At 74.1% G+C, this 55,848-nt stretch carries 58 protein-coding genes and 1 pseudogene (1 of these 59 only partly in view); 14 read left to right on the plus strand and 45 right to left on the minus strand.

Annotation, left to right across the window (positions count from 1 at the left end; translation table 11 throughout):
- From ACGFZ2_RS31995 to recO, 4 genes and pseudogenes are all read right to left on the minus strand, one after another.
- Positions 1–143, minus strand: a pseudogene (locus ACGFZ2_RS31995) (IS110 family transposase); the annotation flags it as partial.
- A gap of 258 nt (positions 144–401) precedes the next feature.
- A complete protein-coding gene (locus tag ACGFZ2_RS32000; RefSeq protein WP_350710782.1) occupies positions 402–587 on the minus strand; it encodes a hypothetical protein in 186 nt (61 codons plus the stop codon).
- 64 nt (positions 588–651) lie between these two features.
- Positions 652–1,452, minus strand: a complete 801-nt coding sequence (locus tag ACGFZ2_RS32005; protein WP_357460517.1) for an isoprenyl transferase — start codon at positions 1,450–1,452, stop codon at positions 652–654.
- 8 nt (positions 1,453–1,460) lie between these two features.
- A complete protein-coding gene (gene recO, locus ACGFZ2_RS32010; protein WP_393460296.1) occupies positions 1,461–2,303 on the minus strand; it encodes a DNA repair protein RecO in 843 nt (280 codons plus the stop codon).
- A 100-nt stretch (positions 2,304–2,403) separates the two neighbouring features.
- Between recO and ACGFZ2_RS32015 the strand changes: the two genes are divergently transcribed.
- Positions 2,404–3,234 (plus strand): DUF4097 domain-containing protein, encoded by an 831-nt coding sequence (locus ACGFZ2_RS32015; RefSeq protein WP_393269368.1) that lies wholly within the window; start codon positions 2,404–2,406, stop codon positions 3,232–3,234.
- Here the strand turns inward: ACGFZ2_RS32015 and ACGFZ2_RS32020 are convergent.
- From ACGFZ2_RS32020 to ACGFZ2_RS32055, 8 genes are all read right to left on the minus strand, one after another.
- A complete protein-coding gene (locus tag ACGFZ2_RS32020; RefSeq protein WP_393460299.1) occupies positions 3,221–4,405 on the minus strand; it encodes an acyltransferase in 1,185 nt (394 codons plus the stop codon). The genes ACGFZ2_RS32015 and ACGFZ2_RS32020 overlap by 14 nt on opposite strands.
- A 168-nt stretch (positions 4,406–4,573) precedes the next feature.
- Positions 4,574–5,470 carry a GTPase Era gene (gene era, locus ACGFZ2_RS32025; RefSeq protein ID WP_393269364.1) on the minus strand — a complete coding sequence of 299 codons (897 nt, stop codon included), beginning with the start codon at positions 5,468–5,470 and terminating at the stop codon, positions 4,574–4,576.
- Between the two features lie 40 nt (positions 5,471–5,510).
- Positions 5,511–5,897: a cytidine deaminase gene (locus ACGFZ2_RS32030; protein WP_350710790.1), complete on the minus strand. Its 387-nt coding sequence runs from the start codon at positions 5,895–5,897 to the stop codon at positions 5,511–5,513.
- Positions 5,890–7,302, minus strand: a complete 1,413-nt coding sequence (locus tag ACGFZ2_RS32035) for a hemolysin family protein (RefSeq protein WP_393460373.1) — start codon at positions 7,300–7,302, stop codon at positions 5,890–5,892. The genes ACGFZ2_RS32030 and ACGFZ2_RS32035 overlap by 8 nt, the downstream gene beginning before the upstream one ends.
- Entirely contained in the window at positions 7,278–7,748 is a 471-nt protein-coding gene (ybeY, locus tag ACGFZ2_RS32040) for an rRNA maturation RNase YbeY (RefSeq protein ID WP_350684821.1), read from the minus strand. Before ybeY ends, ACGFZ2_RS32035 begins: the two co-directional genes overlap by 25 nt.
- Before the next feature lie 18 nt (positions 7,749–7,766).
- Positions 7,767–8,825, minus strand: a complete 1,059-nt coding sequence (locus ACGFZ2_RS32045; RefSeq protein ID WP_393269360.1) for a PhoH family protein — start codon at positions 8,823–8,825, stop codon at positions 7,767–7,769.
- Between the two features lie 186 nt (positions 8,826–9,011).
- Positions 9,012–10,388, minus strand: a complete 1,377-nt coding sequence (locus ACGFZ2_RS32050; protein WP_393460302.1) for a serine hydrolase domain-containing protein — start codon at positions 10,386–10,388, stop codon at positions 9,012–9,014.
- Positions 10,385–10,744: a histidine triad nucleotide-binding protein gene (locus tag ACGFZ2_RS32055; RefSeq protein WP_357702713.1), complete on the minus strand. Its 360-nt coding sequence runs from the start codon at positions 10,742–10,744 to the stop codon at positions 10,385–10,387. The genes ACGFZ2_RS32050 and ACGFZ2_RS32055 overlap by 4 nt, the downstream gene beginning before the upstream one ends.
- A 94-nt stretch (positions 10,745–10,838) precedes the next feature.
- Here ACGFZ2_RS32055 and ACGFZ2_RS32060 point away from each other — a divergent pair, with 94 nt between their 5' ends.
- On the plus strand, positions 10,839–11,600 hold the full coding sequence (locus ACGFZ2_RS32060; protein ID WP_393269354.1) for an SDR family NAD(P)-dependent oxidoreductase: 762 nt from the start codon (positions 10,839–10,841) through the stop codon (positions 11,598–11,600).
- A 3-nt stretch (positions 11,601–11,603) separates the two neighbouring features.
- Here the strand turns inward: ACGFZ2_RS32060 and ACGFZ2_RS32065 are convergent, their stop codons facing one another.
- From ACGFZ2_RS32065 to hrcA, 3 genes are all read right to left on the minus strand, one after another.
- Positions 11,604–12,338, minus strand: a complete 735-nt coding sequence (locus tag ACGFZ2_RS32065) for a 16S rRNA (uracil(1498)-N(3))-methyltransferase (protein ID WP_393460305.1) — start codon at positions 12,336–12,338, stop codon at positions 11,604–11,606.
- Positions 12,339–12,458: 120 nt separating this feature from the next.
- A complete protein-coding gene (dnaJ, locus tag ACGFZ2_RS32070) occupies positions 12,459–13,604 on the minus strand; it encodes a molecular chaperone DnaJ (RefSeq protein WP_350710901.1) in 1,146 nt (381 codons plus the stop codon).
- 73 nt (positions 13,605–13,677) lie between these two features.
- On the minus strand, positions 13,678–14,700 hold the full coding sequence (hrcA, locus tag ACGFZ2_RS32075) for a heat-inducible transcriptional repressor HrcA (RefSeq protein WP_393269349.1): 1,023 nt from the start codon (positions 14,698–14,700) through the stop codon (positions 13,678–13,680).
- Positions 14,701–14,944: 244 nt separating this feature from the next.
- On the opposite strand from hrcA, the gene ACGFZ2_RS32080 reads away from it, so the two are divergent.
- A complete protein-coding gene (locus ACGFZ2_RS32080) occupies positions 14,945–15,607 on the plus strand; it encodes a DUF4870 domain-containing protein (RefSeq protein ID WP_393269346.1) in 663 nt (220 codons plus the stop codon).
- A gap of 125 nt (positions 15,608–15,732) precedes the next feature.
- Here ACGFZ2_RS32080 and hemW read toward each other — a convergent pair whose 3' ends face one another.
- Positions 15,733–16,956, minus strand: a complete 1,224-nt coding sequence (gene hemW / locus ACGFZ2_RS32085) for a radical SAM family heme chaperone HemW (protein ID WP_393460376.1) — start codon at positions 16,954–16,956, stop codon at positions 15,733–15,735.
- Positions 16,957–16,975: 19 nt separating this feature from the next.
- Between hemW and ACGFZ2_RS32090 the strand changes: the two genes are divergently transcribed.
- The 3 genes from ACGFZ2_RS32090 to ACGFZ2_RS32100 all read left to right on the plus strand — a co-directional run bounded on the left by ACGFZ2_RS32090 (position 16,976) and on the right by ACGFZ2_RS32100 (position 19,999).
- A complete protein-coding gene (locus ACGFZ2_RS32090) occupies positions 16,976–17,779 on the plus strand; it encodes an enoyl-CoA hydratase family protein (protein ID WP_393460308.1) in 804 nt (267 codons plus the stop codon).
- A 235-nt stretch (positions 17,780–18,014) separates the two neighbouring features.
- Entirely contained in the window at positions 18,015–18,875 is an 861-nt protein-coding gene (locus tag ACGFZ2_RS32095; RefSeq protein WP_393269340.1) for a hypothetical protein, read from the plus strand.
- Positions 18,876–19,063: 188 nt separating this feature from the next.
- Entirely contained in the window at positions 19,064–19,999 is a 936-nt protein-coding gene (locus ACGFZ2_RS32100) for a phytanoyl-CoA dioxygenase family protein (protein ID WP_350710905.1), read from the plus strand.
- A 154-nt stretch (positions 20,000–20,153) separates the two neighbouring features.
- Here the strand turns inward: ACGFZ2_RS32100 and ACGFZ2_RS32105 are convergent, their stop codons facing one another.
- The 8 genes from ACGFZ2_RS32105 to ACGFZ2_RS32140 form a co-directional block, all read right to left on the minus strand.
- Entirely contained in the window at positions 20,154–20,795 is a 642-nt protein-coding gene (locus tag ACGFZ2_RS32105) for an MOSC domain-containing protein (protein WP_393269337.1), read from the minus strand.
- A gap of 102 nt (positions 20,796–20,897) precedes the next feature.
- Positions 20,898–21,728, minus strand: a complete 831-nt coding sequence (locus ACGFZ2_RS32110) for a carbohydrate ABC transporter permease (protein ID WP_393460311.1) — start codon at positions 21,726–21,728, stop codon at positions 20,898–20,900.
- A gap of 23 nt (positions 21,729–21,751) precedes the next feature.
- Entirely contained in the window at positions 21,752–22,738 is a 987-nt protein-coding gene (locus tag ACGFZ2_RS32115; protein WP_393269334.1) for a carbohydrate ABC transporter permease, read from the minus strand.
- Positions 22,735–24,024 carry a sugar ABC transporter substrate-binding protein gene (locus ACGFZ2_RS32120; protein WP_393269331.1) on the minus strand — a complete coding sequence of 430 codons (1,290 nt, stop codon included), beginning with the start codon at positions 24,022–24,024 and terminating at the stop codon, positions 22,735–22,737. The genes ACGFZ2_RS32115 and ACGFZ2_RS32120 overlap by 4 nt, the downstream gene beginning before the upstream one ends.
- A 215-nt stretch (positions 24,025–24,239) precedes the next feature.
- Positions 24,240–24,527, minus strand: coding sequence for a GlsB/YeaQ/YmgE family stress response membrane protein (locus ACGFZ2_RS32125; protein ID WP_091104043.1), 288 nt, complete (start codon positions 24,525–24,527; stop codon positions 24,240–24,242).
- Between the two features lie 320 nt (positions 24,528–24,847).
- Entirely contained in the window at positions 24,848–25,135 is a 288-nt protein-coding gene (locus ACGFZ2_RS32130; RefSeq protein ID WP_091104043.1) for a GlsB/YeaQ/YmgE family stress response membrane protein, read from the minus strand.
- 331 nt (positions 25,136–25,466) lie between these two features.
- On the minus strand, positions 25,467–27,344 hold the full coding sequence (gene lepA / locus ACGFZ2_RS32135; protein WP_393269325.1) for a translation elongation factor 4: 1,878 nt from the start codon (positions 27,342–27,344) through the stop codon (positions 25,467–25,469).
- A gap of 178 nt (positions 27,345–27,522) precedes the next feature.
- The gene (locus tag ACGFZ2_RS32140) at positions 27,523–28,059 is read right to left on the minus strand and encodes a DUF4240 domain-containing protein (RefSeq protein ID WP_393269322.1); all 537 of its coding nucleotides are present in this window, start codon (positions 28,057–28,059) and stop codon (positions 27,523–27,525) included.
- 91 nt (positions 28,060–28,150) lie between these two features.
- On the opposite strand from ACGFZ2_RS32140, the gene ACGFZ2_RS32145 reads away from it, so the two are divergent.
- Positions 28,151–29,152: a phosphotransferase family protein gene (locus ACGFZ2_RS32145; protein WP_393269319.1), complete on the plus strand. Its 1,002-nt coding sequence runs from the start codon at positions 28,151–28,153 to the stop codon at positions 29,150–29,152.
- Between the two features lie 280 nt (positions 29,153–29,432).
- Positions 29,433–29,699: a 30S ribosomal protein S20 gene (gene rpsT, locus ACGFZ2_RS32150; protein ID WP_091104033.1), complete on the plus strand. Its 267-nt coding sequence runs from the start codon at positions 29,433–29,435 to the stop codon at positions 29,697–29,699.
- Positions 29,700–29,825: 126 nt separating this feature from the next.
- Here rpsT and ACGFZ2_RS32155 read toward each other — a convergent pair whose 3' ends face one another.
- The 10 genes from ACGFZ2_RS32155 to pepN all read right to left on the minus strand — a co-directional run bounded on the left by ACGFZ2_RS32155 (position 29,826) and on the right by pepN (position 40,973).
- Complete coding sequence (locus ACGFZ2_RS32155) at positions 29,826–30,266, minus strand: hypothetical protein (RefSeq protein ID WP_393269316.1); 441 nt, start codon at positions 30,264–30,266, stop codon at positions 29,826–29,828.
- Entirely contained in the window at positions 30,263–31,243 is a 981-nt protein-coding gene (holA, locus tag ACGFZ2_RS32160) for a DNA polymerase III subunit delta (RefSeq protein ID WP_393269440.1), read from the minus strand. Before holA ends, ACGFZ2_RS32155 begins: the two co-directional genes overlap by 4 nt.
- 123 nt (positions 31,244–31,366) lie before the next feature.
- Entirely contained in the window at positions 31,367–33,772 is a 2,406-nt protein-coding gene (locus ACGFZ2_RS32165) for a ComEC/Rec2 family competence protein (protein ID WP_393269438.1), read from the minus strand.
- A gap of 41 nt (positions 33,773–33,813) precedes the next feature.
- Positions 33,814–34,743 (minus strand): helix-hairpin-helix domain-containing protein, encoded by a 930-nt coding sequence (locus ACGFZ2_RS32170; RefSeq protein ID WP_393460314.1) that lies wholly within the window; start codon positions 34,741–34,743, stop codon positions 33,814–33,816.
- 125 nt (positions 34,744–34,868) lie between these two features.
- Complete coding sequence (locus ACGFZ2_RS32175; protein ID WP_393460317.1) at positions 34,869–35,636, minus strand: SDR family NAD(P)-dependent oxidoreductase; 768 nt, start codon at positions 35,634–35,636, stop codon at positions 34,869–34,871.
- A gap of 113 nt (positions 35,637–35,749) precedes the next feature.
- A complete protein-coding gene (locus tag ACGFZ2_RS32180) occupies positions 35,750–36,607 on the minus strand; it encodes a DegV family protein (protein WP_393460320.1) in 858 nt (285 codons plus the stop codon).
- Between the two features lie 39 nt (positions 36,608–36,646).
- Positions 36,647–37,276, minus strand: coding sequence for a histidine phosphatase family protein (locus ACGFZ2_RS32185; RefSeq protein WP_357460383.1), 630 nt, complete (start codon positions 37,274–37,276; stop codon positions 36,647–36,649).
- Complete coding sequence (rsfS, locus tag ACGFZ2_RS32190; protein ID WP_350710838.1) at positions 37,273–37,683, minus strand: ribosome silencing factor; 411 nt, start codon at positions 37,681–37,683, stop codon at positions 37,273–37,275. The genes ACGFZ2_RS32185 and rsfS overlap by 4 nt, the downstream gene beginning before the upstream one ends.
- A 110-nt stretch (positions 37,684–37,793) precedes the next feature.
- Entirely contained in the window at positions 37,794–38,390 is a 597-nt protein-coding gene (gene nadD / locus ACGFZ2_RS32195) for a nicotinate-nucleotide adenylyltransferase (protein ID WP_393460323.1), read from the minus strand.
- Between the two features lie 69 nt (positions 38,391–38,459).
- Positions 38,460–40,973, minus strand: coding sequence for an aminopeptidase N (gene pepN / locus ACGFZ2_RS32200; protein WP_393460326.1), 2,514 nt, complete (start codon positions 40,971–40,973; stop codon positions 38,460–38,462).
- Between the two features lie 69 nt (positions 40,974–41,042).
- On the opposite strand from pepN, the gene ACGFZ2_RS32205 reads away from it, so the two are divergent.
- Positions 41,043–41,261, plus strand: a complete 219-nt coding sequence (locus tag ACGFZ2_RS32205) for a DUF397 domain-containing protein (protein ID WP_088992395.1) — start codon at positions 41,043–41,045, stop codon at positions 41,259–41,261.
- A gap of 103 nt (positions 41,262–41,364) precedes the next feature.
- Here ACGFZ2_RS32205 and ACGFZ2_RS32210 read toward each other — a convergent pair whose 3' ends face one another.
- Positions 41,365–41,757, minus strand: a complete 393-nt coding sequence (locus ACGFZ2_RS32210) for a hypothetical protein (RefSeq protein ID WP_393269298.1) — start codon at positions 41,755–41,757, stop codon at positions 41,365–41,367.
- A 395-nt stretch (positions 41,758–42,152) separates the two neighbouring features.
- Here ACGFZ2_RS32210 and ACGFZ2_RS32215 point away from each other — a divergent pair, with 395 nt between their 5' ends.
- The 3 genes from ACGFZ2_RS32215 (at position 42,153) to ACGFZ2_RS32225 (ending at position 45,420) form a co-directional block, all read left to right on the plus strand.
- Positions 42,153–43,400 (plus strand): cytochrome P450, encoded by a 1,248-nt coding sequence (locus tag ACGFZ2_RS32215; protein ID WP_393460329.1) that lies wholly within the window; start codon positions 42,153–42,155, stop codon positions 43,398–43,400.
- 164 nt (positions 43,401–43,564) lie between these two features.
- Positions 43,565–44,302, plus strand: coding sequence for a class I SAM-dependent DNA methyltransferase (locus ACGFZ2_RS32220; protein ID WP_393269292.1), 738 nt, complete (start codon positions 43,565–43,567; stop codon positions 44,300–44,302).
- Complete coding sequence (locus ACGFZ2_RS32225; protein WP_393460332.1) at positions 44,299–45,420, plus strand: glycosyltransferase; 1,122 nt, start codon at positions 44,299–44,301, stop codon at positions 45,418–45,420. The genes ACGFZ2_RS32220 and ACGFZ2_RS32225 overlap by 4 nt, the downstream gene beginning before the upstream one ends.
- Before the next feature lie 140 nt (positions 45,421–45,560).
- On the opposite strand, the gene ACGFZ2_RS32230 is transcribed toward ACGFZ2_RS32225, so the two are convergent.
- From ACGFZ2_RS32230 to ACGFZ2_RS32240, 3 genes are read right to left on the minus strand one after another with little or no spacing between them, the layout of a single operon-like run.
- The gene (locus ACGFZ2_RS32230) at positions 45,561–46,211 is read right to left on the minus strand and encodes a DUF3618 domain-containing protein (RefSeq protein ID WP_393460335.1); all 651 of its coding nucleotides are present in this window, start codon (positions 46,209–46,211) and stop codon (positions 45,561–45,563) included.
- The gene (locus ACGFZ2_RS32235; protein WP_393460338.1) at positions 46,208–46,660 is read right to left on the minus strand and encodes a phage holin family protein; all 453 of its coding nucleotides are present in this window, start codon (positions 46,658–46,660) and stop codon (positions 46,208–46,210) included. The genes ACGFZ2_RS32230 and ACGFZ2_RS32235 overlap by 4 nt, the downstream gene beginning before the upstream one ends.
- A gap of 31 nt (positions 46,661–46,691) precedes the next feature.
- Positions 46,692–47,462 carry a hypothetical protein gene (locus tag ACGFZ2_RS32240; RefSeq protein ID WP_393460341.1) on the minus strand — a complete coding sequence of 257 codons (771 nt, stop codon included), beginning with the start codon at positions 47,460–47,462 and terminating at the stop codon, positions 46,692–46,694.
- A gap of 258 nt (positions 47,463–47,720) precedes the next feature.
- On the opposite strand from ACGFZ2_RS32240, the gene ACGFZ2_RS32245 reads away from it, so the two are divergent.
- Both ACGFZ2_RS32245 and ACGFZ2_RS32250 read left to right on the plus strand, forming a co-directional pair.
- Positions 47,721–48,200, plus strand: a complete 480-nt coding sequence (locus ACGFZ2_RS32245) for a DUF4383 domain-containing protein (RefSeq protein ID WP_393460343.1) — start codon at positions 47,721–47,723, stop codon at positions 48,198–48,200.
- Positions 48,201–48,235: 35 nt separating this feature from the next.
- Positions 48,236–48,895 (plus strand): DUF6766 family protein, encoded by a 660-nt coding sequence (locus tag ACGFZ2_RS32250; protein WP_393460346.1) that lies wholly within the window; start codon positions 48,236–48,238, stop codon positions 48,893–48,895.
- Between the two features lie 30 nt (positions 48,896–48,925).
- On the opposite strand, the gene ACGFZ2_RS32255 is transcribed toward ACGFZ2_RS32250, so the two are convergent.
- The 7 genes from ACGFZ2_RS32255 to ACGFZ2_RS32285 all read right to left on the minus strand — a co-directional run.
- Complete coding sequence (locus tag ACGFZ2_RS32255) at positions 48,926–49,375, minus strand: GNAT family N-acetyltransferase (RefSeq protein ID WP_350710860.1); 450 nt, start codon at positions 49,373–49,375, stop codon at positions 48,926–48,928.
- A gap of 70 nt (positions 49,376–49,445) precedes the next feature.
- A complete protein-coding gene (gene obgE / locus ACGFZ2_RS32260) occupies positions 49,446–50,924 on the minus strand; it encodes a GTPase ObgE (RefSeq protein ID WP_393460349.1) in 1,479 nt (492 codons plus the stop codon).
- A 93-nt stretch (positions 50,925–51,017) separates the two neighbouring features.
- Entirely contained in the window at positions 51,018–51,272 is a 255-nt protein-coding gene (rpmA, locus tag ACGFZ2_RS32265; RefSeq protein ID WP_013288010.1) for a 50S ribosomal protein L27, read from the minus strand.
- A gap of 11 nt (positions 51,273–51,283) precedes the next feature.
- Complete coding sequence (rplU, locus tag ACGFZ2_RS32270; RefSeq protein WP_088982529.1) at positions 51,284–51,598, minus strand: 50S ribosomal protein L21; 315 nt, start codon at positions 51,596–51,598, stop codon at positions 51,284–51,286.
- Positions 51,599–51,763: 165 nt separating this feature from the next.
- On the minus strand, positions 51,764–52,279 hold the full coding sequence (locus ACGFZ2_RS32275; protein ID WP_393269274.1) for a hypothetical protein: 516 nt from the start codon (positions 52,277–52,279) through the stop codon (positions 51,764–51,766).
- Between the two features lie 117 nt (positions 52,280–52,396).
- Entirely contained in the window at positions 52,397–55,483 is a 3,087-nt protein-coding gene (locus ACGFZ2_RS32280; protein ID WP_393460352.1) for an Rne/Rng family ribonuclease, read from the minus strand.
- Positions 55,484–55,614: 131 nt separating this feature from the next.
- Positions 55,615–55,848, minus strand: partial view of a TIGR03936 family radical SAM-associated protein gene (locus ACGFZ2_RS32285; RefSeq protein WP_350710910.1) — the end only. 486 nt of this gene lie beyond the right edge of the window; the window shows 234 of its 720 coding nt (coding positions 487–720); its start codon lies beyond the right edge, outside the window; the stop codon is at positions 55,615–55,617.

Genomic DNA, 55,848 nt, shown 5'->3' on the forward strand with positions numbered 1-55,848 from the left:
GCCTCGGTGTTGACCAACGCCGCGTCGTGCAGCCGCTTGCCGTCCCGGTTCAACGCGACAGCGTGGTGGCCGTCCTTGCCGACATCGAGACCGAGAAACACCTGATAGTCGTCGCCGTGCACCGCATCGCCTCCCCGACACATCCACTGACCCGGTCGCCGATCTGGCATCGACTGCCGGCAGCCACGTTACGAAGAGACCTACCCCAACCCTGCGAGTGGCCGTGTCCCTATCAGCGGTCCATCGACGCCACCCGGCCCGGCGACAACACCCCCCGGATCATCCGCACGACAGGGGCAGTAAGTCATACCGAGCCGGGCGACCGAGCAGTCCCCGGCTGGGGACGATCAAAAAGGTAACGGGGGCGACGCTGACCGGCGGGGTCAGAAAAAGCGGCGGGGTCAGAAGAAGCGGCGGCGCTTCGCCTTCCGCGGGCGGAGCATGTCGGCACCCTTGGTGAGCAGGCGGCTCACCCCGGACGGGCCGCGGCGGGCCTCCAGCGTGTGGCTGAGCCGACGGGCGCCGGCCGCCGCCAGCGGCACCGCGACCGCCATCAACGCCCACTGGGCAATACGCTTCTGGATCATGTGGGTTCACCTCCGTCAGTGGCTGCTGACCGGAGAAATACCCCGCGCGGCGGAGCGGTAAGCCTCAGGACGGCGGGGCGACCGGGTTGGGCAGCGCGCCGCCGAAGCGGCGGTCCCGCTGGGCGTACAGCTCGCAGGCGTACCAGAGGTGCCGGCGGTCGAAGTCGGGCCACAGCGTGTCGAGGAACACCAGTTCGGCGTACGCGGTCTGCCAGAGCAGGTAGTTGGAGATCCGCTGCTCGCCGGAGGGGCGGAGGAAGAGGTCCACCTCGGGGACCTCCGGGTGGTAGAGGTACTTCGCCACCGTCTTCTCGGTGACCTTCGCCGGGTCTAGCCTGCCCGCGGCCGCGTCCCGGGCGATCGCGGCGGCGGCGTCGGCGATCTCGGCCTGCCCGCCGTAGTTGACGCAGAACTGGAGGGTCAGGGTGGAGTTGCCCCGGGACATCTCCTCCGCCGTCTGCAGCTCGGAGATGACGCTCTTCCAGAGCCGGCCGGCCCGGCCGGACCAGACCACCCGCACCCCCAGGTCGACCAGCTGGTCGCGGCGGCGGCGGATGACGTCCCGGTTGAAGCCCATCAGGAACCGGACCTCGTCCGGCGAGCGCCGCCAGTTCTCCGTGGAGAAGGCGTACGCCGACAGGTAGGGGATGCCCAGCTCGATGGCGCCCTCGATGGTGTCGAACAGGGAGAACTCCCCCGCCTCGTGGCCCTTGGTGCGAGGCAGCCCGCGCTCCTTGGCCCACCGGCCGTTGCCGTCCATCACCACGGCGACGTGCCGGGGCACCGCCTCGGCGGGCAACGCCGGCGGCCGGGCGCCCGAGGGGTGCGGTGTCGGCGGCACCGGCTCGCGCCGGCCGGCCCTCATCGATCGGATCACTCGGCTCTCTCCCTGCTCACGCCATCCGCTCCGGCCCCCACGCCCCGCGGCGGCGGGACCGGGTCGGCCGCCGGGGCACCCCGGTCGACCAGCGGCAGCGAGCGTAGCGCGCGCTCCAGGTGCCACTGCAGGTGCGCCGCGACGAGGCCGCTGCACTCCCGGCGTACGCCGGTCTCGGTGGCGTCGGCGACCCGCCAGTCGCCGCTGGTCAGCGCCGACATCAGGTCGATGGTGGCCGGGGCGGGATGGGCCGCGCCGGGGGGCCGGCAGTCCGGGCAGACCGCGCCCCCGGCCGGTACGGAGAACGCCCGGTGCCGCCCGGGCGTGCCGCAGACGGCGCAGGCGGTCAGCGCCGGCGCCCAGCCCGCATGGGCCATCCCGCGCAGGAGGTAGGCGTCGAGCACCAGGGTGGTGTCGTGGCTGCCCTCGGCGAGCGCCCGCAGCGCGCCGAGGGTGAGCTGGAACAGCCGCAGCGACGGCTCCCGCTCCACCGGGGTGAGCCGCTCGGCGGTCTCGGCGATCGCGCTGGCGGCCGTGTAGCGGGGATAGTCGCCGAGGAACCGCTTGCCGTAGAGGTCGATGCCCTCGACCTGGCTGACCGTGTGCAGTGAGCTGCCCTGGTTGCCCTTCGGGTCGCCGGCGAGCTGGAGGTCGACGTGCCCGAACGGCTCCAGCCGGGCGCCGAACTTGCTGGTGGTGCGGCGGATCCCGCGCGCCACCGCCCGCAGCCGGCCGTGCCGGCGGGTGAGCAGGGTGATGATCCGGTCGGACTCGCCGAGCTTCTGCACGCGCAGGACCACCGCGTCGTCGCGGTAGAGCTGTCGGCGGTACCCGGCCATCGGACCATTCTCCCTCGGGGTGCGAAATCAGGGTCGGCTCGGGGTGGACGCGTGAAGAACCCCGATGCGCGGCGCGCGCCGTGCCTCGTAGCGTGCTCGCATGGCTCTCCACCGGACCGCCGCGGCGCTCGCCGCGGCCGCCACCCTGATCGTCGTCGCCGGGTGCGACAACCTGGCCTCCCGTCGGCTCGACTACGACAACACCGAAGCGGCCCGGATCACCGCCATCCGGGTGCTTCCGGGGGCCGGCGACGTGACCGTCCGCACCACCAGCACGGACGACGAGGTGCGGATCAAGCGGGTGGTGCGCTACCACGGCGGCCAGCCCGACACCACGTACGAGATCAACGGCGCCGAACTGGTGCTGGACACCGACTGCGGCAAGGACTGCAGCGTCTCCTACGACGTCACCGCCCCGGAGGGGGTGAGCGTGACGGGCGAGACCGGCTCCGGTGACGTCCACCTGACCAGGGTCGGCGCGGTGGAGATCCGGCTCGGTTCCGGCAACGTCCGGGTGACCGGCGCCGACGGCCCCGTCGTGGCGGAGACCGGCTCGGGTGACGTCAGGGTGACCGGCGCCGCCGGCGCGGTCACCGTCACGACCGGCTCCGGCAACATCGACGTGGACGACGCCCCGGCCGCCGTGACCCTGCGCGCCGGCTCCGGCGACATCACGGGGCGCCGCCTCGGCGCCGGGGTGGACGCCGAGGCGGGCTCCGGCAACATCACCGTCGACCTGGCCGCGCCCGCCTCGGCGCGTACGCACACCTCCAGCGGCGACATCAAGCTCGTCGTGCCCGCGGGCCGCTACCAGGTCCGTTCCACGGCCGGCGGCGGCGACACCCGGCTGGGCGTGACCCACGATCCGACCGCCTCGCTGGTGCTCGACATCTCCACCGGCGGCGGCAACCAGACGGTCACCCAGCGCTGATCTCGACGGTCTGCGGCTCCCGCGCGGCGCGCGGCGACGGCACGCCGGCCCGCCCGGTGGCCGGACCGGACCGCGCGGCGGGGGCCGGGGCGGGCGGTGGCCCGGTGCCGGTCGGGGCGGGTGAACCGGGGCCGGTCGGGGCGGTTGGCCCGGTGCGGGCCGGTGCGGGGTGGGAGCCACCGGGAACCAGCTCCGGCGGCCGACGGGCCGCCACGTCCTCCACCCAACCGACCAGGGCGGTCACCACCGCGACCAGGGCGAAGACCAGGGCCACCCGGATCGCCAGGCCGAGCGGATCCTGGTGCGACCAGCCCACCACGTCCACCAGTGGGGTGAGCGCCGCCACGAACGGCATGTGCCACAGGTAGACGGTGAGCGCCCGCCGGTTGAACACGGTCACGACCCGGCCGGACACGGCGCTGCGGTCCACCCAGCGCGCGCCCGCCGGCGCCCGCCCGAGCAGGACGAGGACGAAGGCCGCCGACCAGAGGGCGTTGCCCAGGGGGTTGTCGTTCAGGTCGTATCCGCGGGGTCCGGGGTGGGTGACGATCCAGGCGGCCCCGGCGGCGGCGAGGGCCAGCGCGACGGGCACCAGCACCCGGGTGGCCAGGCGGCGCAGCATGCCGGCCTGGTGGGCGAAGCCGAGCAGCCAGGCGCCGAAGTAGAGCCCGAAGTGGTGCAGCGCCCCCGGCAGCGCCGGCAGCAGGCCCAGCTCGGCCGCGGCGAGCATGGCGTACGGGGCGACCAGCGTGGGCACCGGGGCGCGCCGGAACAGCCAGAGGGCGACCGGGGAGGCGAGCACGAACCAGAGGTAGTCGCGCAGGTACCAGATCACGCTCAGCGCGATCGCACCCCAGCCGTTGGCCGGCGGATCGGCGACGGGGAAGAGCCAGAGCAGCACCTTCGGGCTCAGCGGCAGCCCGGTGAGCAGCATGGCGGGTACGAAGACCGCGGCGACCACCCAGAGCGACGGCAGCAGGCGACGCAACCGGCGTACGACCGCTCCCGGCCCCCACCGTTGCAGCGAGGCGGCCATCAGCGAGCCGGCGAGCGCGAACATCACCGACATCGCCGGGAAGACGAGGGTCAGGGTGGCCCATCCGGTGACGTGGTAGACCACGACTCGAACGATGGCCAGGAAGCGGAGCAGGTCAAGGTATCGGTTTCGCATCAGCCTGCATCTATGTCCGGGGGCACGGGGGCTGGTCCTTCCCCTACCCTCCGGAGCGGCCCCGGCAAACCGCCGGCACCCCACGCGAACGTGACATCTTCCACCCGGCCGACCGACATCGATCATGCCCGGATCGCCGGGCCGGGGCGCACCCGGCCCGGCGACCGGTCAGAATCCCAGCTTGCGCAGCTGCTTCGGGTCCCGCTGCCAGTCCTTCGCCACCCGGACGTGCAGGTCGAGGTAGACCCGGGTGCCGAGCAGCTCCTCGATCTGCCGCCGCGCGGTCGTGCCGACCGCCTTGAGCCGGCTGGCCCGGTGGCCGATCACGATCGCCTTCTGGCTGGGCCGCTCGACGTACACGTCGGCGTAGATCTTCATGAGCTTGCCCTCGGGGACCATCTCCTCGACGACCACCGCGATGGAGTGCGGCAGCTCGTCCCGGACGCCCTCCAGGGCCGCCTCCCGGATCAGCTCGGCGACCAGCACCTGCTCCGGGTCGTCGGTGAGCATGTCGTCCGGGTAGAGCTGCGGCGACTCGGGCAGGTAGCGGGTCATCACCTCGACGAGCGTGTCCACCTGGTGCCCGGAGACCGCGCTGACCGGCACCACCTCGGCGAACTCGCCCAGCTCGCTGACGGCGAGCAACTGCTCGGCCAGCCGCCTGCGGTCCACCAGGTCGGTCTTGGTGACCACCGCCAGCACCGTGGCCTTCAGCTCGGCCAGCTCGCCGGTGATGAACCGGTCGCCGCGCCCGATCGGCTCGTCCGCCGGGATGCAGAGGCCGATCACGTCGACCTCGCTCCAGGTCTGTCGGACCAGGTCGTTGAGGCGCTCGCCGAGCAGCGTGCGGGGGCGGTGCAGGCCCGGGGTGTCGACCAGCACGAGCTGGGAGTCCGGGCGGTGCAGGACGGCCCGGATGACGTGCCGGGTGGTCTGCGGCTTGTTCGAGGTGATGGCGATCTTCTGCCCGACGATCGCGTTGGTCAGCGTCGACTTCCCGGCGTTCGGGCGGCCGACGAAACAGGCGAAACCGGCCCGGTAGGGGCGCTGCTCCAGGTCGCTCACGCCGCGACCCCGCCCCGCTCGCCGGCAGCCGTCCGCCCGCTCACTCGACCACCGTGCCCAGGACGGTGCCGTCCGGCGCGGCCACGTGGATCGGCGCGTCGACCGCGAGGTCCCGCACCGCCGCGTGCCCGGCGCCGTCCAGCGTCGACGCCTCGGTCACCACCACGGCGGCCTCCAGCCGGCTCGCGCCGGCCGCCGCCGCCGAGGCCACCGCGAGCTGGAGCGCGGTGATCGTCAGCGAGGGCAGCGAGACGCTGGCCGCGGCGTACGTCCGCCCGTCCTGGTCGCGTACCGCCGCGCCCTCCACGGCGCCCACCCGGCCGCGCGCGCCCCGGGCCAGGACGACCAGCTTGCCGTCCTCGGCGCTCAGCTCGATCGGGTCGGACGGGGTGGGCCGGGCGGCCGGTACGGCGGGTGACTCAGGCATCGGCGGGTTGCCTCTCCTCGGATCGGTTCGTGTCGCCCCGGGGCTCGGCGTGCTCGCCGCGGCCCGAGGCGTCCTGCGTGTCGGTCGACTCCACCCGGTTCACCAGCACGGTGTCGATCCGGTTGCGTCGGCCGGTGGTGCCCTCGGCGACCAGCCGGAGCCCGGCGACCTCGACCTGCGCCCCCGGGATCGGGACGCGGCCCAGGGACTGGGCGAGCAGGCCGCCGACGGTCTCCACCTCGTCCGTGGGCAGCTCGGTGTCGAACAGCTCGCCCAGGTCCTCCACCGGGAGCCGCGCGGTGACCCGCACCGCCCCGTCGTCGAGGTGCTCGACCGGCGGGCGCTCGACATCGTACTCGTCGGTGATCTCGCCGACGATCTCCTCCAGGATGTCCTCGATGGTGACCAGCCCGCCGGTGCCGCCGTACTCGTCGACGACGATGACCAGGTGGTTGCGGGCGGCCTGCATCTCCGAGAGCAGGTCGTCGACCGGCTTGGACTCCGGTACGAAGGTGGCGGGGCGCATCAGCTCGGCGACCGGGAGCCGGCGGTCCTCCGGGGCGCCGCCCTGGGTGCGCCGGATCAGGTCCTTGAGGTAGAGCACACCCAGCACGTCGTCGACGCTCTCGCCGATGACCGGGATCCGGGAGAACCCGGAGCGCAGGAAGAGCGCCAGCGCCTGGGAGAGCGTCTTGCCCTCCTCGATCCACACCATCTCGGTGCGCGGCACCATCACCTCGCGGGCGATCGTGTCGCCGAGCGCGAAGACGGAGTGGATCATCTGGCGTTCGCCGTGCTCCACGACGCCGCGCTGCTCGGCCAGGTCGACCAGCTCGCGCAGCTCCACCTGGGTGGCGAACGGCCCCTCCCGGAAGCCGCGCCCCGGGGTGACCGCGTTGCCGATCAGGATCAGCAGCGAGGCGAGCGGGTTCAGCGCCCGGCCCAGCCAGCGGACCAGGGGCGCGACAGACCGCCCGACCACGTACGCGTGCTGCCGGCCGAGGGTGCGCGGAGCGACCCCGACCACCACGAAACTGATCACGGTCATCGCGCCGGCGGTGACCAGCGCCGCGCGCCAGCCCGCGCCGAAGGTGTCCACCGCGACGAGCGCCACCAGCGTGGTGGCGGTCAGCTCGGCGAGCAGCCGCAGCAGCAGGAGCAGGTTGAGGTGGCGGACCACGTCCCCGGCGACGGCCTGGAGTGTGCGCGCGCCCCGTACGCCGTCGCGGGCCAGCTCGGCGGCGCGGGCGGGCGAGACCGCGGCGAGGGCCGCCTCGGTCATCGCGATCAGGCCGGCCAGCACCACCAGGCCGGCCGCGGAGACCAGCAGTTGCAGGTCGGGCAGGCCGGTGGCGCCGGCCGCCAGTGTCGGGGTGTCCATCACCGGGACCGGGTCGACCGCCAGCTCGCCAGCAGTCGGGCCTGGAGCGCGAACATCTCCCGCTCCTCCTCCGGCTCGGCGTGGTCGTAGCCGAGCAGGTGCAGCACGCCGTGCACGGTGAGCAGGTGCAGCTCGTCGGCGGCGGAGTGGCCGGCGGTGGCCGCCTGCTTGGCCGCCACCTCCGGGCAGAGCACGATGTCGCCGAGCAGCGCCGGCTCGCCGGCGGCGGTCGACTCGCCGGGCCCGTGGTCGACGCTGCCCTCGTCCATGGGGAAGGCGAGCACGTCGGTCGGGCCGTCGCCGCCCATCCACCGGTGGTTCAGCTCGGTCATGTAGTCGATGTCGACCAGCAGCACGGACAGCTCGGCGAGGGGGTTGACCCCCATCTCGTCGAGGGCGTGTCGGGCGACGGCGAGCACGGCGTCGGTGTCGACGTCGACGCCGGACTCGTTGGCGATCTCGATGGACAACAGTCTTCCCTCGATGGTCTAGCGGCGCCGGCCGGCCCGGCCGCCCTGGGCTGTCCGCCCGGGCACGGCGTGCACGCTCTGCGCCTGCTGGTTCTCCCGCTCGGCGTCCCAGCGGGCGTACGCGTCGACGATCTCCCCGACCAGCCGGTGGCGGACCACGTCCGAGCTGGAGAGCTGGGCGAAGTGCACGTCCTCGACGTTCTCCAGGATCTCCCGGACCACCCGCAGGCCGCTGGTCGTGCCGCCGGGGAGGTCGACCTGGGTGACGTCACCGGTGACGACGATCTTGGAACCGAAGCCGAGCCGGGTCAGGAACATCTTCATCTGCTCGGGCGTGGTGTTCTGCGCCTCGTCGAGGATGATGAACGCGTCATTGAGGGTACGCCCCCGCATGTACGCCAGCGGCGCGACCTCGATCGTGCCCGCCGCCATCAGCTTGGGGATGGAGTCCGGGTCGAGCATGTCGTGCAGCGCGTCGTAGAGCGGGCGCAGGTAGGGGTCGATCTTCTCGTTGAGCGTGCCGGGCAGGAAGCCGAGCCGCTCCCCCGCCTCGACCGCCGGCCGGGTGAGGATGATCCGGTTGACCTGCTTGGCCTGCAACGCCTGGACGGCCTTGGCCATGGCCAGGTAGGTCTTGCCGGTGCCGGCGGGGCCGATGCCGAAGACGATGGTGTGCGCGTCGATCGCGTCGACGTAGCGCTTCTGACCCAGCGTCTTGGGGCGGATGGTGCGGCCGCGCCGGGAGAGGATGTTGAGCGTCAGGACCTCGGCGGGCCGCTCGGCGCCGCCCTGCTCGAGCATGCCGACGGTACGCCGGACGGCGTCAGTGGTCAGGGTCTCGCCTTTCTCGATGAGTTCGAGCAGCTCGCTGAAGATCCGCTCGGCGAGGGCATTGTCGGCGGGGGCGCCGGTGATGGTGATCTCGTTGCCCCGGACGTGCACGTCACTGTTGACCGAGCGCTCGACCAGTCGCAGGATCTCGTCACCCGCGCCGAGCAGGTTGACCATGATCTTGGAATCCGGAACGGTGATCCTGGTCTGCACCCGGGGCGGGCCGGGAGGTGGGGTGCCGGTCATAGGTCGGGCCGAGGGGCCCTGCGCCACCTGCTCTCGATCTCGGCGCCGGGCCTGCTGGCGCGGCGCGCTGACGTTGCCCCCATCGTATCTGCTCAACAGCGGCGGCACCGCGCCCATTTCCGCGCGTGCGGGACGGCACGGACGGGACGCGGCCCGCGCCGGCCCCGCCCCGCCCGTACGCGCCCGTCAGGAGCCGGCGCGGAAGTCGTACCGGTCGAAGGTCTCCTGGGTACGGGTGAACCGGTAGGTCGCCCAGTGCATCCGGACCACCGCGCCGCGCTCGTCCCGGGTGAGCCGCAGCAGCTCGCCCACCTCACGCCCGGAGACCGTGCGGTACACGTCCGGCTGGTCGGGCAGTGGCGCGAAGACCGCCGGCGGCTTCCCCGCCGGGTCGTCGGCGCCCCGGGCCCGCAGCGCGCCGTCGTGCCACGAGAAGACGTACTCGAAGCCCTCGCCCCACCAGCGGCCCAGCAGCCCGCGTACGCCCTCGGGGGCGGGTGGGCCCGGCCGCCACGGCGCGACGTCGGCCGGGTCGTGCTCGACGGCGGCGGCCAGCAGCCGGTGTGGCAGGTCGAGGACCTCGCCGGCGGTGCCGGAGGAGCCGAGCACGGCGACGCCCATCGCGCCGGGCGTCCCCTCGCCGCCGCGCCGGCCGTAGACGCCGGCCAGGAAGCCGGGCATCGCGCCGTCGTGCCCGACGTGCATGGTCCGCTTGCCCTGCGGCACCAGGATCAGCCCGAGCCCGAAGCCGCCGGCCCAGAGCGTCTCGTCGGTGACCGTCGCCGGCCAGCGCATCTCCTCCAGCGTGGCCGGGGTGAGCACCGCGCCCGCCGGGTCCAGCGCCGCCGGGTCGGCGAGGAAGGCCGCCCAGCGGGCCATGTCGGTGGCGGTGCTCCAGAGCTGCGCCGCCGGCCCCACCGCGCCGAAGTCCGTGGGCGGCTCCGGGTGCGCCTCGTCGGAGTACGCGTCGACCAGGAAACCGGTCGCGGCGTGCGGGCCCGGCGTCACCGAGGTGTCGGCCAGCCCCAGCGGGGTCAGCACCCGCTCGGCGAGCACCTCCGCCCAGGTGCCGCCCCGCAGGTGGCCGACGAGCCGGCCGAGCAGCGCCATACCGAGGTTGGAGTAGTGGTAGCGGCGGCCCGGCGGCAGCACCCGCTCGGCCCGGGCGAGGTCGGCGACCAGCTCGTCGACGTCGGGCGCGCGCAGGCTGTCCCAGACGTCGCCGTACGGCTCCCGTTGCAGGCCGGCGGTGTGCGACAGCAGCCGGCGCACGGTCAGCTCGCCGTGGGCCGGCAGGTCCAGGTGGCGGCCCAGCGGGTCGTCCAGGTCGAGCAGGCCGTCGTCGCGGCACTGGAGCGTCAGCACGGCGGTGAACGTCTTCGTGACCGAGCCGATCCGGAACCGGGTGCCCGGCCCCAGCTCGGTGTCGTTGCCGGTGCCGCCGACCGTGCACGTCCACAGCGGGCGGTCGGCCCGGTGCAGGGCCGCCGACACGGCCGGTACGCGAGCCTGCGCCTGGACCTGGCGCACCAGCCGGGCCAGGCGGTCGTCGACCGCCGTCACGCGAGGTCCCGGGCCAGCATCGGCCCGAGCGGCGCCCCACCGAGCACGTGCGCGTGCGCGTGGAAGACCTCCTGGCCGCCGTACGCGCCGGTGTTGAACATCAGCCGGAAGCCGTCGCCGAGCAGCCCCTCGTCCTCGGCCACCGCGGCGGCCGTGGCGAGCACCTCGCCGGCCAGCGCCGGGTCGCCCTGGGCGAGCGTCGCCACGTCGGCGTAGTGCTCCTTCGGGATGACCAGCACGTGCACCGGCGCCTTCGGGCCGATGTCGCGGAAGGCGAGCGTGGTGGCGGTTTCCCGCACGACGGTGGCCGGGATCTCCCCGGCGACGATGCGGCAGAACAGGCAGTCGGTTCCCATCGGGGCAGTGTAAGGAAGGGCACCTTGTTATCGCTTTCGGTAGAGGAAGGGCCCCTTCCTTACACCTGGGGGTCGACCGGGCATGATGGCCGGCGTGACTTCACGGGCGGTACTGGTGACGGGGGCCTCGCGCGGCATCGGGCGGGCGGTGGCGACGGCGTTCGCGGCGAGCGGGGACCGGGTGGCGATCCACCACCGCGACTCGGCGGAGGCGGCCGGGCGGCTGCGCGCCGAACTGCCCGGCGAGGGCCACGTGGTGGTCCGCGCCGACCTGACCGACCCGGACGCCGTACGGGCCATGGTGGACGAGGCGGCCGGCCTGCTGGGCGGGCTGGACGTGCTGGTCAACAACGCCGGAGTGTACGGCGACCGGGACGCCCCGCACCCGGTCTTCGGCGCCTCCTACGCGCAGTGGCGCGCGCAGTGGCGGCAGGTGGTGGAGACCAACCTGACCGGCGCGGGCAACGTCATCTGGTGCGCCGCCCAGCACATGCGCGACCGGGGCGGCCGGATCGTCAACGTCTCCTCCCGGGGCGCCTTCCGGGGCGAGCCGGACCAGCCGGCGTACGGGGCGAGCAAGGCGGGGCTGAACGCGCTGGGGCAGTCGCTGGCGGTGGCCCTGGCCCCGTACGGCATCAGCGTCGCCACGGTGGCCCCGGGCTTCGTCGAGACCGACATGACCACGGAGCACCTGCGCGGGGAGCGGGGCGCCGCCATCCGGGCGCAGAGCCCGTTCAACCGGGTGGCCCGCCCCGAGGAGATCGCCGCCGCCGTGCACTGGCTCGCCTCCCCGCAGGCGGAGTGGGCCTCCGGCACCATCGTCGACCTGAACGGCGCCTCCTACCTGCGTAGCTGAGCGTCACCAGCGGGCGAGGCGGGTGGCGAGCACCGCGAGGGCGGCCACGCCGGCCGTCGAGGTGCGCAGCACCGACGGGCCCAGGCGGACGGCGCGGGCCCCGGCCCCGGTGAAGGTGTCCAGCTCGCTGTCGGCGATCCCGCCCTCCGGCCCGACGACCAGGACGATCTCGCCCGTGGCGGGCAGCTCGGCGGTGGTCAGCCGCTCCTGTGCCTCCTCGTGCAGCACGAACGCCGCGGCGGCCCCGCCGATGCGGCGCGCGACCTGGGCGGTGGACTCGTCCGGCGTCCCCGCCACCACGGGCAGCCAGGCGCGCCGGGCCTGCTTGGCCGCCTCCCGGGCGGTCGCCGCCCACTTCTCCCGCGCCCGTATGCCCCGGTCGCCGCGCCACTGGGTGACCGAGCGGGCCGCCGCCCAGGGAACGATCTCGTCCACCCCGACCTCGGTCATCGCCTGCACGGCCAGCTCGCCCCGGTCGCCCTTGGCGATGCCCTGCACCACGACCAGGCGCGGGACGGAGGCGTCGACGAACCCCCGGGAGGTGATCTCCAGGTCGAGGGTGCCGCGGCCGACGGCGGTCACCACGGCGGCGGCGGTGCCGCCCCGCCCGTCGGCGAGCAGCAGTTCCTCGCCGACGCGGAGCCGCTGCACGGTGGCGGCGTGGTGCCCCTCGGGGCCGTCGAGGGTCAGCCGGTCGGCGGTGGGCAGCGACTCGACCAGAAACAGCGGCGCGGACACGATGATCAGGCTAGCCGCCCCGGCGGCCGCCGGGGCGCCGAGGGCGGTGGAGCCGCCGGGCCGCCGAGGGCCGCGGAGCCGCCGGGCCGCCGCGGAGCGCGGCGGCCCGGGGCGTGCGGGTCAGGCGTGGCCGTTGAAGGCGTCGCGCATCCGGGAGAAGAAGCCGCCCTGCTTGGTCAGCTCGGCGACCTCCTCGCCCCGGGTCTTGGCGAAGTCGCGCAGCATCCGCTCCTGGTCGGCGTCGAGCTTCGTCGGGGTGCGCACGTCGAGGTGGACGTAGAGGTCGCCCCGGCCGGTGCCGCGCAGGTGCGGCACGCCCCGGGCGCGCAGCCGCAGCGTGCTGCCCGGCTGGGTGCCGGCCTTGACGTCGACCGTCTCCTCGCTGTCCAGCGTCTTGATGGTCAGCCGGGTGCCGAGGGCGGCGGCGGTCATCGGCACGGTGACCCGGCAGTGCAGGTCGTCGCCCTTGCGGGAGTAGACGTCGTGCGGCCGCTCGTGGATCTCGACGTAGAGGTCGCCGGCGGTGCCGCCGCCCGGGCCGACCTCGCCCTGCTGGGCCAGCCGGATGCGCATGCCGTCCTCGACCCCGGCGGGGATCTTGACGGTCAGCGAACGCCGGGTGCGGACGCGGCCGTCGCCGGCGCACGTCGGGCAGGGGTGCGGGATGGTGGTGCCGTAGCCCTGGCAGACGGTGCAGGGGCGGGCGGAGACCACCTGACCGAGGAAGGTGCGCTGCACCGACTGCACCTCGCCCCGGCCGCCGCACGCCTCGCAGGTGGCCAGGTGGGTGCCGGCCGCGGTGCCGGCGCCGGAGCAGGTGGTGCAGAGTACGGCGGTGTCGACGGTGATCGGCGCCTCGACGCCGAACGCGGTCTCGTTCAGGTCCAGCTCCAGCCGCAGGATCGCGTCGGCGCCCGGCCGGGTCCGCGGTCGCGGGCCCCGCGACCCGCCGGCCGCGCCGCCGAAGAACGCGTCCATGATGTCCTGGAAGCCGACGAACGGGCCGGCGCCGCCGGGACCGCCCGGGCCGCCCGCGCCGCCGCCGCCCGGGGCGAGCGGGTCGCCGCCCAGGTCGACGATCTGCCGTTTCCGGTCGTCCGAGAGGACCTCGTACGCGGCGTTGATGTCCTTGAACTTCTCCTGTGCCTCCGGGTCCGGATTGACGTCCGGATGGAACTGCCGCGCCAGCTTTCGGTAGGCACGCTTGATCTCGTCGTCGGAGGCTTCCCGGCTCACCCCGAGAATGCCGTAGTAGTCCCTGGCCACTGCGTTCCGTGTCCTCATGTTCGTCTCGCGTTGCGCCGGTCGTCGGCCGGAGCCGGCCGTCGGCCCTGACTGGTCAGTTCTGGGCCAGCAGCTCGCCCACGTAGCGTGCCACGGCCCTCACCGTGGCGATGGTGCCGGGGTAGTCCATCCGGGTCGGCCCGAGCACGCCGAGCCCGCCCACGATCGTCGCGCCCGGCCCGTAGCCGGTGCTGACCACCGAGGCGGCGCGCAGGTTGTCGATCTCGTTCTCGTCGCCGATCAGCACCCGGGTCGTGCTCGGCTCCGCCTCGCCGATGAGCTTGAGCAGCACGACCTCCTCCTCCAGCGCCTCCAGGATGGGGCGCAGCGAGCCCTGGAAGTCGAGCAGGCCGCCGCGGGTGAGGTTGGCCGTGCCGGCCAGCGCGATCCGCTCCTCGTGCCGCTCGACCAGCGTCTCCAGCAGCACGGTGGAGAGGGTGGTCATGGCCGGCCGCAGGTGCGGCACCGACTCCTCGACCAGCGCCTGCACCAGCGGCGGGGTCTCGGACAGCCGGGTGCCGACCAGCTTCTCGTTGACCAGCCGGCGCAGGTCCGTGACGTCGTCGGCGGGGATCGGCCCGGGCAGCTCGACCAACCGCTGCTCGACCCGGCCGGTGTCGGCGATCATGACCAGCATCAGCCGGGTCGTGGAGATCGGCACCAGCTCCAGGTGGCGGACGGAGGAACGGGCCAGGCTCGGGTACTGCACCACGGCGACCTGCCGGGTCAGCTGCGCCAGCAGCCGTACGGTGCGGTGCACCACGTCGTCGAGGTCGACCGCGCCGACCAGGAAGCGCTCGATCGCGCGGCGCTCGGCCGGGCTGAGCGGCTTGACCCTGGACAGCCGGTCCACGAAGAGCCGGTAGCCGCGGTCGGTGGGCACCCGGCCGGCGCTGGTGTGCGGCTGGCGGATGTAGCCTTCCTCCTCCAGCACGGCCATGTCGTTGCGGACGGTCGCCGGGGAGACCCCGAGCTGGTGCCGCTCGACCAGCGCCTTGCTGCCGACGGGCTCCTGCGTGGCGACGTAGTCCTCGACGATCGCGCGCAGCACGGCGAGCTTGCGGTCGTCGAGACCCATCGTTCCCCACCTCCTGTCGCACGTCGGACCCCCGCGCCCCGAGGGGCGGGCGGGTTGCTGGCACTCGCTGCGGACGAGTGCCAGTCTACGTCGGCGCGCCCGCCGACGCGATGATCAACCTGGGACGGCGATCCGACCGGCGCCACCCGGCCCGTGGCGGCGGCGGCGCCAGAGCCGATCATCCGGACATCCCGGTCGGAGTCGCTCTGGTGCGGCCTTGCCCGCGGCCCCTACCGTGACGTCCATGACTGAACCACCTCGCCCTCCCGGAGCGGGGGACCCCGGCGACCGGCCGGACCCGGCCGCTCCGTCGGGGGTTCCCGGGCCGGCCGGCTCCGACGAACCCACCGCACCACTGTCCGGGGCACCGGGCCCGGGCGGCTATCCCCCGCCCGGTGGCTATCCGCCGCCCACCGGTGACCAACCGCCGTCGGGCGGCTACCCTCCGCCGGGTGGCTACCCGCCGCCCGGTGGCTATCCCCCGCCGGGCGGCTACCCCCCGCCGGGGGTCGGCTATCCGACCGGCGGCGGCTACGGCGCGCCCACCGGCGGCTACGCCAACAACGAGGACAAGAACTGGGCCCTGATCGCCCACTTCGGCGGCGCGGCCGGGGTGATCGTCGGCGGTGGCCTGCTCGGCTGGGTCGCACCGCTCATCGCGCTGATGGCCAGGGGACAACAGTCGCCGACCGTCCGGGCGCACGCCGTCGCGGCGCTGAACTTCCAGATCACCTGGGCGATCGTGGGCGTGCTGAGCTGGGTGCTCACCCTGATCACCTGCGGGATCCTGTTCTTCGTCCCGATGCTCGTCTGGCTGGTGCCGCTGATCTTCGGGATCGTCGCCGGGGTCAAGGCCAACGAGGGCGTGCTCTACCGCTACCCGATGGCCTACAGCTTCACCAGGTGAGCCGGGCCGGCCGCTCCCCCGGCCGGACCGGCCACGCGCCGCCACACGGCGTGGGCCTCTCCGGCCGCGCCGCCACACGGCGTGGCATCCCCGCCCGCGCCGCCGCACGGCGGGGCCTCCGCACCTCAGGGCAGCAGGTCGCGGACGACCGCGTCGGCGAGCAGCCGCCCCCGCAGGGTCAGCACGGCCCGGCCCGCCGCGTGGTCGGGGCCGGCCAGCAGGCCGTCGGCGAGCGCCCGCTCGGCGCCGGCCCGGCCCGCGTCGTCGAGGGCGTCCAGCGGCAGCCCGGAGGCGAGCCGCAGCCGGAGCATGACGTCCTCCATGTGCGCCTCGTCGGCGGTGAGCACCTCCCGGGCCAGGCCGGGCGACTCGCCGCCGGCCAGCCGCTTCGCGTACGTCGTGGGATGCTTCACGTTCCACCAGCGCACGCCGCCGACGTGGCTGTGCGCCCCCGGGCCGAGGCCCCACCAGTCGGCGCCGGTCCAGTAGAGCAGGTTGTGCCGGCACCGGGCCGCGTCGCCGCGGGCCCAGTTCGACACCTCGTACCAGGAGAAACCGGCCGCGTCGAGGGCGGCCTCCGCGGCCAGGTAGCGGTCCGCGGCGACGTCGTCGGAGGGGTACGCCAGCTCGCCGCGCCGCATCCGGGCGGCGAGCCGGGTGCCGTCCTCCACGATCAGGGCGTACGCGCTGACGTGGTCCACCCCGGCGGCGACGACCTGGTCGAGGGAGGCGGCGAAGTCGTCCTCGCTCTCCCCCGGCGTGCCGTAGATGAGGTCGAGGTTGACGTGCTCGAACCCGGCGTCGCGGGCCTCCCGGGCGGCGGCGGTGGCCCGGCCGGCGCTGTGCGTGCGGTCGAGGATCGCCAGCACCCCCGGCGCGGCGGACTGCATGCCCAGCGAGATCCGGGTGTAGCCGGCCGCCCGCAGGGCCCGCAGGGACTCCGGGGTCACCGACTCCGGGTTGGCCTCGGTGGTCACCTCGGCGTCGGGCGCGAGCCCCCAGGCGCGGTCGATGCCGTCGAGGATCCGGGCCAGGTCGTCGGCGGGAAGCAGGGTCGGGGTGCCGCCGCCGACGAAGACCGTGTCGACCCGGGGCGGCGGGGCGTCGCCCAGCACCCGGCCGGCGAGCGCCAGCTCGGCCAGCACGGTGTCGGCGTACCCCTCCCGGCTCGCCCCGCCGCCCAGCTCGGCCGCGGTGTACGTGTTGAAGTCGCAGTAGCCGCAACGGCTGGCGCAGAACGGGACGTGCACGTACACGCCGAAGCCGCGCGCGCCGACCGCGCGGGTGGCGACGGCGGGCAGCGAGCCGTCGACGGGGACGGTTTCGCCTTCTGGAAGGACGCCGGGCATGGCCACTAGTGTGCCCGGCATGACCTCTCCCGACGTGCTCGTGCGGGCCGCCACGGCCCGTGGGGTGACCACCCTCACCCTGGACAGCCCGCACAACCGCAACGCGCTCTCCACGCCGCTGATGACCCAGTTGCTGGCCGGCCTGGCCGAGGCGGTCGCCGACGACGCCGTCCGCGTGGTCGTGCTGGACCACACCGGGCCGGTCTTCTGCTCGGGCGCGGATCTCAAGGAGACCGCCGCCGCGTACGCCAGCGGGAGCGTGCCGGCCGGGATGCTGGGTGACGTGCTCGCGGCGGTCTGGGAGTGCCCGAAGCCGGTGGTGGCGAGGGTGGCCGGCCCGGCGCGGGCCGGCGGGCTGGGCCTGATCGCGGCGGCCGACCTGGCGGTGTGCGCGCAGGAGGCGACGTTCGCCTTCACCGAGGTGCGGCTCGGGGTGATCCCGGCGGTGATCTCCGCGACCGTGCTGCCCCGGCTGCACCCCCGCGCGGCGGCCGAGCTCTACCTGACCGGGGACACCTTCGACGGCCGGCGCGCCGCGGAGATCGGCCTGGTCACCGCCGCCGTGCCGGCCGACGGGCTGGACGCCGCCGTCGCCACCTACTGCGACTCGCTGGTCCGGGGTGCGCCGGGCGCGCTGGCCGGGGCGAAGCAACTGCTGCGCCGGCCGCCCGCGACCGACCTGCGGGAGGAGATCGCCGGGCTGTCCACCCTCTCGACCGGGTACTTCCTCTCGGAGGAGGGCCGCGAGGGCGTGCTGGCGTTCCGGGAGAAGCGACCGGCCCGCTGGGTTCCCGCCGCCGACGGCGACGCCGTCGACCGGTAGGCAGGCGGGGACGCCGTCGACCGACAGGCGGTAGGGGACGCCGTCGACCGCGTCCGTCGGGAGAGGTGAGGCCGCGCGGGAAACGGGAACATCCGGGCCCGCCCCCGGGGCCGTTCGGCGCTCTCGGGCGGGCCCCGCCGGCCGGTTGCCACGCGCGGCGGGCCGGCCGGAACCGGTCGGACGACCCCGGCGGGCACCACGGGGGACGTACGCTTGTCGGACTGTCGAACAGGGGGTGTGGGTGCGAACTCGGGCAGTCGTGGCGGGCGGCGTCGTCCTCGTCCTCGTCGCCGTGGTCGGAATCTGGCTCGTCATCCGGCAGGTGGGTGGGCAGCTGCGCCTGCCGCTGTCCAGCCGGACGTGCACGGTGCAGGCGGACGGCCGGGTGGCCCTGGACGCCGACCAGATGGCCAACGCGGCGACGATCGCGGCGATCGGCATCCAGCGGAAGATGCCCGAGCGGGCCGTCGTGGTGGCGCTGGCCACCGCGTACCAGGAATCCGGCCTGCGCAACCTCGCCGGGGGCGACCGCGACTCCGTGGGGCTGTTCCAGCAGCGCCCGAGCCAGGGCTGGGGCAGCCCGGAGGAGATCCGCGACCCCCGGTACGCGGCGAACCGGTTCTACGCCGCGCTGAAGAAGGTGCGCGGCTGGGAGCGGATGCGGGTCACCGACGCGGCGCAGAAGGTGCAGCGCTCCGCCTTCCCAGAGGCGTACCAGAAGTGGGCGGACGAGTCGGAGGTGCTGACGCGGGCCCTGCTCGGGCACGCCACCGGCGCGGTGGCCTGCACGGTGGGCCGCGACCCGGCGATGCGCGGGGCGGCCGCGGCGACCGCGCTGACCCGCGGGCTGTCGCTGGACTGGGGCCTGGCCGCCGCCACCACCGCGGCGGACCTGACCGGCCTCACGGTCCCCGCCGCCGACGAGCGTCGGGGCTGGCGGTACGCGCACTGGCTCGTCTCCCACGCGCACGACCACGGGGTGAAGCGGGTGCGCTTCGGCGGCCTGGAGTGGACGGCCCGCGACGGCACCTGGAACCAGGTCGGTGACGACGCGGCCGGCGACCGGGTGGTCGCCGAGGTCTTCGCCGAGGCGTAGGGACTCCCATCTCCTTACCGGCAGTCACCGCACAATCCGTCATTCCCGGACATAAGCCTCGGTGACCGCTTGCGGGGCTACGGATTGTAGCGGTTCAACTCCCCACAGTTCGGGCAACGGTCGTATATCACGCGGGGTAGTACCCCGCACCGGAACCAGCGCGTTACGATCGGCGGCCTGTGCCAGCAATGGTTTTCGCCCGATGGGGAGGGGACGTCGAGGTGTTCGACTACGGCGACCGGACCGGTTACGAACCGATCAGTGACACCGACCGCAAGGAGTTCCACGAGCAGGGCTTCCTCCTGCTGCGCAACGTCCTGACGGAGGACCACCGGGCGGCGCTGGAGGCGGCGGTCGACCGCGTCTACGCCGAGGAGAAGGCCAAGGGCAACACCACCAAGGACGGCACCCTGCACCTGCTGGGCTTCCTGGAGCGGGACGAGCTCTTCGGCGACCTGCTGACCCACCCGATCGCCTTCCCGTACATGTGGGGCCTCGCCGGCTGGAACATCTACACCCACCACAACCACCTGGACGTCACCCCGCCGGCGCTGGAGCCGGAGAAGCCGTACTGGGGCTGGCACCAGGACGGGTACCGGCAGAACTCCGACCCGGAGACGATGGACCCGAACCTTCCCCGGCCGATGTTCTCCCTCAAGGTGGCCTACGTGCTCTCCGACCTGTCGGAGAACGGCCGGGGCGCCACCAAGGTGATCCCGGGCAGCCACCTGTGGAACTCGCTGCCGCGCCCGGAGGACACCTCCGTGCACAACCCGGACCCGGAGGGCACGGTGGAGATCACCGCGAACCCCGGTGACGCCTTCATCTTCGACCGCCGCCAGTGGCACTCCCGGTCGACCAACCTGTCGACCATCACGCGCAAGATGCTCTTCGTCGGCTACACCTACCGGTGGATCCGCCCGCTGGACGAGCTACACATCGACAAGGACGGTGAGTGGTGGGCCAACCGCACGCCGGTGCAGCGCCAGCTCTGCGGCGAGGGCACCCACACCGCCAACTACTGGGGCATCAACTGGGACGGCTACATCGACGACGAGATCCCGCTGCGCAAGGAGCTCAAGCAGCGCGGCCTGCTCGACCGCAGCATCCCCTGGCTCCGCTGAGCCGGTAACCCGGCTCCCGCCGAGGCGACACCGAACGGGCCCCCTCCCCCACGGGACGGGGCCCGTTCCGCGTTCCCACGCCTCCGGCACCCGTACCGCCGACGAGGCGGCAGGTCAGCCGACGAGGCGGCAGGTCAGCCGACGAGGCGGCGGGTCAGCCGCGGCGGGCGAGGCGGCGGCGCACCTTCTCCTGGATCGGCTCGGGCAGTTCCGGCGCGTCGAGCAGCCGGGGCAGCAGGTCGGGCTCCAGGTTCAACGCCCGGAACACCTCGCCGATCGTCACCCCGTGCGCGGGCCGGTCGACCACCTCGACCGGGTCACCCGCGCCGACCTCGCCCTCGCGCAGCACCCGCAGGTACGCCCCGGGCTTCGCCCGCACCGTGAACCGCTTGATCAGGTCCGGTACGCCCCAGAAGCCGGCGAAGGTGGTGCACGGCGTCCGGGGCTTGGTCACCTGGAGCAGCGCCGACCCGATCGCCCACTGCTCGCCGATCACCGCTCCGGTCACGTCGACCGCGTACGTGGTCAGGTTCTCGCCGAACCCGCCGGGACTGATGGCGCGGCCCAGCTCGGTCGCCCACCAGCCGGCGTCCTCCTCGGCGTACGCGTAGACCGCCTGGTCCGGGCCGCCGTGGTGGGCGCGCTCGCCGATGAAGTCGCCGGCCACCCCGTCGGCGCGCAACAGCACGGGGCCGTCCACCGGCCGCTTGTCGATGCCGGTGCGCCCGCTCGCGTCGCCCGCCCACTCCGCCTCGGTCACACCGCCGAGGTTCACCGCTGCCAGCCTGCCCGTCATGGCGGTCAGCCTAGCCCGCCCCGCGGACGCGCCCGGAGGGGGCAAAAGAAGGGTCCCTGGTCAACGCGGTGCGTCGACCAGGGACCCTTCCTCACGCGGGCGTCAGCCCTTGACGGCGCCGGCCACCAGGCCCGAGACCATCCGCCGCTGCACCAGCAGGAAGAAGATGATCACCGGCAGGGTGAACAGCGTGGAGGCGGCCATCACGGGGCCCCAGGCGGTGTCGTCGCGGCCGAAGAAGAACGTCATCGCGACCGGCAGGGTGTAGCTCTCCTGGTCGTTGATGAAGGTCAGGGCGAAGATCAGCTCGTTCCAGGCGGTGATGAACGAGAAGATGCTCGTCGCCACCAGGCCGGGGGCCACCAGCGGGAAGAGGACCTTCCGGAAGGTCTGCGCCCGGCTCGCCCCGTCGATGGCGGCGGCCTCCTCCAGCTCCTTCGGCACGGCGGCGACGAAGCCCCGCAGCATCCAGACCGCGAACGGCAGCGAGAAGCCGAGGTAGGTGAGGATCAGGCTGGGCAGGGTGTTGTAGAGCCCCAGCCGCTGGATCATCAGGAACAGCGGGATGACCAGCGCCTCCAGCGGGATCATCTGCACCACCAGCAGCATGATCAGGAAGGCGGTCCGCAGCTTGAACCGGAACCGGGCCACGGCGGTCGCGGCGAGCAGCGCGACCAGGCCGCTGAGCAGCACTGTGGAGACCGCGACCAGCGCGCTGTTGAGGAAGAAGTCGGCGAAGGTCACGCCCGGGATCAGGTTGCCGGTGAGGATCTGCCGGTAGTGCTCCAGCGTCGGCTCGGACGGCACCGGCCGGGGCGTGGACGAGAAGATCTCCGAACTCGGCTTCAGCGAGGTGGCGATCATCCAGTAGACCGGGAACGCCGCGAAGAGCGCGACCAGCAGCCCCGCGCCGTTGAGGGCGATCCTCTTCACGCCTGCACCGCCTCCGCGTCGCGTCACGCGTCCTCCTCCTGCTTGAGCACCATGCGGACGTAGAGGCCGGTCACCACCAGCAGGATCAGGGTGAGGATCACCGCGATCGCCGCGCCGAGGCCGTACTTGGGCGGGGGCGAGAACGCCTCCGCGTACGAGTAGATGGAGAGCATGAACGTCGGCCGGTCCTGCGTGCCGCCGGCCAGCACGAACTGCTGGGTGAAGACCTTGAAGTCCCAGATGGTGGAGAGCACGATCAGGATCCCGAACACCGGCCGCAGCAGCGGGAAGGTGATCTTCCAGAACACCCTCCACGGCCCGGCGCCGTCGACCCGCGCCGCCTCGTGCAGCTCGCTCGGCACGCTCTTCAGCCCGGCCAGCACGCTCACCGCGATGAACGGGAACGAGTGCCAGACCACCACCAGGGTCAGGATCGAGAAGAACAACAGGGGCGAGTTGAACCAGCCGTACCCGGTCCAGTCGCTGCGCCCGAAGAGGCTCTGCGAAAGCCCGTCGGGCAGCGCGTTGAACAGCCAGGTGACCAGGCCACTGGTGTCGTCGAAGATCCACTTCCAGACGATCGTGCCGGTCAGCGCCGGGGTGGCCCAGGCGAGCATCACGCAACTGGCGACGAAGGTGGCCATCCGCTTGCCGAGCCGGTTGAGCAGCAGCCCGACCAGGGTGCCCAGGATCATGGTGAGCACGACGTTGGCGGCGGCGAAGAGGACGGTGTTGCGCAGCACCGTCAGGAAGAACGGGTCGCCGAGGATCTCGGCGTAGTTGCCGAACCCCACCCACGGCCACTCGCGGTCACCGCGTAGCTGGCGGACGTTGTTGAGCTGGTGGAAGGACATCACCACCACCTGGCCGAGCGGCCAGAGCAGCAGCACGCCGATGATCACCAGGCAGGGCAGGAGCAGCAGGTAGGGCAGGCGGTCCACCCGGCGGCGCCGCCGCGCGGGGGTCTCCCGCGCGGCGGCCGCCTCCGGCGCCTCGGTCAGCGTGGTCACTTGGCGTTGAGGATGCTTTCCATCTCCGCGGCCGCGTCGGCGGTAGCCTTCTCGACCGTCTTCTGACCCTTCATGACCGAGCTGTTCATCGCCTGGGTCACCGTCTTGGTGCGGCTGACCTCCACCCACTTCGGGGTGAGCGGCGTGAGCTTGGTGTTCTGCATCGTGGTGGCGAACGCCGCCATGATCTTGTCGCTGGCGTACTTGTCGCCACCGACCAGGTCCTTGTAGACCGGGAAGAAGCCGAGGCTGTCGGCGAAGGCCTGGTCGTTCTTCTTGCTCAGCAGCACGGTCAGGTAGTCCCACGCGAGGCTCTGCCGCTCGCTGTCCTTCCAGATCGCGATGTCGGAGCCGCCGGCGAAGCCGGGCGCGGCCTTGCCGTCCGGGCCGGGGATCGGGAACGTGCCCCAGACCTTCTCGATCTCCGGGTTGTCCTTCTTGATGGCGCCCTGCTGCCAGCTGCCGCCGAAGGCCATCGCCGCGTTGCCGGTGGCGAACTGGGTCCGGGCGTCGATCTCGTTCCAGCCCGCGGCGGCCGGCGGCGCCACCTTGTGCACCGTCACCAGGTCGGTCCAGAACTTGACGGCCTTCTGCGCCTCCGGCGTGGTGTAGCCGGACTTCCAGGTGTCGCCCTGCTGCGTGGCGATCTCGGCGCCCGCGCCCCAGAGGAACGAGTAGAACGGCAGCTCGGAGTTGCCTGGCAGGGCGATGCCGTACTTGCCCGGCTTCTTGGCCTGCACGGCCTTGGCGGCGGCCACCAGCTCGTCCCAGTTCGTCGGCGGCTTCACGCCCGCCTCGGCGAACCAGTCGGTGCGGTAGTACATCGCCCGGACGCCGGCGTACCACGGCACGCCGTACTGCTTGCCGTCGAGCTGCGCGTTCTTCACCAGGTCGGGGAGGATGTCCTTGCCCTCGGCCCAGCCGTTCATCTTGTCGGTGACGTCGGCCAGCGCCTCCTGCGCCGCCCAGCCCTGGGTCTCGGTGTTGCCCAGCTCGGTGACGTCCGGCCCCTCACCGCCGGCGAGGGCGGCCTGGAACTTCTTCGGCGCCTCGAGCCAGGGGATGTACTGGACCACGACGTCGGTGTCCGGGTGCTTCTGCCGGAACTCGGCCTCGACGCCGTCGAGGAACTTGGTCTGGGCCTCGCTTCCCTCGCCCATCATCCAGACCGTCAGCTTGCTGTTGTCTGCGGCCTTCTCGTCATCGGAGCCACCGCAGCCGGCCAGCACCATCGCGGCCGAGGCCACGACGGCGGTGACCGGGGCCAGCCGCTTCCACCTGTTCACGCCATATCTCCCTCGCGCCACTTGGCACTAACCTTCTCCGCCGCACCTTAGTAGGAAAAAATCCTTTACGACAGTGGGCGGTTCGGCGGAAGAGAGGCGACGGTACCGCAGGGCAGGATCCTGCGGGGGTCGGCACCGGGGCGAATCCGGTCGTACCCACGCGAACGGGCGCCCGACCTGCCGGTCGGACGCCCGTCGAGTTCAGGCTGTGATTGTTACCGGTGGGTGACGCTGCGGCGACGGCCCACGCCGGCGACCAGCGCCACGGCGATGGCGGCCAGCACGACCTGGACCAGCAGCTCCCCCCAGTCGATACCGGCGGTCTCGGTGGCGATGCCCATCGCCCGAGCCAGGACGGTGCCCAGCAGCGCGGCGCCGACACCGATCAGCATGTGCAGCCACATCGGCATGTTCTGGCGGCCCGGCACGAGCAGGCGACCCAGAGCGCCGACGATCAGACCAACGATGAGCGCAGTGATGATGCCCCAAACGGTGAGCTCCACGTCGCCCTCCTTCGGATGAAAGAAATGAGTTCCACGATCTGTGGTGTTCCTGTCGTGACCGATAGGTTCCCTGCCCGCCACAGCCCCAAACCGGCTTTTCCGGGACACCGGGTGGCCCGCTCGCCCAGACGGGACGCCGACCGCGAAAAAGGGCCGGGCGGCGTCCCACCCCGGAATGCGGAGTCCGGACACGCTCACGCGGGCCGCGCCCCCGCCGGTCGGCCCGCCCGGGGGCGTCCGGGAGGCCGACCGGACCGTCGGCGGACGCGAAACGGGCGCCCGACCCGGTGGTCGGACGCCCGTCGAACGCGGTGCGGGGGTTACCGGTGGGTGACGCTGCGGCGACGGCCCACGCCGGCGACCAGCGCCACGGCGATGGCGGCCAGCACGACCTGGACCAGCAGCTCCCCCCAGTCGATACCGGCGGTCTCGGTGGCGATGCCCATCGCCCGAGCCAGGACGGTGCCCAGCAGCGCGGCGCCGACACCGATCAGCATGTGCAGCCACATCGGCATGTTCTGGCGGCCCGGCACGAGCAGGCGACCCAGAGCGCCGACGATCAGACCAACGATGAGCGCAGTGATGATGCCCCAAACGGTGAGCTCCACGTCGCCCTCCTTCTGCGAATAATCAATTCCACGGTCTGTGGTGTTCCTGTCGTGACCGCAATGTGCCCGAGTCGTGGAAAAGCCAAACCGGTTCGCACCCGGACAGGCGGCGTCGGCCGTCAATGGCGCGCCGCGGCGAATACCGCCGCGGAACCGTCCGCGCAGGTGGCGGCCCGTCCCGTCGCGGGCCGGCCCGTCCTCGGGGCGGGCCGCAGAAATTCTTCGGACGCGAACGGCCGACGCCCCGGCCCGGGCGGGACCACCGAGGTCCGCTGCCCGGCCGGGGCGCCGGCCGTCGTACGTCGTCATCCGCCGGCGGGCCGGCGGCGTGTCACTTCTTGCCGGGGGCCTTGCCGTCCCCGGAGTCGGACGAGAGCGCGGCGATGAAGGCCTCCTGGGGGACCTCCACGCGGCCCACCATCTTCATCCGCTTCTTGCCCTCCTTCTGCTTCTCCAGCAGCTTGCGCTTGCGGCTGATGTCACCGCCGTAGCACTTGGCGAGCACGTCCTTGCGGATCGCGCGGATGGTCTCCCGGGCGATCACGCGGCTGCCGATGGCCGCCTGGATCGGCACCTCGAACTGCTGGCGCGGGATCAGGTTGCGCAGCTTCGCCGCGATGGTGACCCCGTAGTTGTACGCCTTGTCCTTGTGCACGATCGCGCTGAACGCGTCCACCGGCTCGCCGTGCAGCAGGATGTCGACCTTGACCAGGTCGGACGACTGCTCGCCCGAGGGCTCGTAGTCCAGCGAGGCGTAGCCCTTGGTGCGGCTCTTCAACTGGTCGAAGAAGTCGAAGATGATCTCCGCGAGGGGCAGCGTGTAGCGCAGCTCCACCCGGTCGGCGGAGAGGTAGTCCATGCCGAGCAGGCTCCCCCGGCGGCCCTGGCAGAGCTCCATCACCGCGCCGACGTAGTCGTTCGGGGTGAGCACGGTGGCGCGCACGACCGGCTCGTACACCTCGGCGATCTTGCCCGTGGGGTACTCGCTCGGGTTCGTCACGACGATCTCCTGGCCGTCCTCCGTGATGGCCCGGTAGACCACGTTCGGCGCGGTCGAGATCAGGTCGAGGTTGTACTCGCGCTCCAGCCGCTCCCGGATGATCTCCAGGTGCAGCAGGCCGAGGAAGCCGCAGCGGAAGCCGAAGCCGAGCGCACCCGACGTCTCCGGCTCGTAGTCGAGCGCGGCGTCGTTGAGCTTGAGCTTGTCGAGCGCCTCGCGCAGGTTGGGGTAGTCGGAGCCGTCGATCGGGTAGAGGCCCGAGTAGACCATCGGCTTGGGGTCCTTGTAGCCGCCCAGGGCCTCGGTGGCCGGCCGGGAGTTGATGGTGACCGTGTCACCCACCCGGGATTGGCGGACGTCCTTCACGCCGGTGATCAGGTAACCCACCTCGCCGACGCCGAGCGCGTCGGCCTTCACCATCTCCGGCGAGATGACGCCGATCTCCAGCAGCTCATGCACGGCGGCGGTGGACATCATCTTGATCCGGTCGCGCGCGCTGATCCGCCCGTCGATGACCCGGACGTAGGTGACCACGCCCCGGTAGACGTCGTAGACCGAGTCGAAGATCATCGCGCGGGCGGGCGCCTCGGCGTCGCCGACCGGGGGCTTGAACTGCCGGACGATCTCGTCGAGCAGGTACGGCACGCCCTCGCCGGTCTTGCCGGAGACCCTGATGCAGTCCGCCGGGTCGCCGCCGATCAGGCGCGCCAGCTCCTCGGCGTACTTCTCCGGCTGGGCGGCCGGCAGGTCGATCTTGTTGAGCACCGGGATGATGTGCAGGTCGTTCTCGAGCGCCAGGTAGAGGTTCGCCAGGGTCTGCGCCTCGATGCCCTGGGCGGCGTCGACCAGCAGGATCGCGCCCTCGCAGGCGGCCAGCGACCGGGACACCTCGTAGGTGAAGTCGACGTGGCCCGGAGTGTCGATCATGTTGAGCACGGCGGTCTCGCCGGCCCGGTCGCCCTCCCGGACGGTCCAGGGCATCCGGACGGCCTGGCTCTTGATCGTGATGCCGCGCTCGCGCTCGATGTCCATCCGGTCGAGGTACTGCGCACGCATCTGCCGGGGGTCGACCACGCCGGTGAGCTGCAGCATCCGGTCGGCCAGGGTCGACTTCCCGTGGTCGATGTGGGCGATGATGCAGAAGTTCCTGATGCGCGCCGGGTCGGTGGCACCAGGAGCGTTCGCGCCGGAATCGAGCGTCGGTGGCACAGCGGTCCGTTCTGGTCGGCTGACGTGAGCGGGCCGGCGCGACGCCGGCCCCCTCTATGCTCCCACGTCGCCGCCGCGCGCCCGCTGCGCGGGCGATCCCCGCCGCCGAGGATCACCCGCGGACCCCACGCCGGGCACGCCGGCGCACGGCGTCACCGCGCCGAGGCCCCGGCCGGCGTCACTCGGCAGGCGGCTCGACGAAGAGGGCGGCGAGCCGGGGCAACCGCCGCCTGGCCTCCTCCTCGTCGTCGAAGTCCCAGAAGTCGTTGAGGTCCGGCACCGGCGCCGGCTCCCGGTCCGCCGGCAGCTCGGTGGCGGTGGCCCTGCGGTAGGCGTCCCACGGCACCGCCAGCATCCCCTCTGCCGAGAACTCCTCGCCGCTGAGCGACGCCGCCCGCACCTGCGGCAGCCCGGCCAGCGAGTCCGGGTCGCCGACGGCGCGGGCGAAGACCTCGCGCCCCTGGGTCATCAGCCAGCCCCGGAAGTGGTGGAAGCCCTCGTCGGACACCCCGCCGTTGATCAGGTAGGCCGCACCCCAGAGGTCGGCCTTGTGCGAGGCCGACAGCACCCGGGCCTGGTGGCGGGCGTACCCGACGATGTCGTCCGGGTCGCGCTCGGCGAGCAGGGCGACGGCCCGCGCGGCGACCGCGTGCGGCTCTCCCCCGCCGCCCGCCCGGGCCCGGTCGATCAACTGCCAGAAGTCGTCGGTCCTCATGGCCTGGCAGTCTGGCAGACCGCGCCGCCCGTCCCGCCGCAGCGGGAACACCCCGACGGGTCGCGGCCCGCGTCACGGTTCACCGTGCCTCGTGCAGCATGGTGGCGTGCCCCCGACGTTCCCGCCCCCGGTGCCGTACCACGCCACCGCCCGCCGACCGGCGTGGGAGACGCTGCCCGCGGCCCTGCGCACCGCGATCGCCGTCCGGATCGGCGCCCCGGTGGTCGCCGCCCGCGTGGCCGGCGCCGGCTTCACCCGGGGCTTCGCCGCCGTCCTCACCACCGCCGCCGGGGACCGGGCCTTCGTCAAGGCCGCGTCCGCCGCCGAGCAACCGCGCCTGGTCGACTGGTACGCCCGGGAGGCCGCGATCCTCGACCGGCTCCCGGACGGCCTGCCGGCTCCCCGCCCCCGCTGGACGCTGTACGAGGCCGGCTGGTTCGCGCTCTGCCTGGACGCCGTCGACGGCCACACGCCCCGGCTGCCCTGGGAGCCGGCCGAGCTGACCGCCACCCTCGCCGGGTACGCCGAGGTCGCCGCCGCGCTGGCCGCGCCCCCGGCCCCGCTGGCGGCGCTCGGGCTGCCCCACCTCGCCGACCTGGCCCGCGAGGACATCCTCTGGTGGGGCGAGGTGGCCGCCGGCCGGGAGCCGTCGCCGCCGCTGCCCGAGCGGGTGCGCGACCGCCTGCCCGACCTGGTCGCGCTGGAGTCCCGCCTCCCCGGGTACGCCGCCGGGGCGAGTGGCCTGATCCACGGCGACCTCCGGCTGGACAACGTGCTGATCGACGGGACCGGCCGGGCCTGGCTCTGCGACTGGACCTGGCTCTGCCACGGTCCGGCCTGGTTCGACCTGGCCAGCCTGCTCCTCACCGCGTACGCCGGCGGCCTGGACGCCGACGCGCTCTTCGCCCGGCATCCGGCGGCGGCGGGCGCGCCCCCGGACGCGCTGGACGTCACGCTGGCCGCCCTGTCCGGCTACTTTCTCACCACGGCCGCCTCGGCGCCCGCGACGGCGTCGCCGCACCTGCCGGCGCACCAGCGGTGGAGCGGCGAGCAGTCACTCGCCTGGCTCGCCCGCCGGCAGGGCTGGGCCTGACCCCCTGTGCCCCCGGCCGGCACCGGGGCCTCTCCGCACGCGCCGGCCGACTCCCCGCCCTGGTGGGGCGTGCCCGACCGGCCCGTGCCCGACCGGCCCGTGCCCGACCGGCCCGTGCCCGACCGGCCCGTGCCCGACCGGGCACGCCCCACCAGGGCCTGGGCGGAGCCGTTTTGGCTCGTCCCGGGCGACCTGGTAACCTGGCTTTTCGCGCAGCGATGACGCATGCTCGTCGCGCGCAGAAGCAGACCAACCCGAGCTATCAAGACGAGGCTGTCGCGTGGCGAACATCAAGTCCCAGATCAAGCGCAACCGGCAGAACGAGAAGCGCCGGCTGCGTAACAAGTCGGTCAAGTCGTCGCTGAAGACCGCCGTCCGGAAGTTCCACGAGGCTGCGGAGGCTGGTGACGTCGAGAAGGCCACCATCCTCATGCGCGACGCCTCGCGCAAGCTGGACAAGGCAGTCAGCAAGGGCGTGATCCACTCGAACCAGGCCGCGAACCGCAAGTCCGCGATCGCCAAGCGCGTGGTGTCGCTCTCCGCCTGACGCGGCGACCTCAGACCTGACCGGAAGCCCCGGGCACTCCCCGGGGCTTCCGGCTGTCTGCCCCTTCTGCGTTCCGCACCGCCACCCGGCCGGGAGAACCCGGCCGGGCTTCCGGCGTGCCGAGGATCACGGCCGAGCGGACCGACCGGGCTCCGTCCCGTCACCGGCCGCCCGCGCCACCGGCTCGGCCGTGACGACCACGCCGGGCACGCTGTGCGTGATCCAGTCGACCCTGGCCCGCCCGACCACGGGCTGCATCTGCTGGCGGAAGCGGTCCCGCTCCTGCTCCGGCACGAGGGCCGCGGAGCGGACCACCCTGGCGGCCACCATGTCGTTGAGCTTCACCATCACCGCCACCGTCGCGGGCAGGATCAGCACCGCCCACCAGGTGACCAGCTCGGCGAGGGCGAGCAGCGCGGCGAGCGCGACGGCGCCCTCGAAGAAGAGGAAGCAGAGCACCCCGCCGGGGTTGACGACGCGCAGCCCGAGGACCCGGGCGTAGAGCGGCCGGTAGCGTTCCTCGTCGGCGGGGATCGTGGCCCACGAGCCGCGGAGGGCTCCGCTCACCGGGCGCCACCCTGCCGGGCGGCCGCGACCGAGAAGACGGCCCGCTCCAGCGCGTACGCCCGGTCGTCCGCCCCGCCCTTGACGGCCGCGTTGCACTCGGCGGCGGCCCGCATCGCCTCGACCAGGCCCTCGGGCGTCCATCCGCGCCCCTGGCGCTGCGCCCGCTCGATCTTCCACGCCGGCATGCCCAGGCTGCTCGCCAACTGGTAGGGGCTGCCCCGACCGGCGGACGCCACCCGGGCCACGGTGCGTACGCCGTCGGCGATCGCGTCGGCGATCGGCACGGGGTCGACCCCGACGTGCAGCGCCCAGCGCAGCGCCTCCAGGGCAGCCGGCACGTCGCCGACCATGGTGGCGTCGGCGACCGTGAAGCCGCTCACCTCGACCCGGCCCCGGTAGTAGCGGGCGACCGTGTCAGCGCCGATCCGGCCGTCGGTGTCGGCCATCAGCTGGGAACAGGCGGCGGCCAGCTCGCGCAGGTCGTTGCCGACCGCCGCGATGAGCGCCTCGGCGGCGTCGTCGGTGCACTTCCCGCCGGCACGGCGAATCTCGTCGCGGACGAACGCCACCCGGTCGCGGTGCCCCTTGAGCTTGGCCGCCGGCACGACCGTCGCGCCGGCCGCCTTCAGCCCGTCGGCGAACGCCTTGCCCTTGGCCCCGCCGAGGTGCAGCACGACGAGCTGCACCTCGGGGTCGGGGTTCTTCGCGTACGCCAGCAGGGCCGCCACCAGGTCCTTGCGGGCGTCCTGGCCGGCGCGGAGCACCAGCACCCGCCGCCCGCCGAAGAGGGAGGGGCTGAGCATCTCGGCGATCTCGCCGACGGTCAGGGCGCCGGCCTGGTACTCGCGGACGTCCACGTCGGGCTCGACACCGCGGGCCCGGGCAACGGCTTCGGTGACCGCGCGCGTGGCGAGCAGCTCCTCGTCGCCGAGGACGAGCAGAATGGGAGCGAGGCTGGCGGCGGTCACGCCGCCCATATTCGCACGGCCGGCGGCCCGATCCAGCCTGCTCATCCGCACTGTGACGGCAGAGCCCGCACTCAGTGCAAATCCAGACATTTATCTCAATACGCCGCCAAAGCCGAGAATCGACATCGACTCCTAGGGCTGCCGGCCCGGTGGGGTGCCGCGCGTCACGACCGCGAGGCCCGACCGGCCGAGCACCGCCGCCACGTCCCCGTCGGTGTCGGTACGCAGCACCCGCGCCCCGCCCCGGGCCAGCCGCCCCAGCACCGCCGGGTGCGGATGCCCGTACGTGTTGCCGGCCCCGACCGGCACCAGGGCGACCGCCGGGCGGACCGCGTCCAGGAAGGCCGGATCCTGGTAGGCGGAGCCGTGGTGCGCCACCTTCAGCACGTCGGCCCGCAGCCCGCCCGGCACGGCGCTGTCGAGCAGCGCCCGCTGCTCCTCGGTCTCGGCGTCGCCGGCGAGGAGGATCCGCACCCCGGCGACCGTGGCGAGCAGCACCAGCGAGTTGTTGTTCGGGTCCGACCGGGTGCCCCGAAGCGGGTGTGGCGGACCGACGACGACCAGGTCGAGCACGCCCTCCCGGTACCGCCAACCGGCCCGGCCGGCGACCACCTCGGTGGAGTGCGCCGCCGCCTCGGCGCGGACGAGGTCCCGCCCAGCCGCCGGCTCCGCCCACTGCGGAGCGAGCACGACGTCCACCGGCCTTCCCCGGAACACGCCCGCCACACCGCCCACGTGGTCGACGTGGAAGTGGCTGAGCACCAGCAGCGCGACCTCGCGTACGCCGAGCCGGCGCAGACAGCCGTCCGCCGCCGCCGGATCCGGCCCGGCGTCGACCACCACCGCCCGGCCCGGGGCGACCGGCAGCACGACGGTGTCGCCCTGGCCGACCGCGCAGGCGGCGACCACCCAGTTCGCCGGGGGCCAGCCGGGGGCCGCCAGCCGCACCGGCAGCGCGCCGGCCACCACCGCGACGACGACCACCGCCACCAGCCGGCGGACGACCGGGCGTCGGGCGGCCACCAGCAGCGCGACGGTCAGCCCGGCCAGCAGGAGGGCCCCGGGAACCCCGCCCGGCCACGGCAGCGTCCCGGCCGGCAGCCGCGCCCCGTGCCGCGCCACCGTGACCAGCCACCAGGCCGGCCAACTGGCCAGCCAGGCGAGGAACTCCGCCCCCGCGGGCCAGACGGGCGACACCGCCGCCGCCAGCACGCCGAGCACCGTGGCGGGCGCGATCGCCGGCACCGCGAGCAGGTTCGCCGGCACGGCGACCAGGCTCACCGTGCCCGAGATCCCGGCCACCACCGGGGCGCAGGCGAGCTGTGCGGCGGCCGGCACCGCCAGTGCCTCGGCGAACCCGGCCGGCACACCACGGCGGCGCAGCCCGTCGCGCCACCTCGGAGCGAGCAGCAGCAGGCCGCCGGTGGCCAGCACGGAGAGCGCGAAGCCGGCGTCACCGGCCAGTTCCGGGTCGAACAGCAACAGCACGGCCACGCCGGCGGAGAGCGCGGGCAGGGCCGCCCGGGGACGCCCGGCCGCCAGCGCGGCCAGCCCGATCGCGCCCATCGTGGCGGCCCGCACCACGCTCGGCGAGGGGCGGACCAGGATGACGAACCCCACCAGGGCCAGCCCGCAGAGCCCGGCGGCCAGCCAGGGGCCGGCCCGCACCCAACGGGCCAGCAGCAGCACGGCGCCGACGACGATGGCCACGTTGGAGCCGGAGACGGCGTTCAGGTGGGTCATGCCGGTGGCGAGGAAGTCCTCCTCCACCGTGGGCGGCAACCTGCTCGTGTCGCCGACGACCAGGCCGGGCAGCAGGCCGCCCTGCTCGTCGGGGAGCGGCGCGCAGGCGCGTTGCAGGCCGCCGCGGAGCGCCCCGGCCGCCCGCTGCGACGTCGGCGGCGCACCGTGCCGCTCCGGCGGGCCCGCCGCGCTCAGCACGGCGGCCGTCAGGTCCCCGCCGCGCGGGACGGCCAGCCTCCCCTCGGCGGTCAGCCGCTGCCCGGGCAGCAACCCCTTCCAGCCCGGGTCGGCGGCGAGGACCAGCACGCGGACCGGCGCGACGACCCGCCGCCCGTCCGGGCCGGTGACCCCGGTCAGCTCGCTCGGCACGAGCAGGGTGGCCGGCCGTCCGGCGACACCGCGCACGGGGCGGGGGTCGTCGCGGACGACCAGTTCGGCGGTGACGACGGCACGCTCCTCGACCAGTGCGCGTACCGGCCCGGCGTCGCGGAGGGACACCCGGGCGGCGGTCGCCGTCGCGCCGCAGACCACGCCGATCAGCACCGCGACGGCGATCCAGCCGTACCGCCGGACGGGGGCGGACGGCCGGCCGAGGACGCCGACGAGGTGGAGCCCGGCCAGGCCCGCCACCCCGGCGGCCACCGCCGCCAGCAACAGCGTCACGCCGGCAGTCAGGTGCAGCCCGGCCAGCGCGGCGAGCCAGGCCGCCACGGCCAGGCCGGCCAGCCGCAGGTCCGGCTCCTCCGCCGGCCGGTGCCCCGCAGCACCCGGCGTGCCGCCGGCGGCAGCCGTCACCGGCGACGGTCGCTCGGCCCGCGCCGGCGGTCCGCCCGCCGTCACACCGTCACCAGGTCCTTGAGCTGCTCGTACCGGGCGTCGCCGATGCCGTCGACCTGGCGCAGGTCGCCGACCGAGCGGAAGCCGCCCTGCTGGTCGCGGTGGGCGAGGATGCGCTGGGCGAGCACGGGACCCACTCCGGGCAGGGCGTCGAGCTGCGCGAGCGTCGCGGTGTTCAGGTTGAGCCGGCCGCCCGCGCCGGGCGCCGCTCCCGGCGCCCCGCCGGGCGGTGGTGCCGCGCCCGGCGCGGCGGCGACGCCGACCAGGATCAGCTCCCCGTCGGTGACCTTGCGGGCAGGGTTGAGCAGGGCCACGTCCACTCCGGGCAGAGCCCCGCCGGCCGCCTCGACCGCATCGGCGACCCGAGCGCCGGCCGGCACCCGGACCAGCCCGGGACGGCGTACCTTGCCGGCGACAGCGACCACCAGCTCGCCGGCGGGGGACGCCCCCGGCTCCACCGGCCCGGTCGCCGACACCACGGGCGGCTCGGCGGTGGCCACCGGCCGGACCGGCTCGGCCTGCGGTCGGGACCGCCAGGCCCAGAAGCCGGCCCCGAGCACCACCAGCACGGCGACGACGGCCAACGCCCGCACACCCCGCCGCCCGGGGTCGAACGCGCCCGGCCCCGGCAACCGGGAGGACGTCGCCGCCTCGGCCGTGGCCGCCGTGGCCTCGGGCGGCGGAGCGGGATCCGGCGGCGCCGTCCGCCCGGCCGGGGCCGGGGCGAGGGCCGGCGCCGACCGGACCGCCGCAGCGGTGCCGGGACCCGACCCCGGCCACGACTCCGGGTCGGTCCCGGCCGGTGCCGGCGGAGACCATCCGGTGTGCTCGGCGAACCGGGCCTCGCGCGCCGGCGTACCCGCCGAGGGCGGGCCCGTCACCAACCGGCGCAGCCGTTCCCGGACCACCGTCTCCTCGTCGTCTGACACGACGCGAGGCTAGGACCGCGATGGCCGTCCGGAGGGGGTCGCGAGGCCGGCTGTGGACGGCACGGCCCCCTGTGGACAACCGCCTGATCATGCCCAAGCTGTGCTAGGCCCCGGAAAGCCGCAGGTCAGCGCGCCTCCGGATCCGGACCGAAGACCGACCGTCCCCCGTCGACCGGCAGGGTCACCCCGTTGATGAAGCCCGCCACCGGCGACAGCAGGTACGCGACGGCCTCCGCCACCTCCTCCGGCCGGCCGATCCGCCCGACCGGGTGCAGCCGGATCAGCTCGGCGTCGATCCACTCCGCCGCGGCCGGCTCCTGCCCGGCCAGGAAGGCGGCGTGCCGTTCGGTGGCGACCGAGCCCAACGCCACGGTGTTGGTCCGGATGCCCCGTGGGGCGTACTCGACGGCCAGCGACCGGGTCAGCCCCTCGACGGCGGCCTTCGCGGTCGCGTACGGCAGGCAGCCGGGCACCGGCCGCCGAGCCTGGTGGGAGGAGACGTTCACGACTGCCCCGCCCGTGCCGGCCGCCAGGTAACGGCGCACCGCCGTCGCCGCACCGACCACGGCGGGACGCAGGTTGCGCCCGATCAGGTCGAGCACCTCGTCGACCGGATCGGCGTGCAGCGAGGCGTCCCGGAACACCGCCGCGTTGTTGACCCAGCCGGTCAGCGGCCCGGTCTCCTCGGCGAGGTCGGCGGCCCGGGCGGCGACCCGCTCATCGCCGGCGTCACCGACGACCGCCGCCAGCCGGTCGGCGGCCGGGTGCGCGGTCAGCCAGGCCACCGCGTCGGGATCGTGCTCCACGACCACGACCGCGTTCCCCGCGCCGAGGAGCCGCTCCACGACGGCCCGGCCGACCCCGCGCCCGCCACCGGTCACCACACAGGACATCGCATCCTCCCCGATTCCGCCGGCGGCGCCGGGCGCGCGTCGGGCCCCCCGCTGCCCCGTCCGGTGGGGCAGCTCGACAGCGTCAGCGGGGCATGACCGTCGCGGGATCGACGTTAGTCGGTGGCGGGCCGGCGGTGCACGACCACGCAGGCCAGGCCCGGCCCGGCGTGCGCGGCGACCACCGCGCCCGCCTCCGAGACGTACGCGTGGTGCAGGCGGTCGCCCAGCCGGGCGGTCAGTGTCTCCAGCAGCGCCTCGGCCCGCTGTGGCGCGGCCAGGTGGTGCACGGCCAGGTCGACGTCGTCGTCGCCGGCCGCCTCGACGGCCAGGTCGACGAGCCGGGCCACGCCCCGGCTGGCGGTGCGCACCTTGTCCCTGACGACGATCGCCCCGTCCGACATGTGCATGATCGGCTTGACCGACAGCGCGGTGCCGAGCAGCGCCTCCGCGGCGCCGATCCGGCCGCCCCGGCGCAGGAACTCCAGCGTGTCGACGTAGAACCAGATGCTGGTGCGGTCGACCGCCGCCAGCGCGGCGTCGCGTACGCCCGCAAGGTCCCCGCCCCGCTCGGCCGCCGTGGCGGCGACGACGGCCGGGAAGCCCAGGCCCATGCCGGTCGAGCGGCTGTCGACCACGGCGACCCGGTCGTCGAACTCGGCGGCGGCCAGCCGAGCGGCCTCCACCGTGCCGGAGAGCTCGGCCGACAGGTGCACCGAGACGATCCCGTCGGCGCCGGCGTCGAACAGGTCCCGGTACGTCCGCGCGAACTGCTCGGGGGCGGGGCGGGAGGTGGTCACCGAGACCCGCCGCCCGCCGAGCGCCCGGGTGGCGTCGGCCGGGGTGACCTCCACCCCCTCCAGCCCTTCCGCGCCGTTGAGCACGACGGTCAACGGCACCACTGTCAGCCGGCGGGCGTGCGGCAGCTCGGGCGGGAGGTAGGCGGTGGAGTCGGTGACGACCGCGACGGGCATGCCCGGCACGCTAGCCGATCGCGGCGGGGAACGCCGGGGTCAGACGGCCTCGGTGGTGGCCGGCACAGTGATCAGGCCGACGTTGTGGGCGCGCAGGTGCCAGCCCCGGGCGTCGTCGTGCCGCAGCTCCGTCCAGTGGCAGTTGGACAGCGACCCCACGGTGCGCAGCACCGCGTGCTCCCAGCCGAGCAGCTGGCCGACGCCCTGCCGGGCGCCGCCGCCGTGGGTGGTCACCACGACGGTGCCGCCGGGGGCCAGGTCGGCGGCGTCCTGGAACGCCGCGCCGATCCGCTTGCCGAGGTCGTCGAGGGTCTCGATGCCGGCGCCCGGATCCGGGTCACCGGCCCGCCAGCGGGCGAACTCGGCGGGGTGTCGCTCGGCCGCCTCGGTGAGCACGAGCCCCTGCCAGAGCCCGAAGTGCCGCTCCCGCAGCCGCGGGTCGGTGCGCACCGGCAACCCGGTCAGCGCCGCGAGCGCGGCGGCGGTGTCCGCCGCGCGACTCAGGTCGCTGGCGACGATGGCGTCCGGCCGCAGCGCGGCAAGCAGGGGCGCGGCGGTGCGGGCCTGCTCGCGGCCGAGGTCGTTCAGCGGCACGTCGGTCTGCCCCTGGACCCGGCTGGCGGCGTTCCAGTCCGTGTTGCCGTGCCGCCAGATGATCAGGCGGGTCATTCCGCGGCGGCGGAGCCGGTGCCGGACTCGGCGTCGACCAGGTCCCGGTCGACGAACGGGATCGTCGGGCAGTCCTTCCAGAGCCGGTCGAGGGCGTAGAACTCGCGCTCCTCGGTGTGCTGGACGTGCACCACGATGTCGACGTAGTCCAGCAGCACCCACCGGCCGCCCCGCTCGCCCTCGCGCCGGACCGGCTTGGCCTTCTCCGGAAGCTGGAGCAGCCGCTCCTCGATGGCGTCGACGATGGCGAGCACCTGACGCTCGTTCGGGGCGGCGGCGAGCAGGAACGCGTCGGTGATGGCGAGCTGGTCGCCCACGTCGATGATGACGATGTCCTGCGCCTTCTTGTCGGCCGCGGCCTGGGCGGCGGCGATCGCCAACTCGTGAGCGCGTTCGGAAACTGTCACCGTTCTCCTTCGATCAACCGTGCGATCCTCCAAGCGTCTCACACACGGCGGAATCCCGACTCGCCAGTTCTGACGCGTTACCCGGCCGAACCACCCGATACCGGGTCGAATCACTGCTGGTAGAGGCGCCGTTTGGCGATGTACTGCACCACACCGTCCGGCACGAGATACCAGACCGGCTCCCCGCGGGCGACCCGCGCGCGGCAGTTCGTGGACGAGATGGCCATCGCCGGGACCTGCACCAGGCTCACCGTGTCGGCGGGCAGGTGCGCGTCGGTGAGCTCGAAACCGGGCCGGGTCACCCCGATGAAGTGGGCCAGCTCGAAGATCTCGTCCAGGTCCTTCCAGGAGAGGATCCGCTCCAGCGCGTCGGCACCGGTGATGAAGAAGAGCTGCACCTTCGGGCCGTACTCGGCGTGCAGGTCACGCAGCGTGTCGACCGTGTAGGTGGGCCCGCCCCGGTCGATGTCGACCCGGCTGACCTGGAAACGGGGGTTGGAGGCGGTGGCGATCACCGTCATCAGGTAGCGGTCCTCGGGCGGGCTGACCGGCTGGTCCTCCTTCTGCCACGGCTGGCCGGTGGGGACGAAGACCACCTCGTCCAGGCCGAACCGGTCCGCCACCTCGCTGGCCGCGACGAGGTGCCCGTGGTGGATCGGATCGAAGGTGCCGCCCATGATGCCGACCCGCCGGATGTCCTCCTCCATCCGATGATCGTAGGCCGGGCACGGCCGACGGCGACCCGGGGCCGCCGGCCGTCCCGGCCACCGGTCCGCTCAGGCCGACGCGGCGGCCGTCGCCGTCCGGACCACCAGCGCCCGGCGCAGGTCGTCGTCCAGGTCGGTGACCCAGCGCCGCAGGCCGGGCGTGAGGTCGTCCCGGGCCAGCAGGGCCGCGGCCAACTCCCGGGTGGGCTGCGCCACGGCGTACCGGGGGAAGGCCCGCACGGTGACCGCGTCGGCCACCCAGGGGGTACGCAGCTTCGCCGCCGCCGGCATGTCGGCGAAGTACCGCTCGACGTACGGGGCGGTCAGCTCGGCCTGCTCCGGCTGCCAGAAGCCCTCGGCGGTCGCCTCCACGAGGCGGTTGGACAGCTCGGTGTTGCGCACCACGATCTCCCACGCGGCCCGCTTGGCCTCCCCGTCCGGCAGCGCCGCCCGGCAGCAGGCGGCCCGCTCCGCCCCGGTGGCGCTACGGTCCGCGGCCGCCTCGGCGGCGATCTCCGCCTCGCCGGCCGCACCCAGCACCACCAGGCGCAGCAGCAGCGCCCAGCGCAGGTCGGCGTCGACGGCCAAGCCCTCCGGCACGCCGTCACCGGCCAGCCACCCGGCGAGCAGCCTGGTGTCGGTGGTGGCCGCGATCAGGCCGCGGGCGGCGGCGAGCTGCAACGAGCCCCCGGCCGGCGCCCCGGCGAGGAGCGCCGCGCACGCCCCGGCGACCCGGAGCAGGGCGGCGTCCCGGGCGAGCGGTTCCAGGTAGCGGTCGATCAGCCGGCGGCTCAGGGTGAGCACCTCCTCGGCGATCGTCACCTCCGTCTCGGCGGGCAGCGCCGCGGCGACCAGGGCGACCAGCGAGGTGACCGGGCGCTCCCCGTCGGTGGCCGCGTCGAGCGCCTCGCCCCAGAGCAGGGCCCGGGCCAGCGGGTCGGCGAGCCCCGGCAGCACCATGGGCACCGCGTCGGCCGAAGCCGGATCGAGGCGGATCTTGGCGAAGGTCAGGTCGCCGTCGTTCGGCAGCAGCAGCCCGGTGGCCGGCTCGCCGAGCAGCGGCGTCAGCGTGGTCCGCCCGCCGTCGGCGTCCGGGTCCAGGTCGACCTCGAAGCGGCTCGCCGTGCCGTCGGCGTACCGACCCACGCCGACGCGGTGCGGGCGCAGCACCGGGTGCGACGCGGGGGCGGTCTGCACGATCGCCGCGTCCCGCCAGCGCCCGTCGGCGTCGACCGAGGTCTCGATGCGCAGGGTGTTGACCTGCGCGCTACGCAGCCACCGGTCGGCCCAGGCGCCCAGGTCCCGCCCGCCGGCGTCGCCGAGGGCGGCCAGCAGGTCCGTCAGCGTGGCGTTGCCGAACCGGTGCTTCGCGAAGTGCGCGTTCAGCCCGGCGAGGAACGCCTCGTCGCCCAGCCAGGCGACCAGCTGCCGCAGCACGCTGGCCCCCTTGGCGTACGAGATGCCGTCGAAGTTGAGCAGGGCCTCGGCGGCGTCGGCGACCTCGGCCGGGGCGACGGGGTGGGTCGACGGCCGCTGGTCGGCGGTGTAGCCCCAGGACTTTCGGCGGATCGCGAAGGTCGTCCAGGCCCGGTCGAAGCGGGTCGCCTCGGCGGTCACCCGGGTGCCCAGGTACTCGGCGAAGGACTCGTTCAGCCAGAGGTCGTCCCACCAGCGCATGGTGACCAGGTCACCGAACCACATGTGCGCCATCTCGTGCGCGATGGTGGTGGCGCGCACCTCGCGCTGGCTGTCGGTGACCGCCGAGCGGAACACGTAGTCGTCCCGGAAGGTGACCAGGCCGGGGTTCTCCATCGCGCCGGCGTTGAACTCGGGCACGAACGCCTGGTCGTACTTGCCGAACGGGTAGCGATCGGCGAAGAGTTGGTGGAAGCGGTCGAGGCACTGCTTCGTGACGGTGAGGATCTCGTCGAGGTCGGCGTCCAGGTGGGCGGCGAGGGAACGGCGGCAGTACACGCCGAGCGGAATGCCGTCGTGGGAGTCGCGGCGGACGTGCCAGGGGCCGGCGACCACCGAGAAGAAGTACGTGGCCAGCGGGGCGGTGGGGGCGAACTCCCAGCGCCCCGGCCAGGGGTTCGCGGCGAGCGCCCCGTTGGCGGCGACCGTCCACTCCGCCGGGGCGGTGACCGAGAGCGTCACCGGGGCCTTCAGGTCCGGCTGGTCGAAGGCGGCGAAGATGCGCGGCGCCTCGTCCAGGAAGGACATCGCATACAGGTACGTCTCGCCGTCGGCCGGGTCGACGAAGCGGTGCATCCCCTCGCCGGTGTTCGAGTACGCCATCTCGGCGGTGACGGTGAGCGTGTTCTCCGCCGCCAGGTCGGCCAGCGGGAACCGGCCGTCGGCCAGCGCGGCCGGGTCGAGGTCCCGGTCGTTGAGGCGTACCGTCAGCAGCTTCGCGGGCTTGACCTCGACGAAGGTCTGCGCTCCGGCGGCGGCCCGGAACCGGATGGTGGCGGTCGAGCGGAACCGCTCACCGTCGCCGGTCAGGTCGAGGTCCACCTGGTAGGACTCGACGGTGATCGCCGCGCCACGCGCGGTCGCCTCTACACGGGTCAGGCTCGGCATCCGCTTATCCTGCCCGATGGGGATCCGCACGTGTTTCCCCATGACCCCGTGGCACTGGAGGACTGAACCATGGCTTCGCACCCCAAGGGCGACTTCGACCTCTCCCGGGCGGTCTGGCAGCGGGCCGAAGGCGACACCTCCGAGAGCGCCGTCGAGGTGGCCTTCGTCGACGACCTGATCGGCATGCGCAACTCCGCCGAGCCGGACGGCCCGGTGCTGGTCTTCACCCAGGCCGAGTGGGACGCCTTCGTCGCCGGTGCCCAGGACGGCGAGTTCGACCTGGACTGAGCCCGAGGACGCCGGTCGGGTCGGTCGGCGGCACCGCCGTCGGCACCCGGCCCCGCCCGACCCGCGGCGGGGCGGGGCGGGACATCCCGTGGGCCGCGCACCCCTAGTCGCCGTCGCCCCAGCCCAGTCCGCCGGGGCCGGGAGCGTGGTGGAAGCCGGGGTGGCCGGCCACGTCGACGCAGCGCTCGCCGTCCGGCCCGGACGCGCCGCAGAACAGCCGCTCGGCGTGCTGCCACGCCTCGGCCGGCGACAACGCCGACGCGCCCAGGGCCAGCTCGGGTCGCAGCAGGCTCAGCGCCTCCGCGTATCCGACGGCGACCTCCCGGGCCGATTCCAGGTCGGGCGCGGTGAAACCAAGGTGCACGGTGAAGAACCGGCCCGGCCGGGCCGGGCGGCGGGGCGGCGCGATCAACGGGGCGCCGGCCGCGTCCCGTGCCGCGCCGAGCACCCCCAGCGCCTGCCGCTGCCGCCAGTACGGCGGTCTGTTGTCCCGCATGGGTCCTCCCGTGGCGATCGTGGGCGCGGCCCTCCCCCAGGTGACCCGCCCGGGTTCCGGCCCGGCTGCCGGCCGTCGGCACGCCGTCGGCGGCCCGACCGGACCGCTCCCCCGAGCCAACCAGCTTTCCGCTCCCCTGGGAGGGGCCAGCGGGCGCGCCGTGCGCTGGCCCCCTCCCCTCACGTTCCGCCATCCGGCCGGACGTGGCCGGCGACCGGGAATCGCGTGCGAGTCCCGGTCGGCACCGGGTGCGGACGGGTTCCCGACCGCCCGCCGCCCGGCGCCGGCCGCACGCCGGCCTGCCGCGGGATTGCGCCACGCCTGCCTGGGTAGACGCATAGGCATCGACGAGACCGGCCGGCCGGCAACGGCCGCCGCCCGCGGCAGGAGGCCCGATGGCAACCATCCCGACGGAGCGCAGCCCGGAGAGCTCGGTGGCGTTCCTGCGCGACGGCTACCGCTTCGTCGGCCGGCGCTGCGACCGCCACGGCAGCGACATCTTCCAGACCCGGCTGCTGCTACAGCGCACCATCTGCCTGCGCGGCCGCCCGGCGGCCGAGCTGTTCTACGACACCGAGCGGTTCGTCCGCGCGGGTGCGACGCCGATGCGGGCGCAGCGCACCCTGACCGGCAGGGGCGGCGTGCAGGGCCTGGACGGCGCCGACCACCGCGACCGCAAGGCCATGTTCATGTCGATCATGACGCCGACCGCGGTCCGGCACCTCGGCCAACTCTTCGACGACGAGTGGCGGGCCCGCGTCCCGGCCTGGGAGACGGGCGGGCCCGTCGTGCTGTACGACGAGGTCGGCCGGATGCTGACGCGCGCGGTCTGCGCCTGGGCGGGCGTACCGCTGGCGGCCTCCGAGGTCGACCGGCGCACCGCCGACCTGCACGCGATGATCGAGGGACCGGCGGCGCTCGGCCCCCGGCACTGGCGGGGCCTGCTGGGCCGCCGCCGGGGCGAGCGCTGGATCGGCGGCGTCATCGACCGCGCGCGCGTCGGCACGCTCCCGGCGCCCGCGGGCAGCGCGCTGCGGGTGGTCGCCGAGCACCGCGACGCCCACGGGCGGCTGCTCCCCCGCCGGATCGCCGCCGTCGAACTGCTCAACGTGCTGCGCCCCACCGTCGCCGTGGACCGGTTCGTCGTGTTCGCCGCGCTCGCGCTGCACGACCACCCGTCCTGGCGGCAGCGGGCCCGCGAGAGCGAGGAGGCCACCGAGAGCTTCGTGCAGGAGGTACGCCGCTTCTACCCCTTCTTCCCGGTGGCCGCCGCCCGGGTCCGTCGCTCCTTCGACTGGCAGGGTTACCACTTCCCGCGTGGCCGGCGGGTGCTGCTCGACCTGTACGGCACCGACCACCACCCGGAGCTCTGGCCCGAGCCGGAGCGGTTCCGCCCGGAGCGCTTCACCGGCTGGCGGGGCGACGCGTTCCGCTTCGTCCCCCAGGGCGGCGGGAACCATCTGTCCGGCCACCGCTGCGCCGGTGAGTGGATCACCATCGAGCTGATGAGGCGGGCGGTGACGAACCTGACCACGGCCATGCGCTACGACGTGCCGCCGCAGGACCTGGCGCTGAGCCTGAGCCGGATGCCCGCACTGCCGCCCAGCGGCTTCGTGCTCACGAACGTCCGCCGCACCGCCTGAGCGCACCACCCCCGGCCGGTCCGGTCGGTCGGCAACCGGTGCCCGGGGACGGGCCGCCCGCTACCGGCGCACCGCCCGTGACGCCCGACGGAATCGGCGAACCGGTTTGACCGGCCGATATGCGGGCACCTGCTGCGGGCACCCACCGTCACCGGGAGACACCGTTGTCCTTCGACGCCAGCGAGTACGGCCGGCACGTGGCCGAGGTCTACGACGAGACGTACGCCCACCTCGCACCGGACGCCGCGGTGGAGCGGCTGGCCGCGCTGGCGGACGGCGGCCCCGTGTGCGAGTTCGGCGTCGGCACCGGCCGGCTCGCGCTGCCGCTGGTCGCCCGGGGGCTGACCGTCGCCGGCATCGAGGGCTCTCCCGAGATGGTCGCGGGGTTGCGGGCGAAGCCGGGCGGCGACGCGGTCGAGATGGCCGTCGGCGACTTCGCGCAGACCCGGGTGCCCGGCGAGTTCGCCGTGGTGGTGCTGGCGTTCAACACGATCTTCGCGCTGCCGGACCAGGCCGCCCAGGTGGCCTGCTTCCGCAACGCCGCCGCCCACCTGCGCCCCGGCGGCCGGTTCGTGGTCGAGGCCTGGGTGCCCGATCCCGGGGCCTTCCGGGCCGGCGGCGCGCTACGCCCGGTGCGGGTGGCCGAGGACGCGGTGCTGCTGGAGGCGGCCCTGCTGCACCCGGCCGAGCAGCGGATGACCACGACGAAGGTCCGGTTCAGCAACGCCGGGGTGCGGTTGCTGCCGGCCAACCACCGCTACGCCTGGCCGGCCGAGCTGGACCTGATGGCCGAGCTGGCCGGGATGCGCCGGGAACACCGGTGGGAGGACTGGACCGGGCGGCCGTTCACCGACGACAGTCGCGACCACGTGTCGGTCTACCGCCGCCCGGAGCGGCCGTGACCGCCCCCGCCCGCCCGGCGGGCGACGCGCCCGGCCCGGACCACCACCGCGCGGCCGGGACCACCGACGACCACCGCGCCACGCCGACGGCCGGGGCCGCCGGTGACCACCGCGCCACACCGACGCCGACGGCCGGGGCCGCCGACGACCGCGGGCTGCCGATCGCGTACGTCCTGCCGCTGCGCTGGACCGACGACGCCGGGCTGCCCGAGCTGACCGGCTACCTGCGCTGGCTCAGCTCGCGGGTCGACGTGACCGTGGTGGACGGGTCGCCGCCGGAGCTGTTCGCCCGGCACCAAATCGCCTGGCGGGGGCTGGTCCGGCACCTGCCACCCGATCCCGCCGTACGAGGCGTCAACGGGAAGGTGACCGGCGTGCTCACCGGCGTCGCCGCGGCCCGGCACGAGCACGTGGTGATCGCCGACGACGACGTCCGGTACGACGAGACGGGGTTGCGCGCCGTGCACCGGCTGCTCGACCGGGTGGACCTGGTCCGGCCGCAGAACTACTTCGACCCGCTGCCCTGGCACGCGTGGTGGGACACCGGGCGGACCCTGCTCAACCGGGCGCTCGGCGCGGACTACCCCGGCACCCTGGCGGTGCGCCGGAGCACCTTCCTCGCCATGGGCGGCTACGACCCGGACGTGCTCTTCGAGAACCTGGAGCTGATCCGCACCGTGCGCGCGTACGGGGGCACCGAGGCGGCACCCGCCTGGCTGCACGTACGCCGGCTGCCGCCCGACACCGCCCACTTCCTGGGCCAGCGGGTGCGCCAGGCGTACGACGACCTGGCCCAGCCGGCCCGCCTGGTGGCCGCGCTCGCGGTCCTGCCGGCGCTGGCCGCGGCGGTCGCGGCCCGGCGACCGGGGCTGCTGTTCGGGGCGGCCGGGACCGCCGTGGTGCTGGCCGAGGCGGGTCGGCGCCGGGCCGGCGGCAGCGCGGTCTTCCCACCGACCGCCGCCCTGGCGGCCCCGCTCTGGGTGCTGGAACGCGGCGCGTGCAGCTGGCTCGCCCTCGGCCGGCGGCTCCTCTTCGGCGGGGTCCGCTACGCCGGCGGCCGGGTCCGGCGCGCCGCCCACTTCGACCGCACCCTCCGCCGCCGCCTCCGCCGCCGCTGACCCGCCCCACGCCCACGCTTACGCCCACGCGATCTTGCACCTCCTGCCCGGATAGTCCGGTCACAAAGCCGCAGAAGGTGGGCACAACTGCAAGATCGCGGCGGGCGGCAGGGCGGAGGGCGGGGCGGGGGGCGGGTCGGTCAGTACCGCACCTGTTCGCGCGACTGCTGCGCCTGGCCCTTGACGTCCTGCGCGGCGGAGCGGGTGTCGTCCCTGACGGCGTGCACGGCCTCCTGCGCGGTGGACTTCACCGACTCGGTGGCGTGCTGCGCCGGCTCACGCAGTTCCTCCTTCAGCTCGCTGGCGACCTCGCCCAGCTTCTCCTTCACCACCCCGGCGTGCTCGCCGGCCTTCTCCTTGACCTGCGTCGCCACCTGCTGCTCACGACGGGTGGCCGGGATCAGCGAGGAGGCGAGCCAGCCGACGCCGAAGGCGATCAGGCCGGCGGCCAGCGGGTTGCCCTCGGACTTCTGCCGGATCGCGTGCGGGGCCCGGTGCGCGGCGTCGCTGACCGTCGAGGCGGCCGAGTGCGCCCGGTCGCTGACGGCGGACGCCGCCGACGAGGCGTGGTCGCCCACCGAGTGGGCGCCGTGCTTGGTGCTGTGACCCAGGTCGGAAGCGGTTCCCATCACCTTGTCCCTCACATTCTGCAGTGCGTTGCGGGCCCGCTGCTTGCGGTCGTCGACGATGCGGGCGGGGCTGACCTTGTACGCCAGCGCGTCCACGTCGGAGCTCAGGTTGCTCCGGGTGGCTTCGATCTCCCGGCGGATCTGGTCCGGGTCGGTGCTCATCGGGTGACCTCCTGCGGGTGGGGCTTGAGCGCGTCGGGAATCCGCTGCACGCTCTCGTTGGTCTGCTTGAGGCCACGAATCCGCTCGGCGTTCCTCTTGGCCATGGAGTAGAGGACCGCGGCGATCGCGCCCCAGATGACGGCCACGATCAGCGCCGCCCAGCCGGCGTCCATCACGTTGGACAGCCCGGCCCAGAGGGCCAGCGACAGGAACAGGGCCACCATGTAACCGCCGAAGCCGGCGCCGCCGAAGAAGCCGGCGGCCTTGCCCGCCTTCTTGCCCTCCTGGCGGATCTCGGCCTTGGCGAGTTCGACCTCCTGCCGCATCAGGGTGGACAGGTCGGTGGTGACCTGACGCATCAGCTCACCGAACGAGCTGCCCCGGACCTCGTCCGCGTCGTGGGGGTGGTGACCGGAGTTCAGCCCCGACCCCTGCGTCGGCATGCTCATGCCGCCGCCTCCCTTCGGATGACTCGTGGGCTCACGGACGGGTGGTCCCGCTCGACGGCACGCCCGGCAGCGGATCGGTCCGGGTCACCGGCGGCAGCGGCTGACCGACGCCACCCGCCGGGTCGGCGTAGCCGGTGGTGGTCTGCGGATCGGCGTACCCGCCCGGGGTCGGGTCCAGGTAGCCGCCCGTCGGCACGGCGTCCGGCACCGCACGCTGGGCCGGCGTCGGCGGGATGACCGCCGTCCGGTCCGGGTCGTAGCCGGCACCCGAGCCGTACAGGGAGCGGCCGTTGTCGTCGCCGGCGGCGGAGATGTTCCTGGTCAGCCGGCCGGCGAGCACGCCCAGCACGGCGGCGCCGACGAGGAAGGTGCCCGGATTGCGGCGGGCGTAGTCACGCACCTCGGCGATGATGTCGCCGGGCTCCCGCTGCTCCAGCCAGCCGGCCACGCCGTGCACCCGGTCGGCGGCCTGGCGGGCGATCTCGCTCACCGGCCCGGCCTGACCGCCCTGCTCGGCCATCGAGCGCATCTCGTCGGCCAGCGAGCGGAGCCCACCAGCGGCGCGCCGCTGCTGCTCACCGGCCTGGCTGGCCACCTGGCTGCGGGCCTCGCCGTAGAGGTTGCGCGCCTGGCGGGTCGCCTCGCCGACGACCTCCCTGCCCTGCTCCTTGGCCGTCCCGGCGACGGTGCCGCCGGCCTGCTTCGCCTCCGACCCGACCTGGCGGGCCTGCTCGCGGACGCCGCCGCCGTTCGTCGACTCCTGCCCGTACGTGGAAGTCGTGGGTGACAGATCGTAAGTCATGATGTCCCTTCCGCTCGGAAAGTCGTCGCGGTTGTGCTGGGGGGATGCGACCGGCCGTTGCTGCCGCCGCCTCCTCTGACCTACCCTCCGTCGCCGCTTCCATACCTCGTTCGTGACTTCTCCTGCGGCCCGTCGGGTGCGGACTACAAAATGGAGGATCGTCGGGCCGGATGCCGATGCCATCACGGACAGTGACGGCCGGTCGCCGCGACCCGCGCCGCGGGCAGGGCGTTCCGCGGGTCCACGGAGGTGACATCGATGGCACGGAACGCTCGCGGCGCCCCGCCGGGACGGAAGCCCGCGGTGCAGTTCGCCGCGGTGGCCGCGGCCGGGATCTTCGCCCTGGTCGGGGTGCTCGGGTTCATCCCCGGCGTCACCACCGACTACGGCGACATGACGTTCGCCGGTCACCACTCCGAGGCCCGGCTGCTCGGCCTGTTCCAGGTGTCGATCCTGCACAACGCGCTGCACCTGGGCTTCGGACTGGCCGGGCTGGTGCTGGCCCGCACCGTCGCCGGGGCCCGGATCTTCCTCGCCGGCGGCGGCGCGCTCTACCTCGGCCTGTGGCTGTACGGCTTCGCGATCGACCGGGAGAGCGTGTTGAACTTCATCCCGGTCAACGACGCCGACAACTATCTGCACCTGGCCCTCGGCTTCGGCATGCTCGCCCTGGGGCTGCTGCTGTCCAACCAGGTCGGCACCGGCGGCCGTCTGGACAGGCCCTTCGACCGCCCCTGACCGCAGCGGCCGGGGATCGCGACAAGGAGGTCGTCGTGCTCCGCCGGCTACGGGACCACGCGCTGACGATCTCGATGTTCGGGGCCTTCCTCGTCTTCCTCGCGTTGCAGAGCGTGTTCGGCTGGCACGCCCGCAACGAGGAGTTGACCGATCTCGGCGCGATGCCCGTGGCCTGGCCGGCGTACCTGCGTAGCGGGCACTTCGCCGAGGCCGTCTTCGAGAACTGGGAGTCGGAGTTCCTCCAGATGGGCGGCTACGTCCTGCTCACCGCGTACCTGGTGCAGCGGGGCTCGGCCGAGTCGAAGCCCGTCGGGCAGACCGACCGCCCCGAGGACGACGAGCGACGCGCCACCCCCGACTCACCCTGGCCGGTGCGCGTCAGCGGCCTGCCGCTGGTGCTCTACCGGAACAGTCTCTCGATCGCGCTGCTGCTGATCTTCGCCGGCTCGTTCCTCGGCCACCTGGTCGGCGGCACGGCCAGCTACAACGAGGAGCAGGCGCTGCTGGCCGGCGCGCCACCGATCGGCGTCCGGGAGTTCCTCGGCACCAGCGAGTTCTGGTACCAGTCGATGCAGAACTGGCAGAGCGAGTTCCTCGCGGTCGGGATGCTGATCGTGCTGAGCGTCTTCCTGCGTCAGCACGCGTCGCCGGAGTCGAAGCCGGTCACGGCCGCGCACTCGCACACCGGCGACTGACCGGCCGGCCGGCGCCGGGCGCGGGCGCCGTCAGGCCGGCACGCGCAGCCGCTTGGCGAAGCAGACGCTGTACGGGTTGCTCACGTACTCGCCGTACACCGGGATCGGCTCGTACCCACAGGAGGTGTAGAGCCCGATCGCGGCCGGCAGATACGTGCCGGTCTCCAGGCAGACCACCGCGTGCCCCTGCCGGAAGGCCAACTCCTCCAGCGCGGCCAGCAACTGCCGGGCGATGCCCCGCCCCCGGTACGCCGGACGGACGTACATCCGCTTCAGCTCGCCGGTGCCGTCGTCGAGCGCCTGGATCCCGCCGCAGGCGATCGCCCGCCCGTCGGCCACCACCACGAGGTAGCGGATGTCGTCGTGGGTCACGGTCGCCTGGCCGTCCAACCCGCCGTCCGCCTCGCGCAGCTCGCGCTGCTGGGCGGTGACCAGGGCGTCGATCTCCGGATCCGTGGCGGGGCGGGACTCGATCAGCATCAGGCCACGCTAGGCGGCGCGGATTTCGGGCAGGTTTCCGGCAGTCGACCCGCTCACGGAGCGCGACGAGCTATTCGGCGTCGCCCTCCCCGACCCCGTCGTACGGGCCGACCTCGTCCGACGGGCCGGCCTCGACCTCGTCGGCCGGGCGCTGCCGGCGGGCCTTGCGGGCCGCCAGCCGCTCCGCCGCGGAGGCGCGGGTCGACTTCTCCTCCAGCCGGACGTCCGTGCCCCGGTTGCCCGGGACGAAGTCGGCGCCGGCGTAGAGGGTCGGCTGCCAGTCGAACTCGCGGTCGCCGATCCGGACGAGGTCGCCCGGCTCCGCGCCGGCCTTCCCGAGCTTCTCCTCGACACCCAGGCGCGCCAGCCGGTCGGCCAGGTAGCCCACCGCCTCGTCGTTGTCGAAGTTCGTCTGCCGCACCCACCGCTCGGGACGGACGCCGCGCACGAGCCAGCCGCCGTCCGGCGCGGCCTCGATCGTGAAGCCGGCGTCGTCGACCGCCCTCGGCCGGATCACGATCCGGGTCGGCTCGGCCGGCGGCGCGGCGCTGCGCGCCTGCTCCACCAGCTCCGCCATGGCGTACGTCAGCTCCTTCAGCCCCTCCCGGGTGGCCGCCGAGACCTCGAACACCCGGAAGCCGCGCTCCTCCAGGTCGGGGCGGACGATCTCGGCCAGGTCCCGGCCGTCCGGCACGTCGACCTTGTTCAGCGCCACCAGCCGGGGCCGGTCGGCCAGGCCGCCGTACTCGGTCAGCTCGGCCTCGATGGTGTCGATGTCGGCCACCGGGTCCCGGCCGGGCTCCAGGGTGGCGGTGTCGATGACGTGCACCAGCACCGAGCAGCGCTCGATGTGTCGGAGGAACTCCAGGCCGAGGCCCTTGCCGGTGGCCGCCCCCGGGATCAGGCCCGGTACGTCGGCGACCGTGAAGGTGTGGTTGTCCACCCGGACCACGCCCAGGTTGGGGACCAGGGTGGTGAACGGGTAGTCGGCGATCTTCGGCTTGGCGGCGGAGATCACCGAGATCAGCGACGACTTGCCGGCCGACGGGAAGCCGACCAGGCCGACGTCGGCGACGCTCTTGAGCTCCAGCACCACGTCGAGCTGCTCGCCGGGCTCGCCCAGCTCGGCGAAGCCGGGGGCCTTGCGCCGGGCGTTGGCCAGCGACGCGTTGCCCCGGCCGCCGCGCCCGCCCCGGGCGACCTCGAAGGTCGTGCCGGCGCCGACCATGTCGGCCAGCACGGTGCCGTCGAGGGCGTGCACGACGGTGCCGTTCGGCACCTTCAGCACGAGGTTGTGGCCGTTCGCGCCGTCCCGGTTCGACCCGGCGCCGCCCTTGCCGTTCTCGGCCTTGACGTGCGGGCGGAAGTGGAAGTCGAGCAGCGTCGTCACCTGCGGGTCGACCACGAGGGACACGCTGCCGCCGTGCCCGCCGTTGCCGCCGTCGGGGCCCCCGAAGGGCTTGAACTTCTCCCGGTGGATCGAGACACAACCGTGCCCGCCATCGCCGGCCTGCAGGTGCAGGACGACCCGGTCAACGAACGTCGCCACGGGCGTCAATCCTTCCAGCGAGGTCGACGCCCCGCACGAGAAAAGGCGCAGCGGGCCGGGACACGAGGTCCGCGGCCCGCTGCGCCGGAGAAACTACTGCTGCGGCACGATGCTGACGGTCTTGCGACCGCGCTTGGTGCCGAACTGGACCGAACCGGCGGCCAGCGCGAAGAGCGTGTCGTCTCCGCCACGGCCGACCAGGTCACCGGGGTGGAACTTGGTGCCACGCTGACGGATGAGGATCTCACCCGCGCTGACGACCTGACCACCGAAGCGCTTCACGCCGAGCCGCTGGGCCGCGGAGTCACGGCCGTTACGCGAGCTGGACGCACCCTTTTTGTGAGCCATCTGAGGACGACCTACTTCCCGCTGGAGATGCCGGTCACCTTGACCTGGGTCAGCGGCTGACGGTGACCCTGGCGCTTGTGGTAGCCGGTCTTGTTCTTGAACTTGTGGATCCGGATCTTCGGGCCCTTGGTGTGCGCGGCGATCTCGCCGGACACCGCGACCTCGGCAAGCTTCGCCGCGTCGGTCACCAGGTCGTCACCGTCGACGAGGAGCACCGCGGTGAGCTTCACCGCGTCGCCGGGGGCACCGGCGAGCTTCTCGACCTCGATCACGTCGCCCTCGGCGACCTTGTACTGCTTGCCGCCGGTCTTGACGATCGCGTACATCGGAGGCGGACTCCCTGTCGTTGAGGCTGCTGGCGGGTGTTCCCACGGCGGCTCGCCGGGTAGCAGAGGCACGGCGGCGCGGGCGCGCGGGGACTCGGCACACCAAAGTGCGCCGCAGGCAAGCGTACGCCATGGGAGGGCCGACGCCCAAACCGGCCCCGCAGGTCAGCGGGCGCAGAGCTGGTCGAGCCGCTGCCGGAGCCGGTCCAGCTCGGTCTCGTCGATCGCGTCGACGTCGGTGCCCAGCGTGCCGACCTCGGCCGCCATGTCCGCGAGCAGCGTCTTGAGCTGGGCGTCCTCGGCCCGGCCCGACTCCCGCCGCAGGGCGGCCCGCCAGTCGGTCAGCGCCGCGGAGATGCGCTTGCGGGCGGTTTCGGCGGCGGTGCCGTCGTTCGCCCCGACCGCCGCGACCATCTTGCCGAGCTCCTCGACGTACGTCCGCACGGCGGTGTCCCCGGCCGCCTGTGCGGCGGCGCACACCTCGGGGGCGTTGCCGCCCGCCGCCCCGCTGCCGGCCCCCGGCCCGCCAACCGGCCCGGAGCCCGTCGCCCCGCCGCCCGGACCGCCGGTGGGCCCGCTCGACGCGGCGCCCGAGGCGGCCGGCTCCGGCCGCTCGGCCGCGCACCCGGCGCCGGTGAGCAGGACAGCGGTGACCGTGGTGACGGCGAGCAGACGGCGCATCGTTCTTCTCCTGACCGGGTTGGCCGATCGTGGCCGGGGATCGACCATACGACAGGGCCCCCTCCCCGGGACATTGCCGGGGAAGGGGCCCTGCCAAACGCCGGGCTGGTCAGCCGGTCACGGCCGGGTGCGCCGCCGCGCGCCGCTGCGCCGGGACCGGCGCCGGCCGGAGCCGCCCTCCGGCTCGTCGCCGTCGGTGTCGGCCAGCGCGTCCGGGTCGTCCGGGGCGGCCAGCCGGGCGGACTCGCCCGTCTGGCTGTCGGCGACCACGGGCGCGGCGGGGGTGTCCGCCTCGTAGCGGGACAGGTCGTAGCCCATGGTGTCGTGGTAGTCGGCGTCCGGGCTGGTCGCGGTGTCGGGCTCGGTGACCTCGGCCACGGTCCGCTCGGCCGGCGCGCTCTTGCGGGCCCGCTTCCGGGACGCGCCGCCGCCCTGCTCGGCCGCCGGGGCGGCGACGGCCGAGGCGACCGCCTTGACCTTCTCCCCCGCGCCGCCGCCGGAGCGCGGCTTCTCCGGCACCGGCTCGGTGTGGATGATCAGGCCCCGGCCCTTGCAGCACTCGCAGGTCTCGCTGAACGCCTCCAGCAGGCCCGCACCGATCCGCTTGCGGGTCATCTGCACGAGGCCGAGCGAGGTGATCTCGGTGACCTGGTGCTTGGTGCGGTCCCGCCCCAGGCACTCGGTCAGCCGGCGCAGCACCAGCTCGCGGTTCGACTCCAGCACCATGTCGATGAAGTCGATCACCACGATGCCGCCGATGTCGCGCAGCCGGAGCTGGCGGACGATCTCCTCGGCGGCCTCGAGGTTGTTCCGGGTGACCGTCTCCTCCAGGTTGCCCCCGGAGCCGGTGTACTTGCCGGTGTTGACGTCGATGACCGTCATCGCCTCGGTCCGGTCGATCACCAGCGAACCGCCCGAGGGGAGGAAGACCTTGCGGTCCAGCCCCTTGATGATCTGCTCGTCGATCCGGTACTCGGCGAAGACGTCGGTGGTGCCGACGTGCCGGCGCAGCCGGGGGACCAGGTCGGGCGAGACGTGCGACAGGTACGACTCGACCACGTCGTACGACTGCTCGCCCTCGATCACCAGCTCGCGGAAGTCCTCGTTGAACAGGTCCCGGACGACCCGGATGACCAGGTCCGGCTCCTCGTAGAGCAGCACCGGGGCGCCGCCCTCGGCCGCCTTCGCCTGGATGTCCTCCCACTGCGCCTGCAACCGCTTGACGTCGCGGGCCAGCTCGTCCTCGCTGGCGCCCTCGGCGGCGGTCCGGACGATCACGCCCGCGCCGTCCGGCACCAGCTTCTTCAGCACGTCCCGCAGCCGCTTGCGCTCGGTGTCGGGCAGCTTCCGGCTGATGCCGGAGGCGTTGCCGTTGGGCACGTAGACCAGGTGCCGGCCGGAGAGCGCGATGTGGCTGGTCAGCCGGGCGCCCTTGTGGCCGATCGGGTCCTTGGTGACCTGCACGAGCACCGAGTCGCCGGACCGGAGCGCCTGCTCGATCGAGCGGGCCCGACCCTCCAGGCCGGTGGTGTCCCAGTTCACCTCGCCGGCGTACAGCACGGCGTTGCGGCCGCGCCCGACGTCGACGAAGGCCGCCTCCATGCTGGGCAGGACGTTCTGCACCTTGCCGAGGTAGACGTTGCCGGCCATGGTGCCGGAGGAGTTGCGGGTGACGTAGTGCTCGACCAGCACCCCGTCCTCGAGGACGGCGATCTGGGTCCGGTCGCCGCGCTGGCGTACCGCCATCACCCGGTCGACGGCCTCCCGGCGGGCCAGGAACTCCGACTCGCTGAGGATCGGCGGCCGGGTCCGGCGCTGCTCGCGGCCGTCGCGGCGGCGCTGGCGCTTGGCCTCCAGGCGGGTCGAGCCGGAGACGCCCTGCACCTCGTCGACGGTCTTGCGCGGCTCGCGGATCTTGACGACGGTCGGCACGCCGTCGTCGGCACCGGCCTCGACGTCGCCGGCACCCCGGCGACGGCGCCGCCGGCGACGGCGGGTCAGCGCGTCGCCGCCCTCGGCCTCCTCGTCCTCCTCGCCTTCGGCCTCTTCCGCCTCGGCCTGCGTGGCCTCCTCGGCCTCCTCGTCCTCGATGTCCTCCGCGCCGCCCTTGCCCCGGCCGCGGCCCCGGCGGCCCCGGCGGCGACGACGGCGGGCGGCGGTGTCGTCCTCGTCCTCTTCCTCGTCCTCGGCGGCCTCCTCGGCCTCCTCGGTCGGCTCCTCCTCGGCCTCGACGGCCTCGGCCACCTCGACGTCGCGGCGGCCACGCCGGCGGCGGCGGGCCGGCTCGGCCGGCTCCTCCTCGGCGGCGGGCTCCACGGCGGCCGGGGCGGGCGTGACGACCCGGGCCAGCGGGATCTCCTCCGGCTGCGGGGCCATGAAGAGCACGGTGGGCGCGGAGAGCGCGGCCCGCCGGCGGCGGGTGCGCGGCTCCGGCTCCGCGGCGGGCTCCTCCTGGGCGGCCGGTTCCGCTGCGGGCGCGGCGCCCGGCGGTACCTCGCCGGCGCGGGTCTCCGCAGCGGGCGGGGCGGCGGCGCCGAACTCGGTGCCGGCCTGCGGCTCGGCCCGGCCGGGCTGCTCGGCCTCGCCGGGCCCGGCCTGGGCGGCCTCGTCACCGGCGGCCGGCTCGGCGGTGCCGGCCGGGGTCTCCGCGGCCGGCTCGGCCGCCGCGGGGGCGGCCTTCTTCCGCCGGGCACGGGTGGCCTTGACCGGCTTCTCCGCCTCGGCGGGGGCCTCCTCCACCGCGGCCGACGGCTCCCCGGCGGCCTGCGCCGTGGGCTCCTCGGCCGGCGCCGCGGACTCCCCGGCGGCCTTGGCGGTGGTGGCCTTGCGGCGGCGGCGCGTCGCCTTCGGGGCGGCCTCGAGGTCGCCGGTGACCGGGGCGAGCACCTCGGCCTGGGGCGCCTCGGCGCTGCCCGGCACGGCCTCGGTCGACGCCTGCACCGGCGCGTCGGTCTGCTCGGGCTGGTTCAGGGGCGCGGCGCGCCGCCGGGTGGTACGGCGTCGGGCGGGCGCGACCGGGGCCTGTCCCGCCTCGGTGGCTCCGGCGTCCGCCATGCCGACGGCGGCGTTCTCCGCCCCGGCGGTGCTCCCCGCCTCGGTGGCGCTGCTCGCGCCGGTGGCGTTCTCGGTGGTGCCGTTGTTAGCGGTCTCGTCGGCCGGCTGTGAACCGGTCCGTTCGCCGCCCTCGGGCTCGTTCTCGAGCATGGACGTTCTCCAGTTCTGGCTGCCCCGGGCGCGGGTGAGCGCTGCCACGCAGGGTTGCCGCAAAAGTGTTTCCGCCGGGCGCGCAGGGTGCGCGACCGCCGAAGTCTGCCTGCCTGAACGCCGACCGTCGGTCAGCGTTCACCGATGGTTGCCCCGTCGCGGTCCGCGTCCAACGGATCCGCGATCGCGCCCTGCGCGGTCAGCGTGCCCTGTGCCAGCCGGATCACCCTCGGGGAGACCGGCGGCTCCAGGTCGGCCACCACGCGGAGGCCGGAAAGGACGTCATCGGGCCGCACGGCGGGGGTGACCTGCCGCACGACCAGTTCGAGTATCGCACACGGTACGGCCGGGACCCCGGAAGGCGT

It is taken from the genome of Micromonospora sp. NPDC048063 (assembly GCF_043202855.1).
GTDB lineage: Bacteria > Actinomycetota > Actinomycetes > Mycobacteriales > Micromonosporaceae > Micromonospora.

Coding starts and splice junctions, on each gene's coding strand:
- ACGFZ2_RS32205 (WP_088992395.1), top strand. CDS start 41,043: ATGGCTTCGCACCCCAAGGGCGACTTCGACCTCTCCCGGGCGGTCTGG.
- ACGFZ2_RS32210 (WP_393269298.1), bottom strand. CDS start 41,757: ATGCGGGACAACAGACCGCCGTACTGGCGGCAGCGGCAGGCGCTGGGG.
- holA (WP_393269440.1), bottom strand. CDS start 31,243: ATGGGCGGCGTGACCGCCGCCAGCCTCGCTCCCATTCTGCTCGTCCTC.
- recO (WP_393460296.1), bottom strand. CDS start 2,303: ATGGCCGGGTACCGCCGACAGCTCTACCGCGACGACGCGGTGGTCCTG.
- hrcA (WP_393269349.1), bottom strand. CDS start 14,700: ATGGGTCTCGACGACCGCAAGCTCGCCGTGCTGCGCGCGATCGTCGAG.
- ACGFZ2_RS32180 (WP_393460320.1), bottom strand. CDS start 36,607: ATGCCCGTCGCGGTCGTCACCGACTCCACCGCCTACCTCCCGCCCGAG.
- ACGFZ2_RS32005 (WP_357460517.1), bottom strand. CDS start 1,452: ATGAGGGCCGGCCGGCGCGAGCCGGTGCCGCCGACACCGCACCCCTCG.
- rplU (WP_088982529.1), bottom strand. CDS start 51,598: ATGTACGCGATCGTCAAGACCGGCGGCAAGCAGTACAAGGTCGCCGAG.
- ACGFZ2_RS32235 (WP_393460338.1), bottom strand. CDS start 46,660: ATGAGCATGCCGACGCAGGGGTCGGGGCTGAACTCCGGTCACCACCCC.
- ACGFZ2_RS32100 (WP_350710905.1), top strand. CDS start 19,064: ATGGTTTTCGCCCGATGGGGAGGGGACGTCGAGGTGTTCGACTACGGC.
- ACGFZ2_RS32245 (WP_393460343.1), top strand. CDS start 47,721: ATGGCACGGAACGCTCGCGGCGCCCCGCCGGGACGGAAGCCCGCGGTG.
- ACGFZ2_RS32055 (WP_357702713.1), bottom strand. CDS start 10,744: ATGGGAACCGACTGCCTGTTCTGCCGCATCGTCGCCGGGGAGATCCCG.
- ACGFZ2_RS32185 (WP_357460383.1), bottom strand. CDS start 37,276: ATGACCCGCCTGATCATCTGGCGGCACGGCAACACGGACTGGAACGCC.
- ACGFZ2_RS32275 (WP_393269274.1), bottom strand. CDS start 52,279: ATGCGCCGTCTGCTCGCCGTCACCACGGTCACCGCTGTCCTGCTCACC.
- ACGFZ2_RS32030 (WP_350710790.1), bottom strand. CDS start 5,897: ATGCCTGAGTCACCCGCCGTACCGGCCGCCCGGCCCACCCCGTCCGAC.
- ACGFZ2_RS32105 (WP_393269337.1), bottom strand. CDS start 20,795: ATGACGGGCAGGCTGGCAGCGGTGAACCTCGGCGGTGTGACCGAGGCG.
- ACGFZ2_RS32045 (WP_393269360.1), bottom strand. CDS start 8,825: ATGACCGGCACCCCACCTCCCGGCCCGCCCCGGGTGCAGACCAGGATC.
- ACGFZ2_RS32080 (WP_393269346.1), top strand. CDS start 14,945: ATGACTGAACCACCTCGCCCTCCCGGAGCGGGGGACCCCGGCGACCGG.
- pepN (WP_393460326.1), bottom strand. CDS start 40,973: ATGCCGAGCCTGACCCGTGTAGAGGCGACCGCGCGTGGCGCGGCGATC.
- ACGFZ2_RS32000 (WP_350710782.1), bottom strand. CDS start 587: ATGATCCAGAAGCGTATTGCCCAGTGGGCGTTGATGGCGGTCGCGGTG.
- ACGFZ2_RS32140 (WP_393269322.1), bottom strand. CDS start 28,059: ATGAGGACCGACGACTTCTGGCAGTTGATCGACCGGGCCCGGGCGGGC.
- ACGFZ2_RS32215 (WP_393460329.1), top strand. CDS start 42,153: ATGGCAACCATCCCGACGGAGCGCAGCCCGGAGAGCTCGGTGGCGTTC.
- nadD (WP_393460323.1), bottom strand. CDS start 38,390: ATGGAGGAGGACATCCGGCGGGTCGGCATCATGGGCGGCACCTTCGAT.
- ACGFZ2_RS32255 (WP_350710860.1), bottom strand. CDS start 49,375: ATGCTGATCGAGTCCCGCCCCGCCACGGATCCGGAGATCGACGCCCTG.
- ACGFZ2_RS32090 (WP_393460308.1), top strand. CDS start 16,976: ATGACCTCTCCCGACGTGCTCGTGCGGGCCGCCACGGCCCGTGGGGTG.
- ACGFZ2_RS32230 (WP_393460335.1), bottom strand. CDS start 46,211: ATGAGCACCGACCCGGACCAGATCCGCCGGGAGATCGAAGCCACCCGG.
- ACGFZ2_RS32175 (WP_393460317.1), bottom strand. CDS start 35,636: ATGTCCTGTGTGGTGACCGGTGGCGGGCGCGGGGTCGGCCGGGCCGTC.
- ACGFZ2_RS32020 (WP_393460299.1), bottom strand. CDS start 4,405: ATGCGAAACCGATACCTTGACCTGCTCCGCTTCCTGGCCATCGTTCGA.
- rpmA (WP_013288010.1), bottom strand. CDS start 51,272: ATGGCTCACAAAAAGGGTGCGTCCAGCTCGCGTAACGGCCGTGACTCC.
- ACGFZ2_RS32015 (WP_393269368.1), top strand. CDS start 2,404: ATGGCTCTCCACCGGACCGCCGCGGCGCTCGCCGCGGCCGCCACCCTG.
- hemW (WP_393460376.1), bottom strand. CDS start 16,956: ATGCCCGGCGTCCTTCCAGAAGGCGAAACCGTCCCCGTCGACGGCTCG.
- ACGFZ2_RS32280 (WP_393460352.1), bottom strand. CDS start 55,483: ATGCTCGAGAACGAGCCCGAGGGCGGCGAACGGACCGGTTCACAGCCG.
- ACGFZ2_RS32240 (WP_393460341.1), bottom strand. CDS start 47,462: ATGACTTACGATCTGTCACCCACGACTTCCACGTACGGGCAGGAGTCG.